We start from the raw sequence: 57340 nt of genomic DNA, 5'->3' as shown, positions 1-57340 counted from the left end.
ACTCCGTCTTGTGGTTAAAACAGTCAGATCGCCCCAGAGTAACCCACTTGAATCGGGCGAAACCATATGTTCGTTGGTCTTATGCGCCAAGGCATTCTGCGACGCGCCAGCGCGGTGGTATACTGCACAGATGACTCACAGGTCATAAGGCGCGGATCGTTCAAACAGGTTGTCCGCCTCTTGAAACCGTCGAATTGCTACAGCGCTTCAACGGCTCGAAACGCTCAACACTCTACTGGTGCATCCAACATCACCGCGGCAAGACCTCGACTTCTGGCTCATCCACATGGGCCTCAGCGCTTACCTGCGCATGTCGAGTGGCTATGCACGCTCAGCAAAGAAGAGAGTTAACTCAGAATGTCCACCCCCTCGAAGATCATTTATACCTTCACCGACGAAGCCCCAGCCCTTGCGACCTATTCGCTTCTGCCTATTGTAGAAGCCTTCGCAGCCTCTGCTGAGATTGCCGTCGAAACGCGCGACATCTCTCTTGCAGGGCGCATCCTTGCAAGCTTTGCCGACCAATTGGATGCCGACAAGCAGATCGCCGACGACCTCGCCAAGCTGGCCGTACTGGCCACCTCGCCAGACGCCAATATCATCAAATTGCCAAACATCAGCGCCTCGGTGCCGCAGCTCAAAGGCGCAATCGCCGAGCTGCAGGCCCAGGGCTACAACATCCCGAATTTCCCGGAAGACCCGCAAACTGACGCTGAGAAAGACGCCAGCGCCCGCTACAGCAAGGTGCTGGGCAGTGCGGTCAACCCGGTGCTGCGTGAAGGCAACTCCGACCGCCGCGCGCCTGCCGCAGTCAAAGCCTTCGTACGCAAGCATCCGCACTCCATGGGCAAGTGGAGCATGACCTCGCAATCCCACGCCGATTACATGCGCGGCGGCGATTTCTTCTCCAGCGAGCAATCGATCACCATGGCCAAGGCCGGTGACGTACGCATCGAGTTCGTCGGCAAGGACGGCCAAGTCAAGGTCAAGAAACAACTCGCTCTGCAGGAAGGCGAAGTCTTCGACAGCATGTTTATGAGCTGCCGCGAGCTGCGCGATTTCTTCGAGCGCACCCTGCAGGACTGCAAGGAAAACGGCGTGATGTGGTCCCTGCACGTCAAGGCGACCATGATGAAGGTCTCCCACCCGATCGTCTTCGGCCACGCTGTCAGCGTCTACTACAAGGACGTGTTCGACAAATACGGCAAGCTCTTTGAAGAACTGGGAGTCAACCCGAACAACGGCATCAGCAGCGTCTACGACAAGATCAAATCCCTGCCGGCTTCGCAGCAGGAAGAAATTCTCGATGACATCCATGCCTGCTACAGCCACCGCCCGGAAATGGCCATGGTTGACTCGGTCAAGGGCATCACCAACCTGCATATTCCTAGCGACGTGATCGTCGACGCTTCGATGCCGGCGATGATTCGCAGCTCCGGGCAGATGTGGGGTAAGGACGGCAAGCTCAAGGACACCAAAGCGGTGATGCCGGAAAGCACCTACGCCCGCATCTATCAGGAAATGATCAACTTCTGCAAAACCAATGGCGCGTTCGACCCGACCACCATGGGCAGCGTGCCGAACGTTGGCCTGATGGCGCAGAAGGCCGAAGAGTACGGCTCCCACGACAAGACCTTCGAAATGAGTGCCGATGGCACCATGCGCGTAGTGCTCGCTGATGGCACCGTGCTGATGCAGCACGAAGTCGAGGCCGGTGACATCTGGCGCGCCTGCCAGACCAAGGACGCGCCGATCCGCGATTGGGTCAAGCTGGCCGTAACCCGTGCCCGCCAGTCCAATACCCCGGCAATTTTCTGGCTCGACCCAGAACGCGCCCACGACCGCGAGCTGCAGAAGAAAGTCGAAGCCTACCTGCAGGAACACGACCTGAATGGTTTGGACATCCGCGTTATGGACTACAACCAGGCCATCCGCGTAAGCATGGAGCGCCTGATTCGCGGCCAGGACACCATTTCGGTGACCGGCAACGTACTGCGCGACTACCTGACCGACCTGTTCCCGATCATGGAACTGGGCACCTCGGCCAAGATGCTCTCCATCGTGCCGCTGATGGCCGGTGGCGGCATGTACGAAACCGGCGCTGGTGGCTCCGCGCCCAAGCATGTGCAGCAGCTGATCGAAGAAAACCACCTGCGCTGGGATTCGCTGGGCGAGTTCCTGGCTCTGGCGGTTTCCCTGGAAGAAACCGGGATCAAGACCAACAACCCGAAAGCCAAACTGCTGGGCACCACCCTCGACGCGGCCACCGGCAAGCTGCTGGACAACAACAAGTCGCCATCGCGCAAAACCGGCGAGCTGGACAACCGTGGCAGCCACTTCTACCTGGCGCTGTATTGGGCTCAGGAACTGGCCGCACAGAACGATGACGCCGAGCTGAAAGCGCAGTTCGCGCCACTGGCCAAAACCCTGACCGAGAATGAAGCAACCATCGTTGCCGAACTCAGCGCCGTACAGGGCAAGCCCGTGGACATCGGCGGCTACTACCGCTCCAACCCGCAGCTGACTAGCCAGGTCATGCGTCCGAGCGCGACCTTCAATGCCGCACTCGCTGCGCTGAACTAAGACGTAGCGCCCTGCGCCCTCGGGCGCAGCAGCACCGCAAACCCCGGCCCCGCGCCGGGGTTTGCGCATTCAGGGTAGAGAGAATCAGGATAAGATCGCCTTTTCTCATAACAGGTAACACGTTTATGCAGTGGCAGCCGCACATCACCGTGGCCACGGTCATCGAAGACCAGGGCCGTTTTCTGTTAGTCGAAGAAATGGCCGAAGGCCGCGCCGTGTTTAACCAGCCTGCCGGCCACCTGGAAGCCGACGAAAGCCTGCTGCAGGCCGCGCTGCGCGAAACCCTCGAAGAGACCGGCTGGGATGTCGAACTGACCGGTGTTACCGGCATTTACATGTATACCGCACCCAGTAACGGCATCACCTACCAGCGCGTGTGTTTTGCCGCCAAGCCGCTGCAACAGAGGCCCAATCACCCGCTGGATGACGGCATCATCGGCCCGCGCTGGCTAAGCCGTGACGAACTGGCTGCGCAGCCCGAGCGCTGGCGCAGCGAACTGGTATTGCGCTGCATTGATGACTACCTGAGTGGCCAGTGCTTTTCACTCAGCCTGATCCGCGATTAACGGCCACAGCCCTGCGCCTGCTAGAATCGCCCTCTTTTTAAGCCCGTGCCCAGTATCCCCATGCCAGATCCAACTACTCAGCGCGTAATCGTCGGTATGTCCGGCGGCGTCGATTCCTCCGTTTCCGCCCTGCTCCTGCTTGAACAGGGTTATCAGGTCGAAGGCCTGTTTATGAAGAACTGGGACGAGGACGATGGCACCGAATACTGCACCGCCATGGATGACCTGGCCGACGCCCAGGCTGTGTGCGACAAGATTGGCATCAAGCTGCACACCGCCAACTTTGCTGCCGAATACTGGGACAACGTGTTCGAACACTTCCTGGCCGAATACAAGGCTGGGCGCACGCCGAACCCGGACATCCTGTGTAACCGCGAGATCAAGTTCAAAGCCTTCCTCGACTACGCCCTGATGCTCGGCGCCGACCTGATTGCCACCGGCCACTATGTGCGCCGCCGGGATATCGACGGGCGTACCGAACTACTCAAGGGCCTCGACCCGAACAAGGACCAGAGCTACTTCCTGCATGCGGTCGGCGGTGAGCAGATTGCTAAGACCCTGTTTCCGGTCGGCGAGCTAGAAAAATCTGCGGTGCGCGCCATCGCCGAGAAATACGCGCTGGCCACGGCAAAGAAGAAGGATTCCACTGGTATCTGCTTTATCGGTGAACGGCGCTTCAGCGACTTCCTCAAGCAGTACCTGCCAGCCCAGCCCGGCAATATCGAAACCACTGAAGGCGAAATTATCGGCCGCCATCACGGCCTGATGTACCACACCATTGGCCAGCGCCAGGGTTTGGGCATTGGTGGTTTGAAAGATGCCAGCGACGAGCCCTGGTACGTCCTGCACAAGGACCTGACGCGTAATGTGCTGGTGGTTGGCCAGGGCAATGAACACCCCTGGCTGTTCAGCCGCGCCCTGCTCGCCTCGGAAATTTACTGGGTCAACCCGATTGACCTGAGCACGCCGCGTGAGCTGACGGCCAAGGTGCGTTATCGCCAGAGCGATCAGGCCTGCACGCTGGAGAAAACCGCCAGTGGCTACCGCGCCGTATTCAACGAGCCACAGCGCGCCGTGACACCGGGCCAGTCCGTGGTGTTCTACGACGGTGAAATCTGCCTGGGTGGCGGCGTGATTGAAACCGCCGAGCCCTGGACCGCACGGGAGCAAACGGCGTGAATCCTATCCGCGAGCAACTGATCGCCCTCGGTGCAGTATTCGAATCGGCGGTATTGGTCGACAAGCTGGCGCGTACTGGCCAGGTCGGCGAGCCGGCCGTAGCCTGCATGATCAACAGCCTGCTGGTGCGCGACCCGAAAGACACCCTGGACGTCTACGGCGGCGATGACCTCAACCTTCGTGATGGCTACCGCGCACTGGTCAGCGCCCTGGAGCGCGACCCGGCCAGTCTGCAACGTGATCCACTGCGCTATGCCCTGGCGCTGCTGGCCCTGGAGCGTCAGCTGGATAAGCGTGGCGACATGCTGCAAGTCATGGGCAGCCGACTTGATCAAGTGCAGCAGCAGGTCGAGCACTTCGGCCCGACCCATGAAAACGTGATATCCAACTGCGCCAGCCTGTACCAAGACACCATCAGCWCCTTCCGCCAGCGCATTCAGGTGCAAGGCGACATGCGTCACCTGCAGCAGACCAACAACGCCGCGAAGATTCGTGCGCTGCTGCTCACCGGCATTCGCTCTGCGCGCCTGTGGCGCCAACTGGGCGGCCATCGCTGGCAGATGGTGTTCAGCCGCAGCAAGTTGCTCAAGGAACTCTACCCGCTGCTGCGCACGTGAACATGGGCACCCGCTCGGTCAAACCCGTTCAGGGTGCTGCTCTGCTTGCGCTGTCGGCCTTGCTGTTTTCCCTGATGGGCGTGGGCATCCGTGAAGTCTCGGTCAGCGTCAACAACGAGTCCGTGGTGTTCTTGCGCAACCTGGTCGGCGTGCTGTTCTTTCTGCCGCTGATTCTGTTCAAAGGCCTACGCCCGTTAAAGACCACGCGGTTGAAATCCCACCTGTGGCGCACCACCTACGGCCTGGCGGCGATGTACTGTTTTTTCTACGCCATCGCTCACCTGCCGCTGGCCGACGCCATGCTGTTCACCTATTCCGCACCACTATTCACTCCGCTGATTGCCTGGTGGTGGCTCAAGGAGCCGCTGAGCAAGCGCATGCTGTTGACCACCGTGGTGGGCCTGATTGGCGTGCTGCTGGTGGCCAAGCCGTCGGCGGCGCTGCTCGACAGTCATGCATTGATCGGCCTGGCCGCCAGTGTGCTGGCCGCGTTTGCCTTTGTGTCGATCCGCGAGATGAGCGACACCGAGCCTGCGTATCGCATCGTGTTCTACTTTTCCCTGTTCAGCGCCCTGCTCTCGACTATCCCGCTGACCTGGGCCTGGCAACCGATAAGTGAGCCTGACCTCTGGCTGCTGCTGGTAATAGGTTTGTTGGCCACCGCCAGCCAGATCATCATGTCCAAGGCTTACAGTTTGGCGTCGCCAGGGCTGATTGGTCCCTTTGCCTACCTGGCGATTGTGTTTGCCGGGCTGATTGCCTGGCTGCGCTGGGGAGAAACCCCGGATCTGACCTCGCTGATCGGTGCAGCGCTGATTTTCAGTGCCAGCCTGCTGTCGATTGCTCGAAGCAAACGCAGCTGAACGGTCGCAGCCAATCGCGATTCAGCGGCCGATTTCATGTATGATACGCGCCCTTTTCAACAGAGGCTGTCTAGTATCTCGCGAGCTAGAGTCATGCAAGGCGAAAACAGGCGAGGAAGCGGAGTGTACGTTTGTACATGAGCATTCCGAGTCTGTTTTCAACGCAGCAGGGCCGACGCGCAGCAGATACTAGATAGTCTCTTGGCCCGACTGCCCGAGAACGCCCCCATGCAGCTTTCCTCGCTCACCGCGGTTTCCCCCGTTGATGGCCGCTATGCCGGCAAAACCAGCGCCCTGCGCCCAATTTTCAGCGAATACGGCCTGATCCGTTTCCGCGTCCTGGTTGAGGTCCGCTGGTTACAGCGTCTGGCCGCCCACGAAGGCGTTGCTGAAGTCGCGCCCTTCTCCGCCGAAGCCAACGCAGTGCTCAATGAACTGGCTGACAACTTCGCCGTCGAGCACGCCGAGCGCGTCAAGGAAATCGAGCGCACCACCAACCACGACGTAAAAGCCGTGGAATACCTGCTCAAGGAACAAGCGGCCAAGCTGCCTGAGCTGGACAAGGTCAGCGAATTTATCCACTTCGCCTGTACCAGCGAAGACATCAACAACCTGTCCCACGCCCTGATGCTGCGCGCCGGCCGTGACGACGTGCTGCTGCCGCTGATGCGTCAAACCGCTGAAGCGATTCGCGAGCTGGCGATCAAATTCGCCGACGTGCCGATGCTCTCGCGCACCCACGGTCAGCCGGCGTCGCCGACCACCCTTGGTAAGGAACTGGCCAACGTGGTCTACCGCCTGGAGCGCCAGATCGCTCAGGTTGCGGCCGTACCGCTGCTGGGCAAGATCAACGGCGCCGTGGGCAACTACAACGCCCACCTCTCGGCTTACCCGCAGATCGACTGGGAAGMCAACGCTCGCCAGTTCATCGAAGGTGACMTGGGCCTGCAGTTCAACCCCTACACCACGCAGATCGAGCCGCACGACTACATTGCCGAGCTGTTCGACGCCATCGCCCGCTTCAACACCATCCTGATCGACTTTGATCGCGATATCTGGGGCTACATCTCCCTGGGCTACTTCAAGCAGCGCACCATTGCTGGCGAAATCGGTTCCTCGACCATGCCGCATAAGGTCAACCCGATCGACTTCGAGAACTCCGAAGGCAACCTGGGTATCGCCAACGCGCTGTTCCAGCACCTGGCCAGCAAGCTGCCGATCTCGCGCTGGCAGCGCGACCTGACCGATTCCACCGTGCTGCGTAACCTCGGTGTCGGTTTTGCTCACAGCGTTATCGCTTACGAAGCCAGCCTCAAGGGCATCGGCAAGCTGGAACTGAACGAAGCGCGGATCGCCGCCGATCTGGACGCCTGCTGGGAAGTTCTGGCCGAGCCGATCCAGACCGTGATGCGCCGCTACGCCATCGAGAACCCGTACGAGAAGCTCAAGGAACTGACTCGCGGCAAGGGCATCAGCCCCGAAGCGCTGCAGACCTTTATCGACGGCCTGGACATGCCAGCCTCCGCCAAGGCTGAGCTCAAACTCCTGACCCCGGCCAGCTACATCGGCAACGCGGTCGCCCAGGCCAAGCGCATCTAACCGGCAAAAGCCTCCCAGACGCCCGGCTGCGCCGGGCGTTTTTATTTATGGGTATTTACTGACTTCAAGGGCTTAGCGATGAATCCTGATACTCCGCTGCAACTGTTGGGTGGCCTTACTGCTCGCGAGTTCATGCGTGACTACTGGCAGAAGAAACCCCTGCTGGTACGCCAGGCCATCCCCGGTTTTGAGAGCCCGATTTCCCCCGACGAGCTGGCCGGCCTGGCGCTGGAAGAAGAAATCGAATCGCGCCTAGTCATCGAGCATGGCGAGCGCCCTTGGGAGCTGCGCCGCGGCCCGTTCGCCGAGGACGCCTTTGCTGAGCTGCCCGAGCGCGACTGGACCCTGCTGGTGCAGGCCGTCGACCAGTTCGTCCCGGAAGTCGCCGAACTGCTGGAAGAGTTCAAGTTTCTGCCCAAGTGGCGCATTGATGACGTGATGGTCAGCTTCGCCGTACCTGGCGGCGGCGTTGGCCCGCACTTCGACAACTACGATGTGTTCCTCCTGCAGGGTTACGGCAAGCGCCGCTGGCAGGTCGGTCAGGTGTGCGATTCCGACAGCCCAATGCTGCAACACGCGGATCTGAAGATCCTCGCTGAATTCGTTAAAACTGAAGAATGGGTTCTGGAACCCGGCGACATGCTCTATCTGCCGCCGCTTCTGGCCCACTGTGGTACCGCTGAGGATGACTGTATGACGTATTCCGTAGGCTTCCGTGCGCCAAGCGCCGCTGAAGTTCTGACCCATTTCACCGATTTTCTCGGCCAGTTCCTGCCTGACGAAGAGCGCTACAGCGACGCCGACGCGCAGCCGACCAGCGACCCAACGCAGATCCAGCGCGACGCCTTGGATCGCCTCAAGGCCCTGCTCACCGAACACATGAGCGATGAGCGCCTGCTGATGACCTGGTTCGGCCAGTTTATGACCGAGCCCAAGTATCCGGAGCTGATTGCCGGCATCGAGATTGACGAAGAAGGCTTCCTCGCCGGGCTGGAAAATGGCGCAATCCTGATCCGCAACCCCAGTGCGCGCATGGCCTGGTCGGAAGTCGGCGACGACCTGGTGCTGTTCGCCAGTGGCCAGAGTCGCCTGCTTTCGGCCAGCCTGCGTGAACTGCTGAAACTGGTGTGCGCGGCCGATGCCCTGCATATCGAAAACCTCGGCGCGTGGCTTGCCGATGACGAAGGGCGTAACCTGTTGGTTGAACTGGTCAAACAAGGCAGCCTGGAGTTTGCTGATGAGTGAGATACACGTTCGTCTGGCCGACTGGCAGAAGGACAACGCTGACCTGCGACGCATTCGCGAAACCGTGTTTATCGCGGAACAAGCAGTGCCGCCGGAGCTCGAATGGGACGCCGAAGACGCCGATGCTGTGCATTTTCTTGCCCTCGAAGGCGACTACCCGATCGGCACCGCACGCCTGTTGCCCGATGGTCATATCGGTCGGGTGTCGGTACTCAAGGACTGGCGCGGCCTGAACGTGGGTGTGGCGCTGATCCAGGCGGTGATCGCCGAAGCGGAAAAACGCGGCCTGACGCAACAAATGCTCAGCGCCCAGGTGCACGCCACTGCCTTCTATGAAAAGCTCGGGTTTGCCATCGTCAGCGGGGAATACCTGGACGCCGGCATCCCACACGTGGACATGGTGCGTCATAGCGCCTAGAGGCCGAGATGAACGACGAAAACGCCCCGAGTGACCCTGCCGAGCCGCTGGAGCCTATAGAGCTCCCCGACATCGAGTTTCAGTCACCGGGGCGTTTTGCTGTGCACAATCCGGGCAGCCCCAGCCCGGACAGCCCACGCGCAGAGCCAGCGCCGTTTACCCTCGGCGCACATGCAACGCTGGAACGCTTCAGCCAGCCCGAACAGGCCCGCGCCCATGCACTGGCGCTGTTGCAGCAAGCTCAGCGCAGCCTGTGCATCTACAGTCACGACCTGGAACCTTGGCTCTATCACCACAGCAGCGTGCAAGACGCCTGCACCCGTTTTCTCCTGGCCAGCCCGCGCAATCAACTGCGCATTCTGCTGCGCGACCCCAGCCGTGCAGTCAAGGAAGGCCACCGCCTGCTCAGCCTTTCGCGCCGGCTGTCCTCCAATCTGCAGATCCGCAAACTGCACCCGGACTACCCTAGTGAGGAGCTGGCGTTTCTGCTGGCCGATGATCGCGGCTTGCTGCTCTTGCCGGAAGTTGGCCAGGCCAGCGGTTATGCCTTGTACCAAGACCCCGGGCGCAATCGCCAGCGCCGCGCACAGTTTGATCAAGCCTGGGACACCAGCATCACCGACGCTGATTTACGGAGTTTTCTGCTATGAAGGTTCGCGCCCTGCTCGCCGCCGCGCTGTTTAGTTGTAGCCTGTCCCTCAGCGCCGCTACCGAAGTGATTCCGCTGAATTTCCGCACGGCTGACGAGGTGCTCAGCGTGGTGCAATCGGTGCTCGGCCATGAGGGCAAGGTCAACGCCTATGGCAACCAGCTGATCGTCAATGCCGAGCCGGCGAAGATTGCCGAAGTGCGCGCCCTGCTGCAGCAACTCGACACCGAACCCCGCCGCTTGCTGATCAGCGTCGACACCAATGAGTCGGGCTTTCAGTCCGACCGCGGCTACCGCGCCGATGGCACGATCAGCGCTGGCGATGCCGAGGTGCAGATTGGCCAGGGCGAAATCAATGGCCGCGATCAGGTGCGCATCATCCGTCGCAGCACCGACAGCCGCAGCGGCGGCACCCAGCAAGTGCAGGCCACTGAGGGGTATCCCGCACTGATTCAGGTCGGTCAGAGCGTGCCGCTGACCACGCGCGGGCGTGATGCCTATGGCCAACCCTACAGCAACACTCAGTACCGCAACGTCACCCGCGGCTTCTACGTCACCGCCAGCCTCAGTGGCGAGCGGGTGCACATCAACATCAGCAGCAACCGTGACCGCCTCAGCCAGTCGCAACCCGGCGCCATCGATGTACAAAGTGCCGACACACGGGTCAGCGGACGGCTGGGCGAATGGATCAGCATTGGTGGCGTCAACGAGCAAAGCCAGAGTGCGCAAGGCGGTTTTCTGCAACACCGCTCGACCCAGGGCCGCGAAGACATGAACATGCGCGTCAAAGTCGACGTGATGAATTAAGCCCGCCACAGCCCTCTTACCAGGCGCTGGGCCACTCCAGCCTCAGTGCCTGACCACCGTTCATCGCCGGATGCCCGCAGGCGCCCGCACAGTGATCCACAACGAAACGCCCCAGACCTTGAGCCAGACGCCGCCACCCGCCGGATAGAGCCGTAAAAGCTGACTTGCCGGTCGCTTGTGGATTTATGTAGTAGTCATTCAAAAAGCACTACAAAATAATTGACGAACACTTTTGGCAGAGGCATGATGGCCCCGCTCCCGCTAATCAGAGGTGCTGAAAGGCCCTCCGAATCGCGCTCCAACTTACCGTCCGAGCCGATTTGCGTTGTAAAGCCCACAAGGCCGTTCGATGAGATTGCGACTGGAACGAAGTTGTCCTGAGGGACGGGGAAGCGTTTAGCAACAGCGCGCAGCAAGCACAGCACGTTGAGTCGTCCAACGGCATCTTTGCCGGTAAACGCCAAATGACCCGCTCATTTGCAACAGCTGAAGCCCGCGAACTGTTTAGCTCGTCACCCTCCTCCCGGATCAATTCCGTCTCAAGTCGATGTCTCGGCGTTCTGCAGTTGGCTACAACAACCACCAGCAACATTGCTGTTAAAGCATTGGTGTTCAGTGGGGAAGTCGGTGCTCAACCAAACACATACTTTGAAGGATTGACCATGTCAGCTTATCAAAACGACATCAAAGCCGTTGCCGCCCTTAAAGCCGCTGCTGGCAGCAGCTGGAGCGCTATCGACCCTGAGTCCGTGGCCCGCATGCGCGCCCAGAACCGCTTCAAAACCGGCCTGGAAATCGCTCAGTACACTGCCGACATCATGCGCAAAGACATGGCTGAGTACGATGCTGACTCCTCCGTCTACACCCAGTCCCTGGGTTGCTGGCATGGTTTCATCGGTCAGCAGAAGCTGATTTCGATCAAGAAGCACCTGAAGACCACCAACAAGCGCTACCTCTACCTGTCGGGCTGGATGGTTGCTGCTCTGCGTTCGGATTTCGGTCCGCTGCCGGATCAGTCCATGCACGAGAAAACCTCGGTTTCCGGCCTGATCGAAGAGCTGTACACCTTCCTGCGCCAGGCTGACGCCCGTGAGCTGGACCTGCTGTTCACCGCTCTGGACGCTGCTCGCGCTGCCGATGACAACGCCAAGGCTGCTGAAATCCAGAACCAGATCGACAACTACGAAACCCACGTAGTGCCAATCATCGCCGACATCGACGCTGGTTTCGGTAACCCGGAAGCCACCTACCTGCTGGCCAAGAAGATGATTGAAGCGGGTGCTTGCTGCATCCAGATCGAAAACCAGGTTTCTGACGAGAAGCAGTGCGGCCACCAGGACGGTAAAGTGACCGTTCCTCACGCCGACTTCCTGGCCAAGATCAACGCTGTTCGCTACGCATTCCTCGAGCTGGGCATCGACAACGGCGTGATCGTTGCGCGTACCGACTCCCTGGGTGCTGGCCTGACCAAGCAGATCGCAGTTACCAACCAGCCGGGCGACCTGGGCGACCAGTACAACTCCTTCCTGGATTGCGAAGAAGTTTCCCCAGCCGACCTGAAGAACGGCGACGTGGTTCTGAACCGCGAAGGCAAGCTGCTGCGTCCTAAGCGTCTGCCGTCCAACCTGTTCCAGTTCCGTGCTGGCACCGGTGAAGCGCGCTGCGTACTGGACAGCATCACCTCGCTGCAGAACGGCGCCGACATGCTGTGGATCGAAACCGAGAAGCCACACGTTGGCCAGATCGCTGCCATGGTTGACGAGATCCGCAAAACCATCCCGAACGCCAAGCTGGTTTACAACAACAGCCCATCGTTCAACTGGACCCTGAACTTCCGTCAGCAGGTATTCGATGCCTTTGTTGCTGAAGGCAAGGACGTTTCCGCCTACGACCGCGCCAAGCTGATGAGCGTCGAGTACGACGAAAGCGAACTGGCTCAGGTTGCTGACGAGAAGATCCGTACCTTCCAGCGTGATGGCTCGGCTCGTGCCGGTATCTTCCACCACCTGATCACTCTGCCGACCTACCACACCGCCGCGCTGTCCACCGACAACCTGGCCAAAGGTTACTTCGCAGACCAAGGCATGCTGGCCTACGTGAAAGGCGTTCAGCGTCAGGAGATCCGTCAAGGTATCGCCTGCGTTAAGCACCAGAACATGTCCGGTTCCGACATCGGCGACGCTCACAAAGAGTACTTCGCTGGTGAAGCGGCCCTGAAAGCCGGCGGCAAAGACAACACCATGAACCAGTTCAGCTAAGAACCGGCTCACTCAACCGAGGCCACGATCAAGGTTGAGGGTGTTAAGAAAATCCCAGCAGAAATGCTGGGATTTTTTTATGGCCTGCCATCCATGGCGGCCACCCTTCTGGCCGTCGCTGTGCGACGTTAAAAATGGCTCCCGGCCATTTTTTGCCTGCAATTTGCCCTTTTTCGGTTTTGTGCGCGCCCGCACAGCCGCTGTCATGTTTACGTCAATTTCATTAGATAGCGTCAGGCACCCGTCGATTAATCCAAGGAGCCTGCATGAGCCTCGATAATGACCAGCCAGTACTGTTCGGCAATGGCGATGAATTGCCCAGTAATGCGTCTGCTAACCCGCATATCAATCAGCTGATCGACGGTATTGGCCGTCGGCAAGTGCTGGCCGCCGGCGCCGCACTCGGCACCCTGGCGTTTCTCGGTAGCGCGCTGCCTGGCGCTGCGGTGGCGGCAGAGCCCGCCGCCAAAGGCCTGGAAAAACTGCGTTTTAAGCCGCGCAGCAAACTGCCGTTCACTGCAGTCGCCACCAGCCGCCTTGATGGCATCAGCGTGCCGGCCGGCTATCGCGCCACAACCTTTATCCCCTGGGGTACGCCGATCACCGGCAATTACCCGGCTTATCTGAGTGATGGCAGCAACAGCGCTCAGGATCAGGCCGAACAACTGGGCATGCACCATGACGGCATGCATTTCTTCCCGATTGACGCCCAGCGCGGCGGCAAGAAAAGCGATCACGGCCTGCTGGTGCTCAACCACGAATACGTCGATGCGCCGCTGCTGCACCCCAACGGCCCGACGCTGGTGGCCGGCAAACGCAGCAGCGCCGAAGAAGTGCGCAAGGAAATCAACGCCCACGGCGTTTCCGTGGTGGAAGTACGCCGCGGCCTGAATGGCGAATGGGCGGTGCTGCCGAGCGCCAGAAACCGCCGGATTACCGGGGCCACGCCGATGCAGATCAGCGGCCCGGCGCGCGGCCATGCGCTGCTGAAAACCCGTTACAGCCCCAAAGGCACGGCAACGCGCGGCACCTTGAACAATTGCGCCCACGGTTTCACCCCGTGGGGCACCTACCTGACCTGCGAAGAAAACTGGGCCGGCTACTTTGCCAGCCGCGATAGCGACCTGCCGCGCGAGCTGAGCCGCTATGGCCTGCGCAGCAGCAGCCGCTACGGCTGGGATCATCTCAAGGGGGACGAGTTCGAGCGTTTCGATGCCACGCGCATCACCACCACCGCCAGCGCGGACTATCGCAATGAGCCGAATCACTTTGGCTGGATTGTCGAAATCGATCCGTTTGCGCCGGAGTCCGTACCCGTCAAGCGCACGGCGCTCGGCCGTTTTGCCCATGAAGGCCTGGTGTTCGCCCCGGTAAAATCCGGCCGCCCAGTGGTGTGCTATTCCGGCGACGACTCGCAGAACGAGTACATCTACAAATACGTCAGCCGCGACAAATACCGTCCTGGGCGCAGCAATGGCCGTTTGCTGGATGAAGGCACGCTGTACGTCGCGCGCTTCGATGCCAGCGGCAAAGGTGAATGGCTGGCGCTGGATATCAGCGACAAGAAGTTCCAGAAAGCCTGCAAGGCCGCTGGTGTGAGCTTTGCTGACCAAGGTGAAGTACTGATCAATACCCGTCTGGCGGCAGACGTGGCCGGCGCCACCAAGATGGACCGCCCGGAATGGGGCGCGGTCAATCCGGACAACGGCGAGGTGTATTTCACCCTGACCAACAACAGTGCCCGCACCAGTGCCGATGCTGCCAACCCGCGCCCCGCTAACGCGTTCGGCCATATCATCCGCTGGCGTGAGCTAAGCAAGGATTACGCCGGTCGGCAGTTTGCCTGGAGCCTGTTTATGCTGGCCGGCCCGGAGACCGATAGCATCGGCCCGAATGGCCAACCGCTGACTGCTGATAATCGCCTGGCCAGCCCCGACGGGCTGTGGTTCGACGAAGAGGGTCGGCTGTGGATTCAGACCGATATGAGCGGCAGCCAGCTGAATAGCGGCCCGTTCGGCAATAACCAGATGCTGGTTGCCGAGCCGCGCACCGGTGAGTTGAAGCGTTTTCTGGTCGGGCCTGTCGGCGCCGAGGTGACCGGTATTACCGCGACCCCGGACTTCCGCACCCTGTTCGTCAACATCCAGCACCCGGGTGAAGGCTCAACGTCTACCAATCTGCTCAGCACCTGGCCCGATGGTTCTGGTCAGCGCCCGCGCTCGGCTACGGTAATCATCACCCGCGAAGACGGCCGTCGGTTGCTCTAATCGACGGGCAATAACGTGACCGGCCAGCCCTGGCCGGTCACATTTCGCTGTGACAGACTCATGCCTTTCCCTTTGCGCAAAGAGCATCAGCATGTCCAGCAACCGCTTAAGCCGTATCGTCGGCAAAATCCAGCAACTGCCCAGCGCCCTGCAAAGCCCGGCCCTGTCGCTGTTGTTTGGCTCCCAGGTGAAGTTCGCAGGCACCGCCAAGGTGCGCGTGCATACGCTGACCCAACAGCAAGCGGTGATGAGCATCGCCAACAAGCGCAAGGTGCAGAACCACATCAAAGGCGTACACGCCGCCGCTATGGCGCTGCTGGCTGAATCTGCCACGGGCTTTCTGGTCGGCATGAACGTGCCCGATGACAAACTGCCGCTGATCAAAAGCCTCAAGGTCGACTACCTCAAACGTGCCACCGGCAGCCTGCGCGCCGTGGCGAGCCTGACACCCGAACAGATTCAGGCCATTCACACCCAGGAAAAAGGCGAAGTGCTGGTTGCCGTGACGGTGACCGATGAAGCCGGCATCCAGCCGATCCAGTGCGAAATGCTTTGGGCCTGGGTCAGTAAAAAGCGCTGAGAGCAGACTGGGCTAAGCTGAAAACGCCGCACTGTGCGGCGTCACTCAGGAGATAGCCGGTGCAGGGAAAACCTCTTTTAATCGGCGGCGGGCTGGTGCTGATTGCAGTGTTCGGCACGCTGTACTGGCGCCTACAGGGCGAGCCGCAGCTGGTGACGCTGGCCAGTCAGGCCGAAAGCCCCGCAAGCGTGCTCACTGCTGATACCCCCGCAGTGTCGATGCCCACTGAGGCGCAGTTGCACGAGCTGCTGCAAAACCCCGCCGTGAAAAACCAGGAGCAGCGCCTGGCGTTCCATCAGGCCTACCGCCGCTTTGTCAGCGGCGCCGCCGAGCTGTCGCCCGCCCAGCGTGAAAGCCAGGCGCGGGCCTTGCGTGAGCAGATCGAAACTTACGAGCAACGCAGTGAACTGGCCATGAGCGAGTCGCTGTTACTGCAGCTGGGGCTGATTCAGCTCACCACCGGCGATGAACAGGCGCAGAAAGACCAGGCCGCGGCCCTGGTTGCCCGCTACAAGGCGATTAGCGCCGAGCGCGAAGCCAAGGCCGCGACACCCAGCGCCGAGTTTCGTCGTTACAAGACCGATGAGAAGCGCATCGTTGAGGAAGTCCTGAGCATGGACAGCTTCCCCGATGGTTTGAGCCGCGATGAGTACTTGCGTCAACGCCTGCAGCAGGCGCGTGAACAGCACTACCAATGACCCGACCTGAGCAGGTTGCTCAGGCCGGGGTTGGCGTTACAGCAGTTGGTCGAGCGCGTAGTACAGCAGGTTGAAGGGTTTGTTGCGGTCGGCGGTGTCGCTCTGTTCGGAGGCATCGAGTACCGGGCCGCTGCCATTCATCACGTTATTGACGAAGTCATCCAGCTGCAGGTTCTGCTCCTGRATATCCGCGTTGGCAAACTCGATGATGCTGGTGCAGTGGCTTTCATTGACCGCGCGGTACTGCGGGAAATAACCGCCGACATTCGGCAGGTTGGCCAGCTCGTTACGCAGCCTGCCGGTATCCACATCCCATTTGGCGTGAATCAGCGCCTCCTTGGCGGCCTGGTTCGGCGCGTTGATGATCTCCGGGTAGAAGCGCTCGTAGGAATAGGACGAGTAATTCAGGTCCTTCCAGAAGTGCGTGTGGCCCATGCGATCAGCCGCCAGGTTGCTCGACAACGCCGGGTAGATGGTGCCCAGGTTGTTCAGGTTAAGTCCTGGTAAACGCGACTGCAGGTACGGCAACGGTCCTGCGTCCAGCCCCCAGGCACTGCGGATCAAGCCTTGCAGCGGCAAGGATGGATAAGCGCTATTACCACCACCGCTGATGGCCGAAAACACCGGGCCGGAATCATTGATCAGGAAGCTGCGCGTCGGCGCAATATCCTGCCGGGTCGGTGCGTAGTTGGTCAGGCTGCCGGCACCGCCGGCGCTGCAGCCGGTGGTCAGCATCTGCGTGGGACGTGGCAGGTTGTCTTTCAGCCAACCCACTACCGCACGCATGTTGCGCAGGCCGTTGTGGTGCCAGATCAGCGGCGCCTGCTGGCTTTGCGGGTCTTGATAGACCGCGACCTTGTCGCCGGAGTAGATGTCGCCGGTGCAATACGGCACATAGACCATGTTCCAGTTCTGGGTTTTTACCCGCGTCCAGGGATGCAGGCGCACCACAAACGGGCTGACCAGGCTGGCGCCCGGATTGAGCAGGCTCATGTAGTCATTGGGAATGCCGTTGGGGTTGCGTGCGCCGCGAATGCCGCTTTGACCGGTGCAACTGGCGTAGTCCCAGCAGGCACCGCCGCCCTCCAGGTAGATGATGGTGTTGCGGGTATTGGGTACACGATTGACGAAGAACTTGTACGGCGAGCCGTTGCCGCACACGGCGCCGGTTTGTGGGGCCATCTGCACGGTTTGCCAGGCGTAGTAATTGGCTGGTTTGAAGCCGCTGTTGAAGCCGCTCGGGTTGGCCAGTAGCGKGTACGGCCCGAGGCGTTGCGCCGGGGTGACCTTGTTATCTGCCGCCGGTGCCACTACCAGGTTGCTCAGGGTTTGCCAGAAGTTGTAATCGCCCTCCTCGGCCTGCACTGGCATGGCCAGGGCCGAAACTATCAGCGGCGCGGCACAGCGCCGAAGTGTTATCGCTACAGACATGGTGAGTCCCTCATCTTGTTGTTATCGATGGGTCCACATACCCGAGCCGTTGTACGAATCCCCTCCAGCTGTTACCCGAAATCAGCCCATCACCCACTGGAGACTGCTCATACACCGCGCCGAAGCAGCAGTAACTGCGCGCACCCAAACGTGTCGCCGCTGCTCAAGGTTCAAGCGGGCCCGGCGATTCGTGCACGTTAGTCCAAGAAACTCCCACCAACCACAGAGCTACATATTTATTGGATATAGCGCGATGGGTTTTAAGCTGTTGCGGTTATCTGCCGGTACGCTATTTCCGTAGGAGCGAGCCATGCCCGCGAAACGATTATCGCGGGCATGGCCCGCTCCTACGGACTAATGCTCAGAACAAAAAAAAGGGAAGCTTGGCTTCCCTTTCAATGTGACTGCCTCAGGTGCTAGATGCGGAACTGGCGCACCAGTGAGCCCAGCCGCTCACCCAGCCCGGCCAGGTTGCGCGCGGTCTGTGCGCCCTGCTGGGTTTCGTCGGCCACGCTGTCCACCGCCACGGCAATCTTGTGCACGCTGCGGTTGATCTCTTCGGCCACGGCGGTTTGTTCCTCGGCGGCGCTGGCGATCTGCGCGTTCATCGCGTTGATGGTGCCGATCAGTTGTGCGATGGCATCCAGTGACGTGCCGGCGCGGTTGGCCTGCTCGCTGGTGACATCACCGGCATCACTGGAGCGGCGCATCGCGGTCACCGCATCCTGGGTGCCCTTCTGTAGGCGGTCGATCATGCCCTGAATTTCCTGGGTGCTTTGCTGCGTACGGCTCGCTAGCGCCCGCACCTCATCGGCGACCACGGCAAAGCCACGCCCTGCTTCACCGGCCCGCGCTGCCTCGATGGCGGCGTTGAGCGCGAGCAGGTTGGTCTGTTCGGCGATGGAGCGAATCACATCGAGCACGCTGACAATCGACGACACGTCTTTCTGCAGGGTGTCGAGGGACACGCCGCTGTCGCGGATATCCTGCACCAGGGTGTGAATGCGCTCGATGCTGCCATCGACCACCTTTTTCGCGGCCTGGCCTTCGGTGTCAGTCTTCTGCGCTGCCTCGGCTGCGCCCTGGGCGCTTTGCGCGACTTCATGGGCGGCGGCGGACATTTCATTGATGGCAGTCGCCACCTGATCGGTCTCATGGCGCTGACGCTCCATGGCCTCCTCCGAACGCTGCGCCTGGGCCGATACCTGGCCGACCAGTTCGGTCAGCTGGCCGGTCATGTCGACGATCTGCCGCACCAGGCCGTGGATCTTCTCAACAAAGCGGTTGAACGAACCCGCCAGCTGGCCAAGCTCATCATCACCATTGATCGGCAGGCGGCGCGTCAGGTCGCCTTCACCGGCGGCGATATCATCGAGGTTGTCTTTGATCTGCTGCAGCGGGCGCAGGAAGGTATTGCTCAGCACCACACCGACAATGCCGAAGACCACCAGCAGCACGGCGGCAATCACCATAATGCTGGTAATGATGGTGCTGATGCGCTCGTCGATTTCAACTTGCACCTGGGCGATCTGCGCTTCGACGCCATCAAGGTTGATTGCCGTGCCGAGGGCCATGTCCCATTTCGGCAGGTAGTAGCTGTAAGCCATTTTCGGCACCAGCACCGAATCATCAGTCGGCAGTGGCGAGCTGTAATTGACGTAATAGCTGTTGTTCTTGGCGACATTCACCAGTTCACGGTTGATGTACACGCCATTCGGGTCGCGACGATCCGCCAGGCTCTTGCCGACATCCACCGAGCTGTCGCCACGGAACAGGCGCACCACATTGGAGTCATGGCCGAAGAAGTAACCGTCCTTGCCGAACTTGATTTTCGACAGGATCGCCACGGCCTGCTCACGGCTGGCCATATCACCTTGCGCGGCGCCGTCATACAGGGTTTGTACCGAACCCAGAGCGATCTGCACGTAGTGCTGCAGTTCGCTGCGGCTTTCCTGCAGCAGGCGCTCGCGGGTTTCTTCAACCTCTTGGGCCGCCAGGTTTTGTAACACCTTGGCGGCGGCACCACTGAGTACCAGGGCAAACAGCACCACCGGTATCAGTGCCAACAGCACTACTTTTGATTTCAAGGTAAGGCGCATCGGGCAGATCCTTGCTTGGCAGTAGAGCGAAATAAAAACGGGGCTACCGCTTTATCGGTAGCCCCGCTGAAAGGTTGAGTCGTCTGGCGCTATCGCGCGGCAAACGAGCAATGCCCCGGTCAGATCACCATAGCTGCTGCCCAACCGAATACCAGCAACGGCAGGTTGTAGTGCAGGAAGGTTGGCACCACGCTGTCCCAGATATGGTTGTGCTGGCCATCGACGTTCAACCCGGCGGTTGGCCCGAGGGTCGAATCTGAGGCTGGCGAGCCGGCATCACCCAGCGCACCGGCAGTGCCGACGATGCACAGAATGGCCAGCGGGCTGAAGCCCAGTTGCAGGCCCAACGGCACGAAGATCGCCGCAATGATTGGCACGGTGGAGAACGACGAGCCGATCCCCATGGTCACCAGCAGGCCGACCAGCAGCATCAGCAGCGCGCCCAGCGCCTTGTCGTGGCCGATCAATGTGGCGGAGCTGTCGACCAGGCTTTTCACTTCGCCGGTGGCTTTCATGACTTCGGCAAAACCGGCGGCGGCGATCATGATAAAGCCGATCATCGCCATCATCTTCATGCCTTCAGTGAACAGGCCATCGGCCTCTTTCCAGCGCACCACGCCAGACACCGAGAAAATGATAAAGCCGACCAGGGCGCCGATAATCATCGAGTCCAGCCACAGCTGCACAACAAATGCCGCGACAATCGCCACGCCCGCCACCAGCAGGCTCAGTGGGTTGTAGGCAACATCCACGCGCTCGGCCTGCTCGATCTTGCTCAGGTCGTACACACGCTTTTTGCGGTAGCTGAACAGCACCGCCACCAGCAAGCCGAACAGCATGCCCAGCGCTGGAATCGCCATGGCCTTGGTTACGTCCAGGTTACTGGTATCAACGCCGCCGCTGGCAACATTGGCCAGCAGAATGTCATTGAGGAAGATCCCGCCAAAGCCCACCGGCAGAAACATGTAGGGGGTAATCAGGCCGAAGGTCAGCACACAGGCAATCAAACGGCGGTCGAGCTGCAGCTTGCTCAATACATACAGCAGCGGCGGCACCAGCAGCGGGATAAAGGCGATATGAATCGGCAGGATGTTCTGCGAGGAAATCGCCACAGCCAACAGCAGCGCAATCAGCAGCCACTTGAGCAGGCCGGCACCTTTGGCGTCCTGCTTGCCGACCATGGCCAGGGCTTTGTCCGCCAAGGCGTGGGCCAGGCCGGATTTGGCAATCGCCACGGCAAAGGCCCCCAGCAAGGCATAGGACAACGCCACTGTCGCCCCACCGCCCAGGCCTTTGTTGAAGGCTGCCAGCGAGCCTTCAATACCCAGGCCACCGAGCAGACCACCGGCCAAAGCACCGACAATCAGGGCTACCACCACGTGCACACGGCACAAGCTGAGAATCAGCATGATCCCCACTGCCGCAACGACTGCGTTCATCGATTTACTCCCGCAATTTAAGTAGGTCCGCGAAGGTTTCGACCTTCTCTGGATGCTGCGCCGGCTCGGCGAAGGGCGCGTACTCTGCACAATGCTGACTGACCTGTCAAAACACCCGTAAATTATTCTGTACAAGGCGTTGCTAATTTCGATTACCCTGCCATTTCCATGCTGCCGCTGGCCTGCAATTTGCTCTGCTTTACTTAACCTGAAACTTAAAGAAAAGCCCCTAAGCGCCGATAGGCGCTCTAAGCCTCTGCCATCAAAAGGTCCTGAAAATGCTGTTCAGCCGACTTTCCATCCAGTTGAAGATCACCCTGCTGGCCGGCCTGTGCTTGCTGGCCATTGTTGCCGTACTGGTCTCCGCGTCGGTCATCCAGGCCTCACGCAGCGCCAGCCTGGTCAAGCAGGCCAGCTCGGCCATGCTGCAGGAATCTGCACAGCTGCGGATGTCGGCGCGCGGTGAGTCCCAGGCCCTGCAGATGCAGCGCTACTTTATGGACGCCTACCAATATGGACGTGGTGCCGCCACCCAGGTGCTGTTTATCCGTGAGCAGGCGGAAAAGCGCTTTCTTGATGCCTTTGACCTGCGCGAAGACCTGACCCGCCAGGTACGCAGCGCACTGGAAGCCAACCGCAGCCTGCTGGGCATCTATGTGGCATTCGAGCCCAACGCCCTGGATGGCAAGGACGAGTTGTTTGCCGATCAGGCCAACCTTGGCAGCAACGACAAGGGCCGCTACTCGATCTACTGGGCGCAGGGCGCCGACGGCGAGCTCAGCTCCGAATCCATGACTGAAGAGACTCTCAACGACACCACGCCAGGTCTCAGCGGTGCGCCTTATAACGCCTGGTACAGCTGCCCACTGCAGCAGAAAAAGGTCTGCCTGCTCGACCCTTATATTGACGAGGCTGACGGGGTGAAAATCCTGATGACCAGCATCGCCTTCCCATTGGAACAAGACGGCAAGGTGATCGGCGTACTTGGCGTGGATATCAGCCTGGCTAGCCTGCAAGAACTCAGCACCAGCGCGCACCAGGGCCTGTTCGATGGCGCCGGACATGTCAGCATCATCAGCCCTGCGGGCTTGCTGGCCGGCCATAGCCGCGACAGCAGCCTGTTAGGCGGCAAACTGGAAAAAGCCTTCACAGACCAACACCGCGAAATCCTCAATTTGGTGGCCAGCAACCGCCCGGAGGTTCTGCACCACGAGGGCGCACTGCAGGTGCTGCAACCGCTGTTGCCGATTCCCGAATCGCAACCTTGGGGCGTATTGATGGAGGTGCCCGAGAAAGTCCTGCTGGAGCCGGCCACCCGCCTGGAAGCCGAGATGGATGAAATGGGCACGCGCAGCACGGCGGTGTCCTTGGGCCTCGGCCTGGCTGCCGGGGTGGTCGGTATTCTGTTGATCTGGCTGACGGCGCTGGGCGTGACCCGGCCGATTCTCGGGGTCGCGGCTATGCTGAAGAATATCGCCAGCGGTGAAGGCGACCTGACTCGCCGCCTGGAATACGCCAAGCAGGATGAACTGGGCGAGTTGGCCAGTTGGTTCAACCGCTTCCTCGACAAGCTGCAGCCGATCATCGCTGACGTTAAACGCAGCGTGCAGGACGCCCGCAGCACCGCCGACCAGTCTGCGCTGATCGCCAGCCAGACCAGTGATGGCATGCAGCAGCAGTTCCGTGAAGTCGACCAGGTGGCCACCGCCTTCCAAGAAATGAGCGCCACGGCGCAGGATGTCGCGCACAACGCCGCGCAAGCCGCAGAAGCGGCGCGTACCGCCGACCAGGCCAGCCGCGAAGGCATGAGCGTGATCGGCAAAACCACCTCGACCATCGAACTGCTGGCCAACGAAATGAACGTGGCCATGCAGGAAGTCGAAGGCCTGGCCAACAGCAGCGAGAAGATCGGCTCGGTACTCGAAGTGATCCGTTCGATTGCCGAACAGACCAACCTATTGGCCCTCAACGCGGCGATTGAAGCCGCCCGCGCCGGTGAAGCCGGCCGTGGTTTTGCCGTGGTGGCTGATGAAGTGCGCAACCTTGCCAAACGCACCCAGGACTCGGTGGAGGAAATCCGTCAGGTGATCGAAGGCCTGCAAAGCGGCACCAAGGAGGTGGTCAGCACCATGCACAGCAGCCATCGCCAGGCCCAGGGCAGCGTCGATCAGGTTGAACAGGCGGTGGCCGTGCTGCAACGCATCAGTCAGGCGGTCAGCGTGATTACCGATATGAACCTGCAGATCGCCAGCGCCGCCGAAGAACAAAGCTCGGTCGCTGAGGAGATCAACCGCAATGTGGCCTCAATCCGTGATGTCACCGAGTCGATTTCCGCCCAGGCCGATGAGTCGGCGAAAATCAGCCAGGGTCTGAATAAACTGGCCAATCACCAGCAAAGTCTGATGGACCAGTTCCGCGTTTAGTCGACATGGCACCATCGGACCGCCACTCTGGCGGCTGCTTCCTTGTGACGCAGGCTAGCAATCGTTAGCCTGCGTTTTTCATTTACGACGCATAAATTAATAGAGGTGCACGATGCTTAATATCGCCCTGGTGGCCGGTTCCAGCCGCAGTAACAGCCAATCGGGCAAGGTCGCCCGCTTCTTGCGTCAGCGCCTGATTCAGTTGGGCCACACCGATGCGGCGCAGAGCAACGTGATTGACCTGGGCCTCGCGCCGCTGCCGCTATGGCCCGCCGACGACACCGGCCCCTGGGGGCTGTACAGCAAACAACTGGCGGCCGCCGATGCGGTGGTGATCATCTCTCCGGAGTGGAATGGCATGGCCTGCCCGGCGATCAAGAACTTCTTTATCTACGCCAGTAAGGCCGAGTTGGCGCACAAGCCAGGGCTGCTGGTGGGCGTATCCTCGGGCGTCGGCGGGGCTTACCCGATCAGCGAACTGCGCGCCTCCAGCTACAAGAACTGCCGCCTCTGCTACCTGCCTGAGCATCTGATCGTGCGCAGCGTCGAAAAGGTGCTGAACACCCCAGAGCCGAGCAGCGAAGACGATCAGCGCCTGCATGCGCGTATCGATTACGAGCTGGATATTCTGGCCAAGTACGCACACGCCCTACTTCCGGTACGCGCCAGTATCGACATGAGCAACCCGGCATTTGCTAACGGCATGTGAGTACGAGGTGAAGCGTACCCGATGAACTCAGGTGCGCTTCACCGGCAGGCTGACCGTTACGCGCAAACCGCCCAGCGGGCTATCCGCCAGCTGCAATTGCCCGGCCCAGGCATCGACGATATCGCGCACGATACCCAGGCCCAGACCATGCCCAGCCACCTGCTCATCCAGACGGCTGCCACGGCTGAGCACGTCCTCGCGCTGCGCGGCGTCGATGCCCGGCCCGTCATCATCAATCAGCAAGTGATAATCCTCGCCCACCTTACGGATCTGCAGCTGCACCTGGCTGTCGGCCCATTTACAGGCGTTGTCCAGCAGGTTGCCGAGCAGTTCCAGCAGGTCTTCACGGTCCCAGGGCAAACGCAAGCCAGGCTCGGCCTGCCAGTCCAGTTGCAGGTGGTTGCCATGGATCATCGTCAGGGTCGAGAACAGTTCCGGCAGCTCATTGGCGCAGTCAAAATGCGCCCCAGGTAAGGCTTCACCGGCTAAGCGGGCGCGGCCCAGTTCGCGGGCGATACGCTGTTCGATCTGTTGCAGCTGGCCATTCAGGCTCTCGCGCAATTGCGGCAATTGCTTGAGTTCTTCCCGGGTGGCCAGGCTGACCAGTACCGCCAACGGTGTTTTTAGCGCATGGCCGAGGTTGCCCAGGGCATTGCGCGAGCGCTTGAGGGTGTCTTCGGTATGTGTCAGCAGGTGGTTGATCTGCGCCACCAACGGTTCCAGCTCCAGCGGCACCTGCTGGTCCAGCTGACTACGCTGGCCTTGCTGCAGTTGCATAAGCTGCCGGCGGGTCTGCTCCAGCGGGCGCAACGCCCGGCTGACGATCAGCCGCTGCAGCAGCAGAATCAGCACCAAGGCGCTAACCCCAAGGCCCAGAACAATCTTTTGAACCTGGCTGAAGCTGTTGAGGATCGGTGTGTAGTCGCGCGCTACGTGAATCACGATGGGCTGGCCAAAGCGCTGATAGTCGGCGCGGTACACCAGCCATTGTTGGCCTTGCGGCCCATCACCCAGCGCATCTTGCAAGCCAGCCGTTTCATTCAGGTGCAGGTCACGGTCCCAGAGTGAGCGCGAGCGCCAGCTCTGCCCCTCCAGATCGATACGAAAATACAAGCCGGAGTAAGGCCGTTTGAATGCTGCGCTGAGGCGGCGCTCATCCAGTTGCAGGCCATTGGGGCCACGCACAATCGCGCCGAGCAAGGTCTGGGTTTCATCCTGCAGGGTTGTCTGCAGGTAACTGCGCAGGCTGCGGTCGAACAGCCAGAGGCTGCTTTGCACCAGCAGCAGACCAACAATCAGCAAGACACTGATCAGGCCCAGGCTCAAACGCCGCTGAATCGACCTCAAGCAGCATCCTCGCTAAAGCGATAACCCTGGCCGCGCCGGGTTTCGATGATCTCGCGCCCCAACTTGCGTCGCAGGTGGTTGACATGCACCTCGATAACATTCGAGTCGCGTTCGCTCTCGCCGTCATACAGATGCTCAGCCAGGTGGCTCTTCGACAGCAGCTGCCCGGCATGCAGCATGAAATAGCGCAGCAGGCGGAACTCGGCGGCGGTCAGCTGCACCTCTTCGCCATTGCGCTGCACCGATTGCCGACTTTCATCCAGCTGCAAGCCCGCCGCTTCCAGTTGTGGCTGGTTGGCCAAACCACGGGCGCGACGCAGCAGTGACTGAATGCGCAGTTGCAGTTCTTCCGGGTGAAAGGGTTTGCTCAGGTAATCATCGGCCCCAGCCTTGAGCCCTTCAATACGCTCAGCCCAGGAACCGCGCGCCGTGAGGATCAAAACCGGCGTACTAAGGCCACCCGCCCGCCATTCCTGCAGCACCTCAAGCCCCGGTTTGCCAGGCAAACCGAGGTCAAGAATGATCAGGTCATAAGGTTCGGTCGCGCCTTGGTAGGCGGCATCACGGCCATCGGCCAACCAGTCAACCGCATAGCCCTGGCGGGTCAAGCTGGCCAGCAGCTCATCGGCCAGGGGTACATGGTCTTCAACCAGCAACAGGCGCATTCAGTCGTCTACCTCGTCCTTGAGCACTTCGCCGGTGCCGGCATGCAATTCCAGTTCGCGCACGACGCCTTGCTCAGTCACCAGTTCGACTTCGTAGACCAACACGCCGTCCTCTTCTTCCAGCTCGACTTCCAGCAAAACCGCACCGGGATGACGCTGCAAGGCGATCTGCAGCAACTGCTCAAGGGGCATGATCAGCCCCTCGCGGCGCAGGCGTAATGCTTCATCCTGATCCAGGTCACGCGCGCTGCTGCTGAACGTCAGCGTCAGCAGCAGGCAGGCCAGGAGTGCGCGGGCAAGCCAAGCAGTGTTGTTCATCAATCGTCTCGTTGGTTCTTCAGCACTTGGGCATTAGTGGCATCCAGTTCGACGTCCCACTGCACGCCCTGGGCGTCACGCACTTCAACCTGGTAGATGTAGCGGCCGTACTCTTCTTCCAGCTCGGTGTCTTCAGTCACGCCGCCTGGGTGCAACGCCAGCGCTGCAGCGTTGAGTTTTTCGAAGGACTGGATGGTGCCGGCATCACGCAGTTTCAGCGCCTCATCCGGGCCCAGGTCACGGGCTTGGGCCAAACCGGCAGTCAAGGTCAGGGCAGCAGCGGCAAATACGGCAGTCAGGGTTTTCATGTTCAAGTTCCTTATGGAGTTGGCTTTCGACGGAGTCCAAGTTACTGCACACGACTTAACTCAAGCTGAATTTGCTTAAGGCATGGCGCAAGCACTGATTTATCTCAACCCACGCGCGCATCATTCACGCGCTGAAGTCGCTAGGCATTACCATTCAGGACTCTATAATCGCTGCCTTGCGCGATGGAGGCCAGCATGAGTGCGATATTAATCAAGTCCCCTGCTTTGACAATCAAGGCCGGTAAACGCGCCCTTGCGCGGATTCGCGAGCACGGCCTACAGCCGGCGGATGTCGGTATTCTGCCGGGTGCGGCTGGCGGCCCTAAGGCCTTGGGCATTCAGGGGCTGGATCTGGCGCTGTTCGGTGACTGGCTGCAGCGTGCGCCCCGCGAGCGTTCGCTGATCGGCGCGTCAATCGGTTCCTGGCGTTTCGCCAGCGCCTGTTTGCCGGATGCGGCAGCCGGCTTGCGTCGCCTTGGTGAGCTGTATACCTCGCAGCGCTTTGCCAAAGGCGTGAGCATGGCGCAAGTGTCGAACAGCTGTAGCCTGATGCTCGACCAGCTACTGCGCAACGACGACGCCAACATCCTCAGCAACCCGCACTACCGCTTGAATATCGTCGTGGTGAAAAGCCATGGCCTGCTCCAGCACGATCATCGCGGCGCCCTCGGCCTGGGCCTGTCTTCGGTGATTGGAAGCAACCTGCTGGGCCGCCCGCGCCTGGCCAAACACTTCGAGCGGGTGATTCTGCACGATGCCCGCCTGGCGCCGCCGCTAGGTACGCTCAGCGATTTCCCCTCACGCTATCTGCAACTCGACAGCGGCAACCTGCGCCATGCATTGCTAGCCTCCGGCTCCATCCCGATGATCATGCAAGGAGTACGCGATATTCCCGGTGCCGGGCCTGGCACCTACCGTGATGGCGGCCTGCTCGACTATCACCTCGACCTGCCCTATAGCGGCGAAGACATCGTGCTTTACCCGCACTTCACCGATAAGGTCATCCCCGGCTGGTTCGACAAGGGCATGCCCTGGCGTCGCGGTGATGGCGGGCGCCTGCAGGATGTGTTGCTGCTGGCCCCCTCACGCGACTACCTGGCGCGCCTGCCCCATGGCAAACTCCCCGACCGCAAGGACTTCAGTCGTTACCTGGGCGATGATGCCGGCCGCGAACGCTATTGGCGCACAGCCATGAGCGAAAGCCAGCGACTGGGCGACGAGTTTCTCGAACTGGTCGACAGCGGCCGCCTCGGCGAGCGTCTGCAGCCGCTCTAACGACTGACGCCGACCGAACACCCCAAGCAGCATGACCAAGGATGGGCAGAATGAAACTCGCAGTCGCCATTATCCACGGCATCGGCACGCAACCCGACCTGCGTGACGACGAAGGCCAGCACGCCTTCGCCCAGAGCCTGATCGCCGGGCTACGCCAACGCCTCGGCGCGGAGGCCGACCAGGTGGCCTTCCAGACCCTGTACTGGGCCAGCGTGCTGGACAAGCGGCAACTGGCTTTTCTCGACAAGCTGCGTGACCAGCCCGTGCGCTGGCGCTGGCTGCGCCGTATCGTCACGCTGTTTCTCGGTGATGCCAGCGGTTACCGCAAAGTCAGCCAGGCTTACGACACCACCTATGAAGAAGTCCATCAGTGCCTGCGCAGCGGCCTCAATGCCTTGCGCGCCAAGGTCGATGCCGATACCCCGCTGGTGGTGCTGGCGCACTCGCTGGGCGGGCATATCTTCTCCAATTTCGTCTGGGATCAGCAGCGCATCAACCAGGTTGAAGAGTGCCCGTTGGACCCCTTTCTGGCCCTGGAAACCCTCAGCGGGCTGATCACCTTCGGCTGCAATATCCCGCTGTTTACCTTTGCCTACGACCCGGTTGTGCCGATCCGCTTCCCCGGCCACTGCCTGACCGACGCGGTGACCGAGCAGGCGCGCTGGCTCAACCTCTATGCCCCCGCAGACCCGCTAGGTTACCCGTTGCGCCCACTGCCCAACTACGCTGCCGTGGTCGCCGAAGACCGCGCCATGCCAGTGGGGCCCTGGTACAAGCGCCATACCCCGTTGAGCCACTTGGGCTATTGGGATGACCGCGGCTTTCAGCGTTATATCGCCCGTTATCTGCAGCAATTACTGGCGGTCTGCACAGGTTCAGAGAAGGCCTAAGCACCCTCTTGCTCGCCCAGTTTCTCGGCTTACACGATTAAAACTGTGATTTATCGGACAATTCCGTGCATTTTTTCGCCAACATGTGACTTAGCGGTCAGCTTCGTTCATCAACGCATATGACTGGCAAGCGTGAATCTACCGTTTGCCCCTTTGTGTATTTGGGATCACCTCGGAGAAACCGACCCCATGAACGCACCGCTGCGTTTTAACGAAGCTTTGCTGATTGCCGACCGCGCCTTTCAACCTTTCCAATGCGTCGCCTGGGCCCCGCAAGATGGCACTGGCAACCTCAGCCTCAGTGTGATCGACCGTACCAGCACCCGCCTGCTCGGCCGCACCCAACTGTCCAGTACCATCTACAGTGACCCAGTGCAATTTGCCGATGTGCTCAAGCAGTCCCGTGAGCAACTCAGCCAGCAAGGTTTCACCCTGGAGCCATGGAGCATGCCGGAGTAATCGACGGCTGCAACAAGGGCTCTGAGCTGCCGATTGGCCCCTCTTGTCAGAGCCCTTTTCTCCCTCGTCGCACCGGCGACGCTGAGCTGGCAATATCTGTGGGTTTATTGTCCTTGTTGCCAATTACTCGTTAAGCGCAGACTGCATTCATCGCTTATCGAGATGCCCCTATGGATGCCCCGCGAACCATCGCCTGCCTGCTTTATCCGCATGTTATGAGCCTGGATCTGACCGGCCCATTGCAGGTATTTGCCTCCGCCAATGACGAACGCCAACGCCAGGGCTTGCCCGCCGCTTATCGCCTGCTGGTACTCGGCCAGCAAACTGGGGCGATGCCTACTTCAGCGGGTTTCCAACTGGTTGCCGAACAGGCCTGGAGTGCCACAAACCCGACACATATCGACACCCTGCTGATTCCCGGTGGCCAAGGCGACAAAGCGCAATGTCAGAACATTGAACTGCTGACCTGGCTACGTAGTGCCGCGCCGCAGATCAGACGAGTGGGCTCGGTCTGTTCCGGCGCGTTGATTCTCGCCGCCGCCGGCCTGCTCAATGGCCGCCGCGCCACTACCCACTGGGCCGATATCGACTGCCTGCGTCAGGAACATCCGCAGGTTGAGATCAGTGGCGACTGCCTGCACACCTATGATCCGCAAGACTCTGCCGGCAATGGCCATATCTTTACCTCAGCAGGGGTTACCGCAGGGATTGATCTGGCGCTGGCCCTGGTCGAAGCCGATCTCGGCCGGCCACTGGCATTAGCCGTGGCCAAGCGCCTGGTGCTGTTTCTGCGTCGCCCTGGCGGACAGGCGCAGTTCAGCGCGCTGCTGACTCCAGAACCGAGTCGAGTGCCACGCCTGGCCAGCCTGCTGGAATGGATACCGCTGCACCTAGATGCCGACCTGTCGCTGGCAGCTCTGGCCAGGCAAGCCAACATGACGCCGCGGACCCTGTCGCGAACGTTCAACCAGGAACTGGGCATGGGCCCAGGCCGCTATGTCGAGATTGTGCGCCTGCAAGTGGCGCGCAGTCTGCTGCAAAACGCGCAGGCATCGATCAGCACGGTGGCGCGATTGAGCGGCTTTAACCACCCGGAAAACCTGCGCCGCACCTTTCACAAGCACCTCGGCATCAGCCCACAGGAATATGCCGAACGCTTTGCCTGAACACTCATCCGAGGAGCCTGCCATGCTGGAACTACGTAGCAATTGCGAATGCTGTAAGCGGGACCTGCCGGCCGATAGCCAGAACGCTTTTATCTGCTCATACGAGTGCACATTTTGCCGCGACTGCGTCGGTCACACATTGCGCGGGAGGTGCCCGAACTGCAGTGGAGAATTGCTGCAGCGGCCACGACGTATGGTTACCGAGCCAAAATAAAAAGCGCTCCAGAGGAGCGCTTATCCAGGCTCAGTTTGGCGCTAACAACGAGCGAAAGCGCGAGTCGCTGCGCGTCGGCTCCAGGGTGTAAAGCTGTTCCTTTTTGTCGACCCAGGTATACAGCTTGTACTCCTTATCACTGTCACCACAGTGCTTGCCTAGGCCGTATACCGTCAAATGACTGGGGGTATTGCCGTAGGTGAAAAACATCGAGCAGGTGCGGTTGCGACCTTTGTCGCGCCAGGTGTAGTGGTGTACCACTTGCTGGCCGATGTACAGCGCATCGCCGTCAACCGTCAGGTTGCCGCGATCAAGACGATCAAACAGGAAGTTCATCGCATCGATCTCAAAACCGTCATGGTTGAAGTCTGCGAGGTTGCCTGCCAGCGTGATGGCTGAGTTCAAAGTAGGCATATCAGGTCTCTCCATGTGAAGTAGCTGCCAATTGGCAGGCCTATCTCAACGCCCTGCTGCCTTGCGCTACAGCAGGAAATACTTCCGCAGCGACCTACTGGATTGACATGATGGGCAGTATTTCCCGCTGAACAGCTGCCTATGGCCCGGGCACCTTGCCAGCTCCACTACCCTCTGGAGCTTGATCATGTTGATACGCAACCTGTCCTTCCTGCTGATCCTGGCCAGCAGCTTGAGCCATGCCTTGAGTACAGAAAACCTGCCTGAAACCACCCTCAAGGCTTATGGCCAATCCCTCGCGGTTGGGGCTGGAAGCAGCCAATGGCAACAGCTCTGGCAGCGCACCCGAGCCGCCGGATACTTCAACCAGGACGGCGCGCAAGTGCGCTTCACGCTGCCCATGAAGCTGATTCCCGAACTGGTCAGTACAACCCTGCGCGACGCCCACAGCGTGCGGCCAGGCAAAGGCACGCAGGCACTATACCGTCGTGATTTTTCCCCCCGCGTGGTCGGCACTGAAGGCTCGCACGCGCTGACGGCAATCTGCTTGAACGTGGATTGGCGCAGCCTACCTGACCACACACCGACCACCGACAGTGCGCAGATGGGCAGTGTCAGTCTGCTGCTGGTGCAACCTTGCCAGTAATCATTACACCCGCAAAACTGCCCAGCCTCACGGCTGGGCAGTGTGCTGTTCAGGACATGCCCTGGGCCAGCAGTTCGGCTTCCTGACGCCGACGGCTGGTGTAGCGGTCGCCAAAGTTCAGCAGGTTGGCATGGGCCGCGCTCCAGTCATGCGCCACCACCTGTTTCCAGAAGTCCGGCGTGCGCGAGGCAAGATCACCGTACTGAAAAGCCACTGAGGCGATAACGGTCTGCATCTGCGCCGGTAACTGGGCAAAGTCGCCACCTCCGGACTTGGCATAACTGGCCGCCAAGCGATTGATAAAGGGCTCCTTGTAGGCCTCATCAATCTGCTCCGCCTCTGCCGCTGTGATGTTGAGTGGCTGCGCGGCCAGCCGCGTGACTGCCGCCTGCCCGGTCAGGCCAAGGTAGGGACTTAACCGCTCAAGCAGGGCATCAGGCAGATCCAGCGCCTGCAAATCAGCCAGCTTGCGCTGCCCGAGGTCAAAGCCTGTTGCAATGGTGACGCCGCTACGGCTATTGCCGGCGTCGGGAACATAACCCTTGGTCGCTGGCCCGCCTTCCAGGTTGGCGATAAAGCTGAAGTAAATCGAGTAGTGAGACATGTGCAATCCTCCGTTTATGGGGATTGGCAGTCGATCACCGGCAACAAATGCATATCAGCTTGAAGCATTTCCCCGCGCATTCAGGGGGGTATATTTCCTGCTGAAAAAACAACCCGTCCTATTCCTAGCATCCTTGGCAGTCCACGAGACAACAAGGAGGACCCCATGGACGAGAATGACCTGCAACAGGTCGACATCAAGCTACTGCCCCACTCACTGCAGGAACTGATCGAGTGTATCGGTCTGGAAAGCGCATACCGATTGACCTGCGCCTTCGGCGGCCGCCCCAAATACATTCCCAAGTACCCTGCCCGTTCCTCGCTAGCCCTGCTCCTGCCGCCGCAAGCGCTGGACGCTCTGATCGAGCGTTATGCCGGAATCGCTATCGAGATACCCAAAGCCGACCACTTCTGTCGACAGATACGCAACCTGCAGATCGTCCAGCAAAGCTCGGATGGTCTGTCGCGTAGCGCTCTGGCTGACAAGTACGGTTTGAGCCTGCGCCAGATCGGCAACATCCGCCGCCAAGAGCATGAAACTCATAGGTAAGTAGTTCCTGCTGAACCTCAATTACGAGGCTCCATAGCCTGAGACTGCGCATTTCGCGCATACGATAAGGAGATTGACTATGTCCCAGATTGATACCGGCCTGATCGGTTCCGTCATCAACGCATTGCCGCTCGATCGCATGATTTCAGGGCCATTGCAGGCCATGATCACGGCTCAGGTGCAGGCGAGCAAAGCCTATGCCGACTTCCTGATGGCGGTGTGCATCAAAGATGGCAAAGCGGTGTCCGTACAGTTCGACTACGACGAAACCCTGGTCGACGAAAACGGCGTTTACAAAGGCACCGTCACCAAGAAGATGCGCATCCCGCTGCTTGCGGCCATCAGCCACCCCAACATCACCATCGAAGAAGGCTCCATCGACTTCGAACTGACCATCAGCCAACAAGCTGAGGACACCAGTGAAACAGCTGGTGAAGGCAGCTTCGAGGCCAAGCTCGGCTGGGGGCCATTCAGTGTCTCGGTGAAGGGCTCGGTCAGCCACAAGTCGACCCAGACGCGCAAAACCGACACCCGCGCCCGTTATGCCATCAGCACCAAGATTGCCCGTCAGGACCCACCTGAAGCGCTGATGCGGGTGATCGACTTCCTCACTGATGCAGCGACCAAACCGGTGTTGATGCCTAGCGAGAAGGCCACGCTTGCAACTGATCCGTTGCCTACTGACGCCGTGCTGGAGTCGCCGAAACCAGCCGCCGCTGATGACGGCACAGCCAAGAAGTAAGCGCACCCTGACCCCGCTTCGGCGGGGTCTTCCTTAGATCAGTAAGCGAGGAGTCCACCCATGGCACTGTTTTCCAGCAAGAAAGAACCGATGAGCGCCAGTGATTTGAGCCATATCACCCGCGGTCTGCATCAAGCGGCGGCGGCAACCCATAACCTGGTCGCCCAGCAGTACATCAAGTTGTTTGACCAGTTCTTTGACTACAACCCGGACGACCTTGGGACGCCCATGAAGGCGAAGATGGTGGAAGTTAGCCTGGATGAGCAACACACCATGAACATCCCGCTGATCGCCCTGGTCGCCCCACGCGGTCTGGGGTTGGAAAACATGAAGGTCGATCTTTCGGTAAAAATGCACGGAACCGAACTCGAAAAAGCCAGCCACGCCCTGGAGAATGGCGAACTGCAAAGTGAAAAATTCTTTGTCACCTTCGGCCGTGAAAAACGCCAGGGGCAGGAGCGCGACCCGGATGAAATCACCATCAGCATGGAATTCAAGGCCTGTGAGCCACCGGAGGCGGTGCATCGGCTGATTGAGGAGTACACCAACCTGATCAGCCCGATTCGCCTGGCCAAACCCACGCCAGCCGTGATTGAAGGCGAACCAACAGCGCCCCAACCTGCCACGCCCTGATCATGCACAGCGTGGCGATAAGCCTGGTGTATAGCTTCAGCGCGATAGCCTGGTTGCTGTTCTGGCGTCGTAGCCTCGCGATGCCAGCCCTGCTGCAGCGCTATCCACTGTTATTGGCCCCTTGGCTGGGCGGCGCACTGGTGCAGTTGATCGGCGCGGCGCTGGTGCTGCACCCGGATACGTCAGCCGGCAAGGAATTCGAAGCGGTGCTGTTCGATGTACTGCATGCCCGCGCTGACCTCGTGCTATCCGCCTCGGCAAGCATTCTGGTGGTCGCCACTGTGGTCTACGGTATGCAACAGCAATCGCCACCACCGCAGACGTTTATCCGCTTGATGTCTTATGCCATGGTGGCGCTATTGGGATTTATGCTGCCGATTATCTGGATACCACAGACGCAGACCGAATGGATGCGCCTGCTGCGGCATATACAGACGGCAGCATTCAACTGGGGCCTGCTACTGGTCTGCGCCGGTTTGATAACCCTGCTCGAAGACCTGATGCGCGGTGAGAACAGCGCCGTAACCAGCGGCCACGGCACCGAACCCTTAGTCGGAGCCCAAGGTCATGTTGCGGTCGCCGCTGCTGGCGCTGATTCTCCAACGCTGACCCAAGGCGTAGAACACCCCCAAACCGCCGAAGAACGCCATAAACACGCCGCCGGCCAGTAGCACCCATAGTTCACTGGTTGCGACCGGGTCAGTGGCAGCAGCGTGGATCATCCACAAGCCCATCAGCGACAGGCTCAAGCCGACACTCACGCCCAACACGGTACGCAGTCGGCCGCTGTGATGCCCTTGGTGCTTCTGGATCAGCTCCAGCAGCTCTTCGATATCCTCAGGTTGCACGCCAGTGTTTGCATCGTCGACCAGCTCAACTGCGCCAAAGACCAAGCGCATACGGATGGCTTTATCCAGCCACCCCGGCTCGCTGGTGTTAATAATTACTGATTTGCTCATGACAAAATCCCTCGCTAGGTATGGAGTCTCAGCCTAGGGGGCGATACTCAAGCAACTTCAGCAGGAGTCGTTTCCACGGCAAACGTCCTGCCTGCGGTTAGGCTTTACTAAGCAAGCAGTCAGTCTGCATAACGGAGATACACATGAGCGAAGAGGAAAACAAACCGCTGACGCTATGGGAGATGCTGCAAAGCGTGCTGAGCGCCGCACTCGGTGTGCAAAGCGCGAAGAACCGTAGCCGCGACTTCTCACGGGGCAAGCCCAGCCACTTCATCATTCTCGGCGTGTTGTTCACCGCGGTGTTTGTGCTGGTGATCTTCGGCATCGTCAAACTGGTGCTGCACCTGGCAGGCGTCTGACTTACTGCAGCAACGGGTTGATGGAGAAACCGTAGTCCTTGATCTGCGGGTGGTACACCGCACTGAACTGGCGAAAATCCAGGCCGAAGCCTGGCACTTTTAGGCGTTGCTGCAAGTGCGCAGCCTGCTCGGCATCCAGCAGACTGAACAACTGATCGACCCGATCCTTGCCACCACGCGCGGCGAAATCCTGCCCGGCATGGTAGTCATGCAGCATCACCATGGCCCAACCGCCGAGAGTGAAATGCCCGCCGACCAGCACGTCAATTTTACCGTCGATACGGGCCTGCAGCACCTCATCCGAATTGTTCAGCGCCGACAGGTAAATATCCTTGCCGGGTTGTTTGCCCAACTCCAGCGCAGCCTGCATCACCCCAAAGGCCATTTCATCATTGGCCGACCACACCAGCTGCACTTCGGGATGGCGTGGCAGCATCAGCTGCGCCTGTTCATAGGCTCGCTGACGCTTCCATTCGCCCTGCAACATCTGCTGCAGTTTGATCTCCGGGTGCTCGCGCAAGGCGCGGTGCAGGCCGTCTTCGCGCAGGGTCGAGGATGGTGTGTAACGCACCCCGGCAAAGGCCAGCATGCTGCCGGGTTGGCCCGCCAGCTTGGCGATCAGGGCCTTGGCCATCCAGTAACCGGCCTGCTCGTCATTGGGGATCAGGCTGCCAATCCAGTTACGGTAATGCTCACGTGAGGCGCCAATGCGCTGTTGCTGCTCAGGGGTAAGGGTGCTGTGCAGGGAAAACAGCTTGCTCGGGCTATCGGCAAACAGCCGGAGCAATTCCGGCGCGGTATACATTTCGTTGACGAATATCAGGTAGTCCGGCTGCTTGTCGCGGGCTAATACGCTGCGAGCTTTTTCCAGTAACTGCGGTGGGTTGCGTTCGCCGTAGATGATCTGCAAGTGCATGCCCAGATCATCAGCTGCCGCCTGCATAAAGGCGCTGTAGCCCACCCAGAATGGCTCATCGGAAAAGCCTGGATTGAGGAATACCACCGACGCCGGCGCGTTACCCGAGGCGCGCGAGTTTTCTGCGACGGCCTGGGCTATCAGGCCAAACGCCAATACGCACACTGTGCCAACAACAGTTAAAACGGACCTGAACACGCCATGCCTCCTGAAAGGGACGCGGAGTATATCGGTAAAGCCATAGCCATTAGCCATCTAGCCGCCAAGCGTGGCCGGGCAATCAAGACGGCGCCCAGCGCAATCGCTACAATCGCCAGCCATTCCCGCCCTCTCACACCGGTGTTCTATGTCGCCTCTGGAAATCATCGCTTCAGCCCTTGGTGTCTGGGCCGTCTGGCTGACCGTGCGGCAAAACCGCTGGTGCTGGCCGCTGGGTTTGCTGATGGTGCTGATGTACGCCTGGATCTTCTATGACGGCAAGCTGTACTCGAACATGCTGCTGCAAGGCGTGTATGCCGTATTACAAGGCTACGGCTGGTGGCAATGGACGCGCGGCGGCAGTAGCCATAGCGGGGTGCAGGTCAGTCGGCTCAGCCAGCAGGGCATATTACTCAGCTTAGCAATCGGTAGCGTTGGCGCAGTTATTCTCGGTTATCTGATGGCCACCTTCACCGACGCTGCCGCGCCTTGGCAGGATGCGGCGCTGAGCGCGTTCAGCCTGGTCGCTCAGGTATGGATGGCGCAGAAACGGGTTGAATGCTGGCCGCTGTGGATCGTCCTCGACCTGCTGTTTGTTGCACTGTTTGTACAGCAGGGGCTGTACCCGACGGCGGCACTCTATGGGTTGTTTACCCTGCTGGCGATCAATGGCTGGCTGACCTGGCGACGTGATCGCGCGCTGGTTACCGCGTGAAGGCCCGAGCATGAAAATACTGGTACTCACCGGGCCGGAATCCAGCGGTAAAAGCTGGCTGGCCGGGCATATCCAGGAGAACTTTGGAGGGGTGCTGGTTGGCGAATATGTGCGGCACTTTATCGACCGCGAGCAACGCGACACCTGCTACGCCGACATCAGCGCCATCGCCCAGGGCCAATTGGCATGGGAAGACCAAGCCAGGGCGGCGCGGCCCGAGTTGCTGATTCTCGATACTCATCTGCTGAGCAATATGCTCTGGAGCCAACAGCTGTTTGGCGATTGTCCTGCCTGGATCGAGCAAGCCTTGCTCGAGCGCGATTACCACCTGCACATGTTGCTCGACCCGGTCGATGTGCCCTGGGTCGACGATGGCCAGCGCTGTCAGCCAGAACTGGCCCAGCGCCTAGCGTTCTACCAACAGTGCGAGCACTGGTTGCGGCTACATCAACAGCCGCTGCAGTGCATTCAGGGCGACTGGGCGCAGCGCCGTGAGCAGACCCTGACGACCGTGGCGCATTGGCTCAACTCAACGCATCAGCACACTGGCCCAGGCCAGTAGCAGGCTCAGGCAAACGATAATCGTCAATGGCCGGCGCAGACTGGGATACCACTGCGGCGCCAGGCCCAGCTTCACCGCGCGCACGTCGGCGGCATACAAACCGCCAAATGCCAGCAAACACAGCGGCAAGGCCAGGCTGGTTGGCATGCCGCCACTGATCGCCAGCCACCCCAGCAATGGCGGCACCACAGATAATCCCAGCTGAATCTGCGCCGGCTCGCCGGCATTTTCCGCGCGCATGGCCAGGCCCCAATGAATCGCCCCCATAAAAGCCAGGATCACCGCGGCATAGTCCAGCAGGGCCGCCAGAACCACCACTCGCCAGCCCTCTGGCGTCACCCAGATGCCTAATGCCCCGGTGACAAAGGGCACCAGCCCGGCATAGCCCAACAACAACGCCAATTTAGGCGGCTGTGGCGCGTCAAAAGGATGCATGCACTCACTCCTGTGGATTAATTCGTCATAAACCGCACTGTAAAACCATCTTCAGGCCGAAAAGAAGACTATTTCCTGGGTTTCGTAGTAATGGCTGCTTGCCATTGGCTGCGCCAATTGGCATAAAAACAACAAATAAAAAACGCCACAAGGAAGTATCCATGCGCATTCTCCGTCGGGCCCTGTATGGGCTTCTTTTGTTGCTGGTGGTGGGGCTACTTGTCGCCCTGTATTTCATCGCCAACCCCAACCTGCCGGTCTACCAACAGCCCGACAAACTGCACTACCTTGATCAGTGGTCGGCAGACGAACGCCAGACCTACTACTACACCCCCCAGGGCACTCAGGTAAAAGGCCTGCGTTATGAATGGTTCAACGCTCTGGAGCTGCCGTTCAGCWGTAGCAAATTCGCCACCCCGGATTACCTCGCGCGCTTTGGCTTCCTTGTCGATCCCGCCCAACAGCCCACACCGCTAAATCCCGGCAACCTGCCGGTCGGTTTTGCTCGGCATGCCGATGCGGAAAGTGGCGAGCATTACCTGGATATCAGCTGCGCGGCCTGCCACACCGGCGAGTTGCGCTACAAAGGCCAAGCCGTGCGCATCGATGGCGGCGCGGCGCTGCATTCGCTGGCGTCCACCGTACCCACCGTACGCGGCGGCAGCTTTGGTCAGGCGCTTGGCATGAGCATGGCCTTTACCTATTACAACCCACTGAAATTCCGCCGCTTTGCCAAACAGGTACTGGGCGATGAATACAGCAGCCACAACGCGCAATTGCGCCGCGACTTCAAAGTGGTGCTCGATCGCCTGCTGGGCACGGCATTCAATGATTGGCACCGCGGTCTCTACCCAACCGAGGAAGGTTTTGGCCGTACCGATGCCTTCGGCCGGATTGCCAACAGCGTATTTGGTGATGCAATCGACCCGAGTAACTACCGAGTCGCCAATGCGCCGGTGAGCTATCCGCAGGTCTGGGATATCTGGAAATTCGACTGGGTACAGTGGAACGGTTCGGCCATGCAGCCTATGGCCCGCAACGTTGGCGAGGCCCTGGGCGTCGGCGCCACGCTGCGCTTGCTGAATACCGACGGCCATCCAGTTGTCGAAGCCGAACGCTACGCCTCCAGCGTACGCCTGCGTGACCTGTTCACCCTGGAAGAAACCCTCAAGCAACTGCAGCCGCCCACCTGGCCAGAAGAAGTGTTCGGCAAGGTCGATCTGCCGCTGGCCAGCCGTGGTCGCGCGCTGTTTGCAGAAAACTGCGCCTACTGCCATGCGCCTGATCCGAAGAAACCGGATGAGCGTTTTGCGCCGGCCCGCGATCCCGAATGGCGTATGCGCGTGGTACCGACCTCCATCGTCGGCACCGACCCGACCACCGCGGACAATATCGCCGACCACCGCTTCGATATCAGCAAACTGGGCTGGACCAAAGCCGAGCTGAGCAAACTGGACGTGCGCTTGTTTGGCGCCACGCTGGACGATATCGACATGCGCAGCATCTCCAGCGCCAAGGCCCTGGCCTATGTCACCGCCTATGTGGAAAACCGCGCCTATCAGGATGCCGGCATTTCCGAGCGTGAACGCTGGCGCATGGACGGTTTCGGCCTGCCGATTGGCGTACAGGAAAAACGCGGCTACAAGGCGCGCCCGCTGGATGGCATCTGGGCTACTCCGCCGTTCCTGCATAACGGCTCGGTGCCGACGCTGTTCCAGCTGCTGTCGCCGGTCTCGGAGCGGCAAACTCAGTTCTGGGTGGGCAACTTCGAGTTCAACCCGAAACAGATTGGCTACAACAGCGAAAAATTCACCGGCGGCTTCCACTTCGATACTCAGGTCACCGGTAACAGCAATCGCGGCCATGAATTCCGCGCAGGCTGCCGTGAAGACGGCGTGATCGGCCGCGCCCTGCAACCGGAAGAACGCTGGGCGCTGATCGAATACCTCAAGGTCTTGGGCAACCCTGCTCTGGAACAGCAGCTACAACCTGTTGCCGCCAAGGAGTGGACGCCCGGCCCGTCTTGCCAGAACTGAAACACACAGCGCCTGTAATCGCACACTGAGAATAATTAAAAGGAATTGACCGCATGTTTAAACGATTCTGGCTCTGGCTCGGCCGCGTACTGGGCAAATTGCTGGTGCTCGTATTGGCCATTGGTATTGGCGGCTGGGCCATCGGCGCGGCCTACTACGGTTGGAAATTCTCCGGCCCGGTGTCCACTGAAGAACAGATCCCGGCCGATGAGGCCGCGCTCACCCAAGGCATCATTGAAGATGCCATCCGCGTGGTCGAACAGCACCGTGATAACACCCGCGTGCTGCGTGATGCCCACGCCAAGGCGCATGGCTGCATGAAGGCGGAAGTCACCGTCAGTGCCGATATCGACAGCAGCCTGCAACGCGGCGTACTCAGCGAACCCGGCAAGACCTGGCAGGCCTGGATGCGTCTGTCCAACGGCAATGCCTACCCGCAGTTCGACCGGGCCCGCGATGCACGCGGCATGGCGATCAAGCTACTCGATGTGCCCGGTGAAAAACTCAGCAAAAGCCCGCAGCATGCCAGCGAGCAGGACTTTGTGATGTTCAATCACCCAGCCTTTTTCGTGCGCGACGTGGCCGAGTACAAAAGCAATTTCGCCGCTCAGGCCGATGGCAAAAAGGCCATGGCCTTCTTCCCCAGCTGGAACCCCAGCACCTGGGAAATCCGCCACCTGATCATCGCCCTGAAAACCCTGTCCCCGGCCCCGGAAACACCGGTGGCGACCACCTATAACTCCATCGCCCCCTTCAAACTGGGCGAGCACAACATCAAGTACCGGGTCATTCCTCAACCGGAAGCCTGCCCGGACTATCAGCTGCCTGAACAGAACCAGGACCTGCCGAACTTCCTGCGCAATGCGCTGTACCAGCAGCTGTCTCTGGACCGCGTACCGGCCTGCTTTGCCCTGCAAGTGCAGCGGCAGAACGCCGAGTACTACATGCCCATCGAAGACCCCAGCGTTGAGTGGAGCGAAACCATTTCACCGTTTGAAACCGTCGCCACCATCAAGGTGCCGGCACAGGATTTTGATAGCCGCGAGCAGAACCTGTTCTGCGACAACCTGTCGTTCAACCCCTGGCATGCGCTACCCGAGCATCGTCCGATTGGCGGTATCAACCGTCTGAGAAAGGCCGTGTACGAGGCCGTCAGCATCTACCGGTTGGAGCGCAATCAGCCATAAAACTGTATCCAATTCTCTGTGCTACTCGGTTAACAGCCGCTGAGCTGGTAATATTCGCGCCTTGCTAAACGCGCTGTTTGCCGCGTACCACCTGAGAGAAAGACCGTGGAATTGTTCAAAGAGTTTATGTTCGAGGCCGCGCATCGCCTGCCTCACGTCCCCGAAGGGCACAAATGCGGGCGCCTGCACGGCCACTCCTTCAAGGTCGCGGTGTATATCGAAGGTGAGGTTGACCCCTACACCGGTTGGATTCGCGACTTCTCCGAGATCAAGGCGATCTTCAAGCCGCTCTACGAACAACTCGACCACAACTACCTGAACGATATTCCTGGCCTGGAAAACCCCACCAGTGAAGTGCTAGCCAAGTGGATCTGGCAGGAACTCAAGCCGCTGCTGCCAGAGCTATCGCGTATCCGTATCCACGAAACCTGCACCAGCGGCTGCGAATACCGCGGCGACTGATCGCACCTCGCCTGGCGTCTGATCGAAGCGCCAGGCAACCTCCCCCTGCCCCTCAGCATTCTCACTCGGCTGCCAATTCAATTGTGCTGAGCGCAGAACAACGGCTGCCGAAAAATCCACCGGAAAATTTCATAAATTTGAAACCGGTTTGAAAACAAGCACGCGAGCTTGTTATTGCCCCGTCCCTGTTTTAGGGTGCCGGGGCACTTTACCTGGATGGGTAAAGCTTCTTATGGATAAGCGAAAAGGAATCACAACATGTTGAAGAAAATTGCTCTGGCTGCCGGCCTGGTTACCCTGCTCAGCGGTTGCGCCTCTGGCCTGTCGCCAGTCAGCGTTGGCCTGATCACCGACGTTAAAGGTCCGATCACTGCCACTACCGCTTCCGGCAACAAAACCGGCACTGCTTGCGCCACCACCATCATTGGTCTGATCAACAAAGGCGACGCTTCCATTGCTGCCGCCAAGGCCAATGGCAACATCGGCACCATCGCTACCGCTGATTACCACACCAAAGGCTTCTACCCGTTCTTCGGCGAAACCTGCGTGAACGTAACCGGTAACTAAGTTGCCTACTGCCCCCAAACCTTGTTTGGGGGCAGTACAGAAAACCCGCTCGTCTAGAGGCCGTAGCCTGCCAAGGCTGACAAGAACTGCGCCTCATCAATCACCCGCACGCCCAACTCAGTGGCTTTTGCCAGCTTCGAGCCCGCCCCCGGGCCTGCCACCACACAACTGGTTTTCGCCGAGACTGAACCGGCGACCTTGGCCCCCAGACTTTCCAGCTTTTCCTTGGCGGCATCACGGCTCATCACTTCCAGTGTGCCGGTCAGCACCCAGGTCTGCCCAGCCAGCGGCAAGCCTTCGATAACTTTCTTCTCGCTGTGCCAGTGCATGCCAAAGGCCTGCAACTGCGCTTCGATGGCGCGCGCGCGCTCGACATTGGCCGGTATCTGGAAAAAATCGCGCACAGCGTTGGCCTGTTTATCAGGCAGAGTCTGGCGCATATCCAGCCAGTCAGCCGCCAGTACAGCCTCAAGGCTGCCAAACTTATCTGCCAGCTTCTGTGCGCCGCCGGGGCCGACGGAGGGGATATTCAGCTTGTCGAGCATCCCTGCCAACGTAGCGCTGGCACTGAACTCGGCACTCAGCTCGCCTTGTTCCTGCAACTGCAAACCGCATTCATCGCTGGCCAGCAAAGCCTTGATCACCTGCTGGTTATGGCTGTCGGCAAAGAAACTGTGGATTTCGTGCGCCACCTCTAGGCCAATATCCGGCAGGTAGGTCAGCACTTCGGGCAAGGCTTGCTGCACGCGCTCCAGGGAGGCCAGCGCACGGGCCAGTACCTTGGCAGTCTCCTCGCCTACGTCGGGTATGCCCAGGGCGTAGATAAAGCGTGCCAGGCTGGGTTGTTTGCTGTCGGCAATGGCCTGCAGCAGCTTGTTGCTGGACACCTCGGCAAAGCCTTCCAGGTTGATGATCTGCTCATACTTGAGCTGATACAGATCGGCCGGTGAGGCGATCAGCTGCTCATCAACCAACTGCTCGATGGTTTTGTCACCCAGGCCTTCGATATCCATGGCCCGGCGCGAGACAAAGTGAATAATCGCCTGCTTGAGCTGCGCGCCACAGGCCAAGCGGCCGACGCAGCGGTACACCGAGCCTTCGCTGAAGGTTTCCTTGCCCTTGCTGCGTTTAACCAGCTGGGTTCGTTCAACGTGCGAACCACACACCGGGCAGCTTTCGGGAATCTGCACAGGCCTGGCATCCAGTGGGCGGCGCTCAAGCACCACCTGCACCACCTGCGGAATCACATCGCCGGCGCGGCGGATAATCACCGTATCGCCGATCATCACCCCCAGGCGCGCCACCTCATCCATATTGTGCAACGTCGCGTTGGACACCGTGACACCCGCCACCTTGACCGGTTTTAAGCGCGCGACCGGGGTAACCGCGCCAGTACGGCCAACCTGAAACTCCACGTCCAGCAGCTCGGTCAGCTCTTCCAGCGCCGGGAACTTGTGGGCAATCGCCCAGCGCGGCTCGCGGGCGCGGAAGCCGAGTTCGCGCTGATAGGCCAGGCTATTGACCTTGAACACCACGCCGTCGATTTCATAAGCCAGCGATTCGCGACGTTCACCGATGTTGCGGTAGTAGGCCAGGCATTCATCGGCACCTTTGGCCAGTTTCAACTCACGGCTGATCGGCATGCCCCATTGCTTCAGCGCCTCAAGGATACCGATATGCGTTTGTGGCAGCTCGCCTTGCACCTGGCCGATGCCGTAGCAGCAGAGCTCCAGTGGACGACTGGCAGTGATTTTCGAATCCAGTAGGCGCAGGCTGCCAGCAGCGGCATTGCGCGGATTGGCGAAGGTCTTACCGCCCTGCTCCAGCTGCCGCGCATTTAGCGCCTCGAAACCGGCCTTGGAGATAAAGACTTCTCCACGCACCTCCAGCACAGACGGCCAGCCCTCGCCCTGCAGCTTTAACGGCACATTGCGAATGGTGCGCACGTTGACGCTGATGTCCTCGCCCGTGCTGCCATCACCACGCGTCGCGCCACGCACCAACAGGCCGTCGCGATACAGCAGACTGACGGCCAGGCCATCAAGCTTGGGCTCGCAGCTGTACTCAACCTCGGCGCCACCACCAAACAGATCGCCCGCCGACAGGTCCAGCCCCTCACGCACCCGGCGGTCGAAATCCAGCAGGTCGGTTTCTTCAAAAGCGTTGCCCAAACTAAGCATCGGTACTTCGTGCCTGACCTCACCGAAGGCCGAAAGAGCCAGGCTGCCGACACGCTGGGTCGGCGAGTCGGCCGTGACCAGCTCTGGGTGTTCGGCTTCCAGAGCTTTCAGCTCATGGAACAGGCGGTCATATTCGGCGTCAGGAATACTCGGCTCATCGAGTACGTGATAGCGATAGTTATGCCCATCCAGTTCGGCACGCAGTTGCAGAATGCGCTGGGCAGCAATCGAGGCGTCGGTCATTGCGGTGTGCTCTCAAACGAAAAGAGCAGCCTTGGCTGCTCTTGGTATTTCATCGATTAAATCAGCGCTTATTGGTCAGTTGCTTGCGCTCGTATTCGACGATGCGTTGGCGGTAGTGTTCGATAGTTTGCGCGGTCATCACACTGCGCTGGTCATCCTTCAACTCGCCACCCAGCTCATGGGCCAGTTTGCGTGCGGCGGCCACCATCACATCAAAAGCCTGCTTGGGATGACGCGGGCCCGGCAAACCGAGGAAGAAACTCACGGCGCGGGTGCTGAAACCTTCAATGTCGTCGAGGTCAAAGGTGCCAGGTTTCAAGGCATTGGCCATGGAGAACAGCACTTCACCATTGCCCGCCATGCTTTCGTGGCGATGGAAAATATCCATCTCGCCAAAACGCAGGCCGCTTTCCAGAATATTCTGCAACAGCGCTGGGCCTTTGAAGCCTTCTTCATCGCGGGCGATGACATTGATCACCAGCACTTCTTCAACCGGTGGCAATTCCTTGCTGCTTTCCTTGGCCTGACTGGCGGGTTTGACCACATCGTCATCAACCGGGTTAAGCAGCGTCGGTACAGGTTCTTCCAGGCCCAGATTAAGGTCGCCCTGTTGCGGCTCACCACTGCGGCGACGATTCAGCTCACGTGCGCTCAGCGATGGCAGGTCTTCTTCATCAAAAGCCGGCTCGTTGCTGCGATCAATAACCCGCGGCGGGCTGAGCAGATCAGGATCGCTGTCATCATCCGGCAGATTGGCAAAACTGCGGTCAAGTTTGAACTTGAGTTTGCCCTTACCACCACGCATCCGCCGCCAGCCATCAAACAGGATGCCGGCAATCACAATAATGCCGATGACAATCAGCCACTCGCGCAGACCGAATTCCATGAAATACCTTAACCCCTAATAAAAATGTGATGAAAAAGGCCTTCCTGGGCCATTTTGCTAATTCTTTTCCGCGACGCCAAGCCTATGTTCTGCCAGGCCTTTCCCTAAGTTATAACGCCACGTCTAATAACAATGCGCATTAAGCTAGCACGACGAAAGATAACTTTACACCGCCCTGGCCATCATGATTCAACCAAGGCCAGCGCTTCCTCCACATCCACGGCCACCAATCGCGAACAACCGGGCTCGTGCATGGTTACGCCCATCAACTGATCAGCCATTTCCATGGCGATTTTATTGTGGGTGATATAGATAAATTGCACGGTTTCCGACATCTCTTTTACCAGCCGGGCATAGCGCCCAACGTTGGCATCATCCAGCGGCGCATCCACTTCATCGAGCATGCAGAACGGCGCTGGATTGAGTTTGAAGATGGCAAATACCAGGGCCAGGGCAGTCAACGCCTTTTCCCCACCGGACAATAAATGAATGGTGCTGTTCTTCTTGCCAGGTGGGCGCGCCATGATGGTCACGCCGGTATCCAGCAGGTCCTCGCCGGTCAGCTCCAGATAAGCGTTGCCGCCACCGAAGACTTTCGGGAAAAGCGCCTGCAGGCCGCCGTTGATCTGATCGAAGGTTTCCTTGAAGCGGTTGCGGGTTTCCTTGTCGATCTTGCGAATGACGTTTTCCAGGGTATCCAGCGCCTCCACCAAGTCGGCGTTCTGCGCATCCAGGTAACGCTTACGTTCGGATTGCTGCTGGTATTCGTCGATGGCCGCCAGGTTGATCGGGCCCAGGCGCTGAATACGGGCAGCCAGACGTTCCAGTTCTTCTTCCCAGACTTTCTCGCTGGCCTCTGCCGGCAAGCTGGCGAGCACGCCATGCAGGTCGTAATTGTCTTCGAGCAACTGATCCTGCAGCGCCTTGCGCCGCACGGTCAGCGATTGCCAATCCATGCGCTGCTGTTCCAGTTGGCTGCGCAGCAACTGCGACTGCTGCTCGGCCTGAGTACGGCGTTTTTCCGCGTCACGCAGCTCGCGGTCGGCATCTTCCAGGGCCAGGCGCGCCAGCTTGAGTTCGTCTTCTACCGCCATGCGCTTGTCGAGCTGCTCTTCGAGCTTCATGCGCAGCTCTTCCAGCGGTGCTTCACCCTCCTCCAGATTGAGGTTGAGTTGCTCGCGCTTCTCATGCAGACGCTCGGCCTGCAGCTCCAGGCGTTCCAGGGCCTGGCGGGTGGAATCATGCTGGGCTTTCAACGAACCCAGGCGCACGGCCAGCTGGTGGGCGTGATCTTTGTGCTGGCGGGCTTCCTGGCGCACGCGATCGAGGCGTTCGCGCAAGCTGTCGCGGCGGGCCAGCAGGCTTTCGCGCTGCTCGTTGTCGGTCGCCATGGCATCCAGGGCGTCCTGCAGTTGCAGGCGTGACTCACCCAGTTGCTCGTGTTCAATTTCGCGCTGCTCGCCCAGCTCCAGCAGTTCGCTGTCCAAGCGGGTACGGCGCAATATCAGCTGCTCTACCTTGGCCTGCCCGGCAGACAGCTGGGCCTTCAACTCACCGAGACGACGGGCCAGGTCTTGGGCATGGCGGCGTTGCTGCTCGCGCTGTTCTTCCTGAGCACGCTGATTTTCACGCAGATGGGTCAAGCGCTCATCCAGCCCGGCCAATGCAGCTTCGCGTTCATCACGCTCCAGGCTTAGCCGCTCGATCTCCTGACCTCGGGCCAGCACACCGCTTTCCGCTTCACTGGCGCGGCGCACACGCAAAAAGTGCCGGCCCACCCAGTAGCCATCACGGCTGATCAGGCTCTCGCCTTCGGCCAAGTTCAAGCGTGCGGCCAGCGCTTCATCCAGGCTTTGCACCGGTTTGACCTTGCCCAGCCAGGGTGCCAGATCGACGCTAGCTTCAACCTTGTCCAGCAGGCTGCCGGCAACCCGCGCGCCGCCCTTGCTCGGGCTGGCCAGGCGCAGATCGCCCTGGGTCAGGCCGGCAAAATCCAGCCCCTGGAAATCATCCAGCAGCACGGCCTGCAGATCGGCACCCAGCACGGTTTCCACCGCCAATTCCCAACCGGCTTCAACCCGCAGGCCTTCAGCCAGACGCGGACGTTCGCTCAGCTGCTGCTCACGCAGCCAGTCGCCAGCGCCTTTACCGGGATCAAGCGCCGCTTGCTGCAAGGCTTCCAACGAGGCCAGGCGGCCATTCAGGCGTTGCAATTCACCTTGCGCCTGCTGCTGGGCCTGACCGCTRTGCTGCAKATCATTGCGCAGTTGTTGCAGGCGCTCGGCCTGCTGTTCTTCTTCCAGCTGCAGATCTTCCAGACTGATTTCGCCGGCGGCGATCTGCTCGCTCAGTTCGATAATCGCCGCATCTTCCGGGTCGGCGGCCAGTTGCTGCAGCTCATCGGTGAGACGGCGCTGACGCTCGGCCAGGCGCTCCAGGCTCTGCTCCAGCTGGGCGATGCGTGATTGCTGCACTTCGGCCTGACGCCGCGGCTCGGCGCTGCGCTGGTTGAAGCTGTCCCACTGTTCCTGCCAGCCATGCATGGCTGTTTCCGATTCTTCCAGCCCGGCGGCGGACTCTTCGGCCGCCGCTGCAGTCAGCTCCTGCTCGGGTTCGAGCATGGCCAGCTCTTCGCCAAGGGTCGCCAGCAGCGTGCGGTCGTGGCCCAGGTGCGATTCGGTTTCCAGGCGCGCGCGCTCGGCTWCGTTGAGGTCATCCTGCAACTGACGCAGACGCTGCTGACCGTGCTGGATGCTTTGCTCGATACGCGCGATATCGCCGCCCACCGAATAGAAGCGGCCTTGCACCAGGTTGAAACGCTCGCTCAGCTCATGGTGGCCATCGCGCAACCGCTCGATGCTCGCATCGGCATTACGCTGCTCGGCCACCAGGGCTTCGAAGCTAACTTCCTGGTTGCTGATCACCGCCTCGCGGCTACCCACCTGCTCATTCAGCGCTTGCCAGCGCAAGGCAGTGAGCTGAGCCTTGAGCTGACGCTCTTCGGCCTTGTATTCCTGGTATTTCTCTGCCGACTGGGCCTGACGGTGCAGGCGGTCGAGCTGACGCTCCAGCTCTTCGCGCAGGTCGGTCAGGCGCGCCAGGTTTTCATGGGTACGGCGTATGCGGTTCTCGGTCTCGCGGCGGCGCTCCTTGTACTTGGAGATACCGGCGGCTTCTTCAATAAAGTTGCGCAGATCTTCCGGCTTGGCTTCGATCAGTTTGCTGATCATGCCCTGCTCAATGATCGAGTAACTGCGCGGGCCCAGGCCGGTGCCGAGGAAGATGTCGGTAATGTCGCGGCGACGGCACTTGGTGCCGTTGAGGAAATAGGTGTTCTGGCTGTCGCGGGTGACCCGGCGGCGGATCGAGATTTCGTTGTAGCCGGCGTATTCGCCCGTCAGGGTGCCGTCGGAGTTGTCGAAGATCAGCTCGATGGAGGCCTGGGTCACCGGCTTACGGGTATTGGAACCATTGAAGATGACGTCGGTCATCGACTCGCCACGGAGGTTCTTCRCCGAACTCTCGCCCATCACCCAGCGCACGGCGTCGATGATGTTCGACTTACCGCAGCCGTTGGGCCCGACCACTGCCGCCATATTGCTGGGGAAGGTCACCGTGGTCGGGTCGACGAAGGACTTGAAACCGGCCAGTTTGATGCACTTGAGCCGCATAGACAGCCTTCCTTAAGCGTCGGCCAGTGCGGCCAGCACCAGCTGGCAATTGTGCTCACCGTAACCCAGCAATACCTCGCGAATGGCCTGGTGGTCACGGGCGATGATCGCCTGCAGCAAGGCGGCAAAGGTATTGAGGAACTGGCCCATCTCGCCTTTGCGCCGTTCCAGCGCCAGGTGATAGGTGCGGCTGATGGCCGGCAGCAGGTTCTCCACGGTTTCCTGCAGGTAAGGATTATTGGAGAACGGAAAGGCGGCACGCATGATGTCGAAGCTGCTCTCGACAAAAGCGTTGATATCTTCGCGCTGTAGGCTGTCCTGCAGGCGCTGTTGAATCACCAGAAACGGCCCGAGATCGGCTTCAACCTGCCAGCTATCCGCAACCGCTTTGCCCAGCAGGATGTACAGCTCCATGACCAGGGCATACAGGCTCTTGACGTTATGCGGCGTCAGTTCAGCCACCTGCGCTCCGCGGCGCGGCGGGATCACGATCAGGTGGCGGCGCTCCAGAATCAGCAGTGCTTCCCGCACCGAACCCCGGCTGACATTCAGCGCCTGGGTGACTTTCTGTTCCTGAATCCGCTCACGCGCCTTCAACTCACCACGAATGATGCGTTCCGCAAGGTGATGGGCGATCTGCTCAGCGAGGCTATCCGGTGCCTTGAACGTCATGATGATCCTTAGGCTCTATCTGACCTAATTGGGGGGCTTAAAGCGGTTAAACCCGCGCCAGGCTTGGCCTGAGCGGTTGAACGCCGGCGCGAGTGTAACACAGGGTGTTACCGGGCCAAGGCCACCAGCGCTCTGCTTTCAAACCAAAAGGTGGGCTGCCAGGGGATGGGCAGCAACACGGATTGTCCTACAATCCAACCAACACCCTACTCCAACAATAATAAGTACGGAGCCACCATGTTCGAACGCCTGCCCTCCAACTGGATGCTTGTGATTAAAAGCATCGGCTACTGGTTCTGGTTGATCCCTGTATTGGGCATCCCGTTGAGCTATTACTGGTCATTAAATAGCCAATACGCCAACGCCTGGCCCTGGCTGGTGGTGCTGGTGGTGTTCGGCGTTATCCCGCTGCTGGATTTTATTGTTGGCCGCGACCCGGCCAACCCCGATGAAGCCGTGCAAGTGCCGCAAATGGAGCAGCAGGGTTACTACCGCCTGCTCAGCCTAATCACCGTGCCGGCTTTGCTTAGCATGCTCGGCTGGTCCGGCTGGGTATTCGTCAACCATGAGGCCTGGAGCTGGATTGGTCAGCTCGGCTGGGTGCTGTCGGTCGGCACGGTCACCGGCGCCATCGGCATCACCGTGGCCCATGAGTTTATCCACAAGGACCCGCAGCTGGAGCAGAACGCCGGCGGCTTGTTGCTGGCTGCCGTGTGCTACGGCGGCTTCAAGATTGAGCATGTGCGCGGCCACCATGTGCATGTGTCGACCCCAGAAGACGCCAGCTCCTCGCGCTACGGCCAGAGCCTGTATGCCTTCCTGCCGCACGCCTATGTGCACAACTTCCTCAATGCCTGGAAGCTTGAAGCAGAGCGGCTGAAGCGCAAGAACCTGCCCGTCCTGCACTGGCGCAATGAGCTGATTGGCTGGTATGCGGTCAGTGCGCTGTTTATGCTGGGTTTCAGCCTGGCTTTCGGCTGGCTCGGCGCGCTGTTCTTTATTGCGCAGTCAGTGGTCGCCTTCACCCTGCTGGAAATCGTCAACTACGTGGAGCACTACGGCCTGCACCGTCGCAAGCTGGAGAATGGCCGTTATGAACGCACCAATCCGACGCATTCATGGAACAGCAACTTCCTCCTGACCAACCTGTTTCTCTTCCATTTGCAGCGCCATTCTGACCACCACGCCTATGCCAAACGCCGCTACCAGGTGCTGCGCCACTTCGACGACAGCCCGCAGCTACCCAACGGCTACGCCGGAATGATCGTCCTGGCGCTGTTTCCGCCGCTGTGGCGCGCAGTGATGGACCCTCGGGTACGTGCTTATTACGCCGGTGAAGAGCATCAACTGACCGATTCGCAGCTGACCCACTCCTAAGCGCAATCACCGCAAACAAAAAACGCCAAGGGCCCTCACCCTTGGCGTTTTTTGTTTGCTCGACTCTATGTTTCTGCAACGTCTGCTTGGCACAAAAGCGGCTAGCGTTTAACCGAGCTACAGGGCTTTTCGCGCTCATAACTGAATCGTATGACAATCGCCTGACCAAAGAGTCAAATATTTGTTGACCCTAAAGTCAGAAAACTCTAGATTCGCCTCATGCCAAGCCGTGTGGAAACGCTGCGCCGTTGTGCGCAGCGTTTCAGCAGAGCCTGATACGAGAACAATAAAGTGCCTGGAGGTCGTCCTTGATCCAGTTTTTACTCAACCGGGAGCTGCGTACTGAGCATGCCCTGGACCCAAACGTCACCGTGCTCAATTACCTGCGTGAGCATGTCGGCAAATCCGGAACCAAAGAAGGCTGCGCCTCTGGCGACTGCGGTGCCTGCACCGTGGTGGTCGGAGAGCTGGACGGTGAGCGCGTGCGTTATCGCACCCTCAACTCCTGCCTGACCTTCGTGTCCTCCTTGCACGGCAAACAGCTGATCACGGTTGAAGACCTCAAGCACCAAGGCCAATTGCACAGCGTGCAGCAAGCCATGGTCGACTGCCACGGTTCGCAGTGCGGCTTCTGCACCCCGGGTTTCGTCATGTCGCTGTTCGCCTTGCAGAAGAACAGTAACGGTTTCGACAAGGCCGACACCATGGAAGCCCTGGCCGGCAACCTCTGCCGCTGCACCGGCTACCGCCCGATCATTGATGCCGCCGAACAGGCCTGCTGCCAGAAGCAGCCAGACCAGTTTGATGCTGCCGAAGCACAAACCGTCGCCCAGCTGAAAGCCATCGCTCCGCGTGAAACCGCCGAACTCAACAGTGGCGACAAACGCTGCCTGTTGCCGCTGACTGTGGCTGATCTGGCTGATATTTACGCGGCCAACCCCGAAGCTCGCCTGCTGGCTGGCGGCACCGATCTGGCGCTGGAAGTCACCCAGTTTCACCGCGAACTGCCGGTGATGATCTACGTTGGCCATATCGAAGCGATGAAGCGCGTCGACGTGACCGCCGAGAGCATCGAAATCGGCGCGGCCACCGCGCTGTCCGATTGCTATGCAGCGCTGGCCCAGGACTACCCGGACTTTGGCGAACTGCTGCATCGTTTCGCCTCCCTGCAGATCCGCAACCAGGGCACCCTGGGCGGCAATATCGGCAACGCCTCGCCGATTGGCGACGCCCCGCCGCTGCTGATCGCCCTCGGCGCGCAGATCGTGCTGCGTAAAGGCAACAGCAGCCGCACCCTGCCGATCGAAGACTATTTCCTCGACTACAAGGTGACTGCGCGTCAGGAAGCCGAATTTATCGAGAAGATCATCGTGCCGCGCCATCAGGCCAATCAGGCGTTCCGCGCCTACAAGGTATCCAAGCGTCTGGACGATGATATTTCCGCCGTCTGCGCCGCCTTCAACCTGGTCGTTGAAGATGGCGTAGTGCAGAGCGCACGCATCGCCTTCGGCGGTATGGCTGCCATCCCGAAACGCGCCGCTGCCTGTGAAGCTGCGCTGCAGGGTTCAGCCTGGTATCCAGGCGTAATCGAACGCGCCTGCGCCGCGCTTGCCGAGGATTTCACCCCGCTCAGCGACTTCCGCGCCAGCAAGGAATACCGCTTGCTCACTGCACAGAATCTGCTGCGTAAATTCTTCCTCGAGCTGCAAGCTCCCGAAGTCGAAACCCGGGTGACCGCCTATGTCTAACCACATCCAGCACAAAACCCAAGCCGAACTGGCCGAACTGTTCCGCGCCGACATCACCRCCGGCGTCGGCAAGAGCGTCAAACATGAAAGCGCGGACAAACACGTCTCCGGCGAAGCCATCTACGTCGACGACCGCCTGGAATTCCCCAATCAGCTGCACGTCTATGCCCGCATGAGCGACCGCGCCCACGCGCGCATCGTCAGCATCGATACCAGCCCTTGCTACCAGTTCCCAGGCGTGGCAATTGCCATCACCAAGGATGACGTACCCGGCCAGCTGGATATCGGCCCGGTCGTGGCCGGTGACCCGCTGCTGGCGGACGGCAAGGTTGAATACGTCGGCCAGGTGGTATTGGCCGTAGGGGCCGACAGCCTGGAAACCGCACGCAAAGCGGCCATGGCGGCAATCATTGAATACGAAGACCTTGAGCCGGTACTGGATGTGGTCGATGCGCTGCGCAAGAAGCATTTCGTCCTCGACAGCCATCAGCACAAGATCGGCAACTCCGCCGCCGAACTCGCCACCGCGCCACGCCGCCTGCAAGGCAGCCTGCATATCGGCGGCCAGGAACACTTCTACCTGGAAACCCAGATTTCCTCGGTCATGCCCACCGAAGACGGCGGCATGATCATCTACACCTCGACGCAGAACGCCACCGAAGTGCAGAAGCTGGTGGCCGAAGTGCTCGGCGTGCCGATGCACAAGATCGTCATCGACATGCGCCGCATGGGCGGCGGTTTCGGCGGCAAGGAAACCCAGGCCGCTGGCCCGGCGTGCCTGTGTGCAGTGATTGCACACCTCACCGGCCGGCCAACCAAGATGCGCCTGCCGCGCGTTGAAGACATGCAAATGACCGGCAAACGCCATCCGTTCTACGTTGAATACGACGTCGGCTTCGATGACAACGGCCTGCTGCACGGCATCGAGATCGAGCTGGCTGGCAACTGCGGCTACTCGCCAGACCTGTCCGGCTCGATCGTCGACCGTGCGATGTTCCACTCGGACAACGCCTACTTCCTCGGCAACGCCACCATCAATGGTCACCGCTGCAAGACCAACACCGCGTCGAACACCGCCTACCGCGGTTTCGGCGGCCCGCAGGGCATGGTCGCCATCGAAGAGATCATGGATGCGGTCGCCCGCAGCCTGGGTAAAGACCCGCTGGACGTGCGCAAGACCAACTACTACGGCAAGACCGAGCGCAACGTCACCCACTACCACCAGACCGTCGAGCACAACGTTATCCACGAGATGACCGCCGAGCTGGAAGCCAGAAGTGACTACGCCAAGCGCCGTGAAGAAATCCGCGCATTCAACGCCAAGAGCCCTGTGCTGAAGAAAGGCCTGGCGCTGACCCCGGTGAAATTCGGTATCAGCTTTACCGCCACCTTCCTCAACCAGGCCGGCGCGCTGATCCATATCTACACCGACGGTTCGATCCACCTGAACCATGGCGGCACCGAGATGGGCCAGGGCCTCAACACCAAGGTCGCGCAGATCGTTGCCGAAGTGCTGCAGGTGGACATCTCGCGCATCCAGATCACCGCCACCAACACCGACAAGGTGCCAAACACTTCGCCGACCGCAGCTTCCAGCGGTGCCGATTTGAACGGCAAGGCCGCGCAGAACGCAGCTGAAACCCTCAAGCAGCGCCTGGTTGATTTTCTGGTGCGCGAATACAAGGTCACCCCGGAAGACGTCGAATTCCGCAACAGCCAGGTGCGTGTGCGCGATCTGTTCCTGAGCTTCGAGGAAGTGATCCAGAAGGCCTACTTCGGTCAGGTGTCGCTCTCCAGCACCGGCTTCTACCGCACACCGAAGATTTTCTATGACCGTGACAAGGCTGCCGGCCGGCCGTTCTACTACTTCGCCTACGGCGCAGCCTGTTCGGAAGTGATAGTCGATACCCTGACCGGTGAGTACAAGATGCTGCGCACCGACATCCTGCATGACGTCGGTGCCTCGCTGAACCCGGCCATCGACATCGGTCAGGTCGAGGGCGCATTCGTTCAGGGCATGGGTTGGCTGACCATGGAAGAGCTGGTGTGGAACGGCAAGGGCAAGCTGATGACCAATGGCCCGGCCAGTTACAAGATCCCGGCCATCGCCGATATGCCGCTGGACCTGCGCGTCAACCTGGTGGAAAACCGCAAGAACCCGGAAGACACCGTGTTCCATTCCAAGGCCGTCGGTGAGCCGCCGTTTATGCTCGGCATCGCCGTGTGGTGTGCGATCAAAGACGCCGTGGCCAGCCTGGCTGACTACCGCGTACAGCCGAATATCGACGCCCCGGCCACGCCTGAGCGCGTGCTCTGGGGTGTGGAGCAAATGAAGAAACTGCAGCAGAACGCCAAGTCGGCCGCCGCTGCAGAGGTTGAACCGGCGTAACGCCAGCCACCTTGGTGGATGTGCTGCGCGACCAGCCCCATCCTACGAATCTTCGTAGGATGGACAACCGCGAAGCGTTGTCCACCAGAGGCGTGAATGAACAACGAAGCAGGTGTACAACAATGACAAAACACACCGAAGCGAAACCGCAAACACCGCGACCGATTCCGGTACCGATACTGGACCCGTCGCCAAGCAACTGGCGCTTACCGCGCCCCGGACAACTGCCACCTACCTGGAGGCTGAGCAAATGAGCTGGATCAGCGCCCTCGCCGACCTGCAGCAACGCGGTGAACCCTGCGTGCTGGTGACCATCATCGAAGAACGCGGCTCAACCCCGCGTAATGCCGGCTCGAAAATGGTGGTCACCGATGACCGCATCTTCGAAACCATCGGTGGCGGCCATCTGGAATTCAAGGCGATGGAGCTGGCCCGCGAAATGCTCAGCAGCCGCAGCCAGGACACTCGCCTGGAGCGTTTCAGCCTTGGAGCTAGCCTTGGCCAGTGCTGCGGCGGCGCTACCGTGCTGCTGTTTGAGCCTATGGGCCAGCCGCAAGCGCAGATCGCCGTGTTCGGTGCCGGCCATGTCGGCCGCGCCCTGGTACCGCTGCTCGCCAGCCTGCCGTGCAAGGTGCGCTGGATTGATTCGCGGGAAAACGAGTTTCCTGAACAGATTCCGGCTGGGGTGGAAAAGGTGATCAATGAGGAAGTCATCGACGAAATCGAACGCATGCCCGCCGGCAGCTACTTTATCGTCATGACCCACAACCACCAGCTTGACCTGGAGCTGACTGCAGAAATCCTCAAGCGCAACGACTTTGCCTACTACGGCCTGATCGGCTCGCAGACCAAACGTGCCAAATTTGAGCACCGCCTGCGTGATCGCGGCTTCGACCCAGCAGTGGTAGCGCGCATGCGTTGCCCCATGGGCCTGGCCGAGGTCAAAGGCAAGCTGCCGGTGGAAATCGCCGTATCCATCGCCGGCGAAGTGATCGCCACCTATAACGCCGCCTTTGGCCAAGAGAGCAAAAAGGGTCAACCCAGCGTTGCCAAGCTGCTGCCCGCCTCTCGCCGAAGCCAGGCCTGACTATCTGCCCAGGCGCCCGCGTGCCTGAACG

The 57340-nt window shown here is 60.0% G+C and carries 54 protein-coding genes; 37 read left to right on the top strand and 17 right to left on the bottom strand.

Annotated features, from left to right (window positions below):
• The first annotated feature begins 357 nt into the window (after positions 1–357).
• From P3C18_RS16690 to P3C18_RS16645, 10 genes are all read left to right on the top strand, one after another.
• Complete coding sequence (locus tag P3C18_RS16690; RefSeq protein WP_275962962.1) at positions 358–2583, top strand: NADP-dependent isocitrate dehydrogenase; 2226 nt, start codon at positions 358–360, stop codon at positions 2581–2583.
• Positions 2584–2708: 125 nt separating this feature from the next.
• The gene (locus P3C18_RS16685) at positions 2709–3149 is read left to right on the top strand and encodes an NUDIX hydrolase (RefSeq protein WP_275962961.1); all 441 of its coding nucleotides are present in this window, start codon (positions 2709–2711) and stop codon (positions 3147–3149) included.
• 60 nt (positions 3150–3209) lie between these two features.
• Positions 3210–4328 carry a tRNA 2-thiouridine(34) synthase MnmA gene (mnmA, locus tag P3C18_RS16680; RefSeq protein WP_275962960.1) on the top strand — a complete coding sequence of 373 codons (1119 nt, stop codon included), beginning with the start codon at positions 3210–3212 and terminating at the stop codon, positions 4326–4328.
• The gene (hflD, locus tag P3C18_RS16675; RefSeq protein WP_275962959.1) at positions 4325–4945 is read left to right on the top strand and encodes a high frequency lysogenization protein HflD; all 621 of its coding nucleotides are present in this window, start codon (positions 4325–4327) and stop codon (positions 4943–4945) included. The genes mnmA and hflD overlap by 4 nt, the downstream gene beginning before the upstream one ends.
• 2 nt (positions 4946–4947) lie before the next feature.
• Positions 4948–5808, top strand: coding sequence for an EamA family transporter (locus P3C18_RS16670; RefSeq protein WP_275962958.1), 861 nt, complete (start codon positions 4948–4950; stop codon positions 5806–5808).
• Between the two features lie 228 nt (positions 5809–6036).
• Positions 6037–7407 carry an adenylosuccinate lyase gene (gene purB, locus P3C18_RS16665; protein ID WP_275962957.1) on the top strand — a complete coding sequence of 457 codons (1371 nt, stop codon included), beginning with the start codon at positions 6037–6039 and terminating at the stop codon, positions 7405–7407.
• A gap of 78 nt (positions 7408–7485) precedes the next feature.
• Complete coding sequence (locus P3C18_RS16660; protein ID WP_275962956.1) at positions 7486–8652, top strand: cupin domain-containing protein; 1167 nt, start codon at positions 7486–7488, stop codon at positions 8650–8652.
• Positions 8645–9070 carry a GNAT family N-acetyltransferase gene (locus tag P3C18_RS16655; protein WP_170049946.1) on the top strand — a complete coding sequence of 142 codons (426 nt, stop codon included), beginning with the start codon at positions 8645–8647 and terminating at the stop codon, positions 9068–9070. The genes P3C18_RS16660 and P3C18_RS16655 overlap by 8 nt, the downstream gene beginning before the upstream one ends.
• Positions 9071–9078: 8 nt before the next feature.
• A complete protein-coding gene (locus P3C18_RS16650) occupies positions 9079–9720 on the top strand; it encodes a histone acetyltransferase HPA2 (RefSeq protein ID WP_275962955.1) in 642 nt (213 codons plus the stop codon).
• Positions 9717–10526 carry a secretin N-terminal domain-containing protein gene (locus tag P3C18_RS16645; protein ID WP_275962954.1) on the top strand — a complete coding sequence of 270 codons (810 nt, stop codon included), beginning with the start codon at positions 9717–9719 and terminating at the stop codon, positions 10524–10526. The genes P3C18_RS16650 and P3C18_RS16645 overlap by 4 nt, the downstream gene beginning before the upstream one ends.
• Before the next feature lie 194 nt (positions 10527–10720).
• Here P3C18_RS16645 and P3C18_RS16640 read toward each other — a convergent pair whose 3' ends face one another.
• Positions 10721–10990 (bottom strand): hypothetical protein, encoded by a 270-nt coding sequence (locus tag P3C18_RS16640; RefSeq protein ID WP_275962953.1) that lies wholly within the window; start codon positions 10988–10990, stop codon positions 10721–10723.
• A gap of 198 nt (positions 10991–11188) precedes the next feature.
• Between P3C18_RS16640 and P3C18_RS16635 the strand changes: the two genes are divergently transcribed.
• From P3C18_RS16635 to P3C18_RS16620, 4 genes are all read left to right on the top strand, one after another.
• Positions 11189–12784 (top strand): isocitrate lyase, encoded by a 1596-nt coding sequence (locus P3C18_RS16635; RefSeq protein WP_275962952.1) that lies wholly within the window; start codon positions 11189–11191, stop codon positions 12782–12784.
• Positions 12785–13050: 266 nt separating this feature from the next.
• On the top strand, positions 13051–15051 hold the full coding sequence (locus tag P3C18_RS16630) for a PhoX family phosphatase (protein WP_275962951.1): 2001 nt from the start codon (positions 13051–13053) through the stop codon (positions 15049–15051).
• Positions 15052–15142: 91 nt separating this feature from the next.
• Complete coding sequence (locus P3C18_RS16625) at positions 15143–15631, top strand: DUF4442 domain-containing protein (RefSeq protein ID WP_167144644.1); 489 nt, start codon at positions 15143–15145, stop codon at positions 15629–15631.
• Between the two features lie 59 nt (positions 15632–15690).
• Positions 15691–16329 (top strand): hypothetical protein, encoded by a 639-nt coding sequence (locus tag P3C18_RS16620; RefSeq protein WP_275962950.1) that lies wholly within the window; start codon positions 15691–15693, stop codon positions 16327–16329.
• A 36-nt stretch (positions 16330–16365) separates the two neighbouring features.
• On the opposite strand, the gene P3C18_RS16615 is transcribed toward P3C18_RS16620, so the two are convergent.
• The 3 genes from P3C18_RS16615 to P3C18_RS16605 form a co-directional block, all read right to left on the bottom strand.
• Positions 16366–17760, bottom strand: coding sequence for a pectin acetylesterase-family hydrolase (locus P3C18_RS16615; protein WP_275962949.1), 1395 nt, complete (start codon positions 17758–17760; stop codon positions 16366–16368).
• A gap of 416 nt (positions 17761–18176) precedes the next feature.
• Complete coding sequence (locus P3C18_RS16610; protein ID WP_275962948.1) at positions 18177–19859, bottom strand: methyl-accepting chemotaxis protein; 1683 nt, start codon at positions 19857–19859, stop codon at positions 18177–18179.
• Positions 19860–19978: 119 nt separating this feature from the next.
• The gene (locus tag P3C18_RS16605; RefSeq protein WP_275962947.1) at positions 19979–21298 is read right to left on the bottom strand and encodes a Na+/H+ antiporter NhaC family protein; all 1320 of its coding nucleotides are present in this window, start codon (positions 21296–21298) and stop codon (positions 19979–19981) included.
• Between the two features lie 278 nt (positions 21299–21576).
• Between P3C18_RS16605 and P3C18_RS16600 the strand changes: the two genes are divergently transcribed.
• Both P3C18_RS16600 and P3C18_RS16595 read left to right on the top strand, forming a co-directional pair.
• Positions 21577–23721, top strand: a complete 2145-nt coding sequence (locus P3C18_RS16600) for a methyl-accepting chemotaxis protein (RefSeq protein ID WP_275962946.1) — start codon at positions 21577–21579, stop codon at positions 23719–23721.
• Between the two features lie 112 nt (positions 23722–23833).
• The gene (locus P3C18_RS16595; protein ID WP_275962945.1) at positions 23834–24430 is read left to right on the top strand and encodes an NAD(P)H-dependent oxidoreductase; all 597 of its coding nucleotides are present in this window, start codon (positions 23834–23836) and stop codon (positions 24428–24430) included.
• 27 nt (positions 24431–24457) lie between these two features.
• Here the strand turns inward: P3C18_RS16595 and P3C18_RS16590 are convergent, their stop codons facing one another.
• From P3C18_RS16590 to P3C18_RS16575, 4 genes are read right to left on the bottom strand one after another with little or no spacing between them, the layout of a single operon-like run.
• The gene (locus tag P3C18_RS16590) at positions 24458–25777 is read right to left on the bottom strand and encodes a sensor histidine kinase (RefSeq protein ID WP_275962944.1); all 1320 of its coding nucleotides are present in this window, start codon (positions 25775–25777) and stop codon (positions 24458–24460) included.
• On the bottom strand, positions 25774–26442 hold the full coding sequence (locus P3C18_RS16585) for a response regulator transcription factor (RefSeq protein WP_275962943.1): 669 nt from the start codon (positions 26440–26442) through the stop codon (positions 25774–25776). Before P3C18_RS16585 ends, P3C18_RS16590 begins: the two co-directional genes overlap by 4 nt.
• Positions 26443–26760 (bottom strand): PepSY domain-containing protein, encoded by a 318-nt coding sequence (locus P3C18_RS16580; RefSeq protein WP_275962942.1) that lies wholly within the window; start codon positions 26758–26760, stop codon positions 26443–26445. It lies immediately after the preceding gene.
• Entirely contained in the window at positions 26760–27068 is a 309-nt protein-coding gene (locus P3C18_RS16575) for a PepSY domain-containing protein (RefSeq protein ID WP_275962941.1), read from the bottom strand. The genes P3C18_RS16580 and P3C18_RS16575 overlap by 1 nt, the downstream gene beginning before the upstream one ends.
• Before the next feature lie 195 nt (positions 27069–27263).
• Between P3C18_RS16575 and P3C18_RS16570 the strand changes: the two genes are divergently transcribed.
• From P3C18_RS16570 to P3C18_RS16550, 5 genes are all read left to right on the top strand, one after another.
• Complete coding sequence (locus P3C18_RS16570; protein WP_275962940.1) at positions 27264–28343, top strand: patatin-like phospholipase family protein; 1080 nt, start codon at positions 27264–27266, stop codon at positions 28341–28343.
• Between the two features lie 50 nt (positions 28344–28393).
• On the top strand, positions 28394–29233 hold the full coding sequence (locus P3C18_RS16565; protein WP_275962939.1) for a hypothetical protein: 840 nt from the start codon (positions 28394–28396) through the stop codon (positions 29231–29233).
• A 189-nt stretch (positions 29234–29422) separates the two neighbouring features.
• Entirely contained in the window at positions 29423–29692 is a 270-nt protein-coding gene (locus P3C18_RS16560) for a hypothetical protein (RefSeq protein WP_108487995.1), read from the top strand.
• Positions 29693–29862: 170 nt separating this feature from the next.
• On the top strand, positions 29863–30858 hold the full coding sequence (locus P3C18_RS16555) for a helix-turn-helix domain-containing protein (protein WP_275962938.1): 996 nt from the start codon (positions 29863–29865) through the stop codon (positions 30856–30858).
• Positions 30859–30880: 22 nt separating this feature from the next.
• Positions 30881–31072, top strand: coding sequence for a DUF1272 domain-containing protein (locus P3C18_RS16550; protein ID WP_275962937.1), 192 nt, complete (start codon positions 30881–30883; stop codon positions 31070–31072).
• A gap of 30 nt (positions 31073–31102) precedes the next feature.
• Here the strand turns inward: P3C18_RS16550 and P3C18_RS16545 are convergent, their stop codons facing one another.
• The gene (locus tag P3C18_RS16545) at positions 31103–31486 is read right to left on the bottom strand and encodes a hypothetical protein (protein ID WP_275962936.1); all 384 of its coding nucleotides are present in this window, start codon (positions 31484–31486) and stop codon (positions 31103–31105) included.
• A 187-nt stretch (positions 31487–31673) separates the two neighbouring features.
• On the opposite strand from P3C18_RS16545, the gene P3C18_RS16540 reads away from it, so the two are divergent.
• Positions 31674–32132, top strand: a complete 459-nt coding sequence (locus P3C18_RS16540) for a hypothetical protein (RefSeq protein WP_275962934.1) — start codon at positions 31674–31676, stop codon at positions 32130–32132.
• 49 nt (positions 32133–32181) lie between these two features.
• Here P3C18_RS16540 and P3C18_RS16535 read toward each other — a convergent pair whose 3' ends face one another.
• Positions 32182–32736 (bottom strand): pesticin C-terminus-like muramidase, encoded by a 555-nt coding sequence (locus P3C18_RS16535; protein ID WP_275962933.1) that lies wholly within the window; start codon positions 32734–32736, stop codon positions 32182–32184.
• Between the two features lie 165 nt (positions 32737–32901).
• Between P3C18_RS16535 and P3C18_RS16530 the strand changes: the two genes are divergently transcribed.
• The 5 genes from P3C18_RS16530 to P3C18_RS16510 all read left to right on the top strand — a co-directional run bounded on the left by P3C18_RS16530 (position 32902) and on the right by P3C18_RS16510 (position 35978).
• Complete coding sequence (locus P3C18_RS16530) at positions 32902–33285, top strand: Mor transcription activator family protein (RefSeq protein ID WP_160014328.1); 384 nt, start codon at positions 32902–32904, stop codon at positions 33283–33285.
• A 79-nt stretch (positions 33286–33364) separates the two neighbouring features.
• Entirely contained in the window at positions 33365–34027 is a 663-nt protein-coding gene (locus P3C18_RS16525; protein ID WP_275962932.1) for a DUF2589 domain-containing protein, read from the top strand.
• A gap of 60 nt (positions 34028–34087) precedes the next feature.
• Positions 34088–34660, top strand: a complete 573-nt coding sequence (locus P3C18_RS16520) for a DUF2589 domain-containing protein (protein WP_275962931.1) — start codon at positions 34088–34090, stop codon at positions 34658–34660.
• 2 nt (positions 34661–34662) lie between these two features.
• Positions 34663–35331 carry a hypothetical protein gene (locus P3C18_RS16515; protein WP_275962930.1) on the top strand — a complete coding sequence of 223 codons (669 nt, stop codon included), beginning with the start codon at positions 34663–34665 and terminating at the stop codon, positions 35329–35331.
• A 431-nt stretch (positions 35332–35762) separates the two neighbouring features.
• Positions 35763–35978, top strand: a complete 216-nt coding sequence (locus P3C18_RS16510; RefSeq protein ID WP_275962929.1) for a DUF2970 domain-containing protein — start codon at positions 35763–35765, stop codon at positions 35976–35978.
• A 1-nt stretch (position 35979) separates the two neighbouring features.
• Here P3C18_RS16510 and P3C18_RS16505 read toward each other — a convergent pair whose 3' ends face one another.
• Positions 35980–37092 carry an ABC transporter substrate-binding protein gene (locus tag P3C18_RS16505; RefSeq protein WP_346015636.1) on the bottom strand — a complete coding sequence of 371 codons (1113 nt, stop codon included), beginning with the start codon at positions 37090–37092 and terminating at the stop codon, positions 35980–35982.
• A 148-nt stretch (positions 37093–37240) separates the two neighbouring features.
• On the opposite strand from P3C18_RS16505, the gene pnuC reads away from it, so the two are divergent.
• Entirely contained in the window at positions 37241–37807 is a 567-nt protein-coding gene (gene pnuC, locus P3C18_RS16500) for a nicotinamide riboside transporter PnuC (protein ID WP_275962928.1), read from the top strand.
• Between the two features lie 10 nt (positions 37808–37817).
• A complete protein-coding gene (locus tag P3C18_RS16495) occupies positions 37818–38369 on the top strand; it encodes an AAA family ATPase (RefSeq protein ID WP_275962927.1) in 552 nt (183 codons plus the stop codon).
• Here P3C18_RS16495 and P3C18_RS16490 read toward each other — a convergent pair.
• Both P3C18_RS16490 and P3C18_RS16485 read right to left on the bottom strand, forming a co-directional pair.
• Complete coding sequence (locus tag P3C18_RS16490) at positions 38337–38804, bottom strand: DUF3429 domain-containing protein (protein WP_275962926.1); 468 nt, start codon at positions 38802–38804, stop codon at positions 38337–38339. The two genes, P3C18_RS16495 and P3C18_RS16490, sit on opposite strands and share 33 nt — an antisense overlap.
• A 25-nt stretch (positions 38805–38829) precedes the next feature.
• The gene (locus P3C18_RS16485) at positions 38830–38967 is read right to left on the bottom strand and encodes a hypothetical protein (protein WP_275962925.1); all 138 of its coding nucleotides are present in this window, start codon (positions 38965–38967) and stop codon (positions 38830–38832) included.
• Between P3C18_RS16485 and P3C18_RS16480 the strand changes: the two genes are divergently transcribed.
• The 4 genes from P3C18_RS16480 (at position 38966) to P3C18_RS16465 (ending at position 43056) form a co-directional block, all read left to right on the top strand.
• Positions 38966–40840 (top strand): di-heme-cytochrome C peroxidase, encoded by a 1875-nt coding sequence (locus P3C18_RS16480; protein ID WP_275962924.1) that lies wholly within the window; start codon positions 38966–38968, stop codon positions 40838–40840. The two genes, P3C18_RS16485 and P3C18_RS16480, sit on opposite strands and share 2 nt — an antisense overlap.
• Before the next feature lie 53 nt (positions 40841–40893).
• On the top strand, positions 40894–42027 hold the full coding sequence (locus P3C18_RS16475; RefSeq protein WP_275962923.1) for a catalase family protein: 1134 nt from the start codon (positions 40894–40896) through the stop codon (positions 42025–42027).
• Positions 42028–42132: 105 nt separating this feature from the next.
• Positions 42133–42489 carry a 6-carboxytetrahydropterin synthase QueD gene (gene queD / locus P3C18_RS16470; protein ID WP_275962922.1) on the top strand — a complete coding sequence of 119 codons (357 nt, stop codon included), beginning with the start codon at positions 42133–42135 and terminating at the stop codon, positions 42487–42489.
• A gap of 258 nt (positions 42490–42747) precedes the next feature.
• Positions 42748–43056 carry a TRL-like family protein gene (locus tag P3C18_RS16465; protein ID WP_090253600.1) on the top strand — a complete coding sequence of 103 codons (309 nt, stop codon included), beginning with the start codon at positions 42748–42750 and terminating at the stop codon, positions 43054–43056.
• A gap of 53 nt (positions 43057–43109) precedes the next feature.
• On the opposite strand, the gene ligA is transcribed toward P3C18_RS16465, so the two are convergent.
• The 4 genes from ligA to P3C18_RS16445 all read right to left on the bottom strand — a co-directional run bounded on the left by ligA (position 43110) and on the right by P3C18_RS16445 (position 50708).
• Positions 43110–45479, bottom strand: a complete 2370-nt coding sequence (ligA, locus tag P3C18_RS16460; protein WP_275962921.1) for an NAD-dependent DNA ligase LigA — start codon at positions 45477–45479, stop codon at positions 43110–43112.
• A 61-nt stretch (positions 45480–45540) separates the two neighbouring features.
• Positions 45541–46365 (bottom strand): cell division protein ZipA, encoded by an 825-nt coding sequence (zipA, locus tag P3C18_RS16455; protein WP_275962920.1) that lies wholly within the window; start codon positions 46363–46365, stop codon positions 45541–45543.
• A gap of 182 nt (positions 46366–46547) precedes the next feature.
• Positions 46548–50036 (bottom strand): chromosome segregation protein SMC, encoded by a 3489-nt coding sequence (smc, locus tag P3C18_RS16450; protein WP_275962919.1) that lies wholly within the window; start codon positions 50034–50036, stop codon positions 46548–46550.
• 12 nt (positions 50037–50048) lie between these two features.
• Positions 50049–50708, bottom strand: a complete 660-nt coding sequence (locus P3C18_RS16445) for a GntR family transcriptional regulator (protein WP_275962918.1) — start codon at positions 50706–50708, stop codon at positions 50049–50051.
• Positions 50709–50945: 237 nt separating this feature from the next.
• On the opposite strand from P3C18_RS16445, the gene P3C18_RS16440 reads away from it, so the two are divergent.
• From P3C18_RS16440 to xdhC, 4 genes are all read left to right on the top strand, one after another.
• Positions 50946–52085 carry an alkane 1-monooxygenase gene (locus P3C18_RS16440; protein WP_275962917.1) on the top strand — a complete coding sequence of 380 codons (1140 nt, stop codon included), beginning with the start codon at positions 50946–50948 and terminating at the stop codon, positions 52083–52085.
• Positions 52086–52393: 308 nt separating this feature from the next.
• Positions 52394–53833 carry a xanthine dehydrogenase small subunit gene (xdhA, locus tag P3C18_RS16435; RefSeq protein WP_275962916.1) on the top strand — a complete coding sequence of 480 codons (1440 nt, stop codon included), beginning with the start codon at positions 52394–52396 and terminating at the stop codon, positions 53831–53833.
• Positions 53826–56222 (top strand): xanthine dehydrogenase molybdopterin binding subunit, encoded by a 2397-nt coding sequence (gene xdhB, locus P3C18_RS16430; protein ID WP_275962915.1) that lies wholly within the window; start codon positions 53826–53828, stop codon positions 56220–56222. The genes xdhA and xdhB overlap by 8 nt, the downstream gene beginning before the upstream one ends.
• Before the next feature lie 250 nt (positions 56223–56472).
• Entirely contained in the window at positions 56473–57309 is an 837-nt protein-coding gene (xdhC, locus tag P3C18_RS16425) for a xanthine dehydrogenase accessory protein XdhC (protein WP_275962914.1), read from the top strand.
• The last annotated feature ends 31 nt before the right edge of the window (positions 57310–57340 follow it).

The organism is Pseudomonas sp. 1928-m (genome assembly GCF_029269135.1).
Lineage (GTDB): Bacteria > Pseudomonadota > Gammaproteobacteria > Pseudomonadales > Pseudomonadaceae > Aquipseudomonas.
The sequence above is the reverse complement of the archived record's forward strand: the minus strand, read 5'-3'. Positions and strand labels throughout refer to the sequence as shown.

Coding starts and splice junctions, on each gene's coding strand:
- P3C18_RS16690 (WP_275962962.1), top strand. CDS start 358: ATGTCCACCCCCTCGAAGATCATTTATACCTTCACCGACGAAGCCCCA.
- P3C18_RS16685 (WP_275962961.1), top strand. CDS start 2,709: ATGCAGTGGCAGCCGCACATCACCGTGGCCACGGTCATCGAAGACCAG.
- mnmA (WP_275962960.1), top strand. CDS start 3,210: ATGCCAGATCCAACTACTCAGCGCGTAATCGTCGGTATGTCCGGCGGC.
- P3C18_RS16670 (WP_275962958.1), top strand. CDS start 4,948: ATGGGCACCCGCTCGGTCAAACCCGTTCAGGGTGCTGCTCTGCTTGCG.
- P3C18_RS16660 (WP_275962956.1), top strand. CDS start 7,486: ATGAATCCTGATACTCCGCTGCAACTGTTGGGTGGCCTTACTGCTCGC.
- P3C18_RS16655 (WP_170049946.1), top strand. CDS start 8,645: ATGAGTGAGATACACGTTCGTCTGGCCGACTGGCAGAAGGACAACGCT.
- P3C18_RS16650 (WP_275962955.1), top strand. CDS start 9,079: ATGAACGACGAAAACGCCCCGAGTGACCCTGCCGAGCCGCTGGAGCCT.
- P3C18_RS16645 (WP_275962954.1), top strand. CDS start 9,717: ATGAAGGTTCGCGCCCTGCTCGCCGCCGCGCTGTTTAGTTGTAGCCTG.
- P3C18_RS16635 (WP_275962952.1), top strand. CDS start 11,189: ATGTCAGCTTATCAAAACGACATCAAAGCCGTTGCCGCCCTTAAAGCC.
- P3C18_RS16630 (WP_275962951.1), top strand. CDS start 13,051: ATGAGCCTCGATAATGACCAGCCAGTACTGTTCGGCAATGGCGATGAA.
- P3C18_RS16625 (WP_167144644.1), top strand. CDS start 15,143: ATGTCCAGCAACCGCTTAAGCCGTATCGTCGGCAAAATCCAGCAACTG.
- P3C18_RS16610 (WP_275962948.1), bottom strand. CDS start 19,859: ATGCGCCTTACCTTGAAATCAAAAGTAGTGCTGTTGGCACTGATACCG.
- P3C18_RS16605 (WP_275962947.1), bottom strand. CDS start 21,298: ATGAACGCAGTCGTTGCGGCAGTGGGGATCATGCTGATTCTCAGCTTG.
- P3C18_RS16600 (WP_275962946.1), top strand. CDS start 21,577: ATGCTGTTCAGCCGACTTTCCATCCAGTTGAAGATCACCCTGCTGGCC.
- P3C18_RS16595 (WP_275962945.1), top strand. CDS start 23,834: ATGCTTAATATCGCCCTGGTGGCCGGTTCCAGCCGCAGTAACAGCCAA.
- P3C18_RS16585 (WP_275962943.1), bottom strand. CDS start 26,442: ATGCGCCTGTTGCTGGTTGAAGACCATGTACCCCTGGCCGATGAGCTG.
- P3C18_RS16580 (WP_275962942.1), bottom strand. CDS start 26,760: ATGAACAACACTGCTTGGCTTGCCCGCGCACTCCTGGCCTGCCTGCTG.
- P3C18_RS16575 (WP_275962941.1), bottom strand. CDS start 27,068: ATGAAAACCCTGACTGCCGTATTTGCCGCTGCTGCCCTGACCTTGACT.
- P3C18_RS16570 (WP_275962940.1), top strand. CDS start 27,264: ATGAGTGCGATATTAATCAAGTCCCCTGCTTTGACAATCAAGGCCGGT.
- P3C18_RS16565 (WP_275962939.1), top strand. CDS start 28,394: ATGAAACTCGCAGTCGCCATTATCCACGGCATCGGCACGCAACCCGAC.
- P3C18_RS16560 (WP_108487995.1), top strand. CDS start 29,423: ATGAACGCACCGCTGCGTTTTAACGAAGCTTTGCTGATTGCCGACCGC.
- P3C18_RS16555 (WP_275962938.1), top strand. CDS start 29,863: ATGGATGCCCCGCGAACCATCGCCTGCCTGCTTTATCCGCATGTTATG.
- P3C18_RS16550 (WP_275962937.1), top strand. CDS start 30,881: ATGCTGGAACTACGTAGCAATTGCGAATGCTGTAAGCGGGACCTGCCG.
- P3C18_RS16545 (WP_275962936.1), bottom strand. CDS start 31,486: ATGCCTACTTTGAACTCAGCCATCACGCTGGCAGGCAACCTCGCAGAC.
- P3C18_RS16540 (WP_275962934.1), top strand. CDS start 31,674: ATGTTGATACGCAACCTGTCCTTCCTGCTGATCCTGGCCAGCAGCTTG.
- P3C18_RS16535 (WP_275962933.1), bottom strand. CDS start 32,736: ATGTCTCACTACTCGATTTACTTCAGCTTTATCGCCAACCTGGAAGGC.
- P3C18_RS16530 (WP_160014328.1), top strand. CDS start 32,902: ATGGACGAGAATGACCTGCAACAGGTCGACATCAAGCTACTGCCCCAC.
- P3C18_RS16525 (WP_275962932.1), top strand. CDS start 33,365: ATGTCCCAGATTGATACCGGCCTGATCGGTTCCGTCATCAACGCATTG.
- P3C18_RS16520 (WP_275962931.1), top strand. CDS start 34,088: ATGGCACTGTTTTCCAGCAAGAAAGAACCGATGAGCGCCAGTGATTTG.
- P3C18_RS16515 (WP_275962930.1), top strand. CDS start 34,663: ATGCACAGCGTGGCGATAAGCCTGGTGTATAGCTTCAGCGCGATAGCC.
- P3C18_RS16510 (WP_275962929.1), top strand. CDS start 35,763: ATGAGCGAAGAGGAAAACAAACCGCTGACGCTATGGGAGATGCTGCAA.
- pnuC (WP_275962928.1), top strand. CDS start 37,241: ATGTCGCCTCTGGAAATCATCGCTTCAGCCCTTGGTGTCTGGGCCGTC.
- P3C18_RS16495 (WP_275962927.1), top strand. CDS start 37,818: ATGAAAATACTGGTACTCACCGGGCCGGAATCCAGCGGTAAAAGCTGG.
- P3C18_RS16490 (WP_275962926.1), bottom strand. CDS start 38,804: ATGCATCCTTTTGACGCGCCACAGCCGCCTAAATTGGCGTTGTTGTTG.
- P3C18_RS16485 (WP_275962925.1), bottom strand. CDS start 38,967: ATGGATACTTCCTTGTGGCGTTTTTTATTTGTTGTTTTTATGCCAATT.
- P3C18_RS16475 (WP_275962923.1), top strand. CDS start 40,894: ATGTTTAAACGATTCTGGCTCTGGCTCGGCCGCGTACTGGGCAAATTG.
- P3C18_RS16465 (WP_090253600.1), top strand. CDS start 42,748: ATGTTGAAGAAAATTGCTCTGGCTGCCGGCCTGGTTACCCTGCTCAGC.
- ligA (WP_275962921.1), bottom strand. CDS start 45,479: ATGACCGACGCCTCGATTGCTGCCCAGCGCATTCTGCAACTGCGTGCC.
- zipA (WP_275962920.1), bottom strand. CDS start 46,365: ATGGAATTCGGTCTGCGCGAGTGGCTGATTGTCATCGGCATTATTGTG.
- P3C18_RS16445 (WP_275962918.1), bottom strand. CDS start 50,708: ATGACGTTCAAGGCACCGGATAGCCTCGCTGAGCAGATCGCCCATCAC.
- P3C18_RS16440 (WP_275962917.1), top strand. CDS start 50,946: ATGTTCGAACGCCTGCCCTCCAACTGGATGCTTGTGATTAAAAGCATC.
- xdhC (WP_275962914.1), top strand. CDS start 56,473: ATGAGCTGGATCAGCGCCCTCGCCGACCTGCAGCAACGCGGTGAACCC.